Consider the following 57,671-nt stretch of genomic DNA (forward strand, 5'->3'; position numbering starts at 1 on the left):
AATGGATATAATACCATATATTCTTTCATTTGAAAACTAAAAGCTGTTGACTTTTTTACTTTGTCAACAGCCTGAAACATGTTATAAATTCTATAACATGTTTTTTTCTTGGATAAATTAATATAATTTTATTGGTGTTATTTGTATAATATTGTCGGCTTTAAAATAATAATGTTTCAAAAGCAATAATAGCTTCGCCAAAGAAGGTATTAGGACGATTTAAATCATGTGAAAATGAGTCATATTGTTCAATAACGATTGGTAATGTAGAAAGCTGAATAATAGGGGATTGAGGATTACCAATAAAGCTAATAATAGGAACATGATTATGATAAGCCGTTTCAATCATTTCGTTTAAGCGTGGTGTTTTTCCTGAATAAGATACAACAATAAAAATGGTATTATCAAAAAAATGCTGACTAAACATTTCCATATGGACAACACACATTGTAGAATAACCTAAAAGGGTTAAGCGTTGTTGCATATATTCAGCAATAGGAGCAGAAAAGCCTAAACCAAAAACAATAATGCGTTTAGAATGATCTTGGAGTAAAGATTGGAATTGTTGAAAAAAAGAACGATATTGTTCATGATAGTTGATAGTATGATTATCCTTGGTAGATGTCAGATGATAAATCATATCACTATAACCATCAAAACCAAACTTCTTACAAAGTTTATAAATAGTAGAAGTACTGGTATAGTTATCTTTTGCCATTTGACGTATACCAATTGACTTGAGTTCAATAAGATGTTCTTGGATATAACTCACAATTTGTTTCTCTAGATTATTTAATTCAAATTTTTCTGATAAATGCTCAATATTCATAAAAACACCTCCAAAACTATTATGTCATATTCAAAAGAAAGGAGCAAGAATTCATGGCTAAAAAAATGTATGACCCATGGTCAAAAATTACAACAAGAAATGGTTATGCAGGAGATGAAGTGATCTCTGCATTACAAAAATCTATTCGTAGAGGTTTAGAAGAACAGGCATGTATGTTCGCTTATGAATTGTATATTTCTTCACCACAGTTAGAAGAAAAATTATGGCGAAGATTATTAACAATTTCAGTAGAAGATATTGGTATGGGAAATCCAATGGCATCTGTTGTTGTGAATAATTTATATCAGATGAGTAGAGAATTTGATTATGCTGATGGAGATAGACCTATCTATTTCATTCACGCCATTAGATATATGTGCCAATCTGAAAAAGATCGTTCAAGTGATTTATTGAAAAATATTTGTATCAAATCTTTTGCAATGGGGAAATTACCAGAAATTCCTGATTATGCATTAGATAAACATACACAACGTGGACAGGCAATGGGAAGAGATTCATTCCATTTCTTAAATGAAGCGAGCCGTGTTTATCCACAAAAAGAAATTGATAATGATTATAAAGAAAGATATGCCAAAATCTTAGAAGAATATGATCCAGAAAATGTTGTGGATACAGCATTTCAGTTTAATGGATGGCAATTTTAAAGGGGAGAGTAAAAAATGATTAGTCGATTAGAACAGTTATTATCACCGCTTGGAAATAAGTTAGGAAATCAAAGACATTTACAGGCTATTTCTAATGGGATGATGATGTCACTTGCATTGATTGTTGTAGGATCAATATTTTTAATTATCGCCAATCCACCAATTAATTTAGATATCGTGGATATGAATACAGGAAATATTTTCCTAAAAGCTATGATTGCATGGAAGCAATGGGCTGTTGCTAATTACAATACAATTACAATACCTTATACCATGACAATGGGATTAATTGGTTTAGTCACAGCATTTGGAGTTGCTTATTGTTTGGCTGAAAGCTATCAAATGAAACCAGCAATTAATGGCATTATTTCTATGTGTGTATTCCTTATGATTTCTGCTCCTGTTACTGATGGACAATTATCAATGACTTATCTAGGAGCAGATGGTTTATTTGTCGCATTAATTATTGGTTTAATTTCAGTTGAAATTTGTCGTGTTGTTGGAAATAAAATTGTCTTTACATTTCCAGAAAGTGTACCAACAGCAGTCACAAACTTTGTGAATTCATTATTACCATTAGCAGCTAATATTATTATTATCTATGGTTTAAATCTTGTCTTAATGGGTGTTAGTGGTCAATCATTACCACAGTTTGTTATGAGTATTTTAACACCAGCTATTTCAGGTGTTGATAATGTTTGGGCTTATATGGGAATCTTTGCCTTTTCTAATATTTTATGGTTATTTGGAATCAATGGATCATCTATCATTTTCCCAATTGTGTTCACATTAGGAATTACAAACTCTGGACTGAATGCCGATTTAATCAATGCGGGACAAAGTGCTGAACATATCATGAATTTACAGATGTATAGATACGCTGTATTGGGTGGTGGAGGAAACACTTTAGGTCTTGTCTTATTAATGTGTTTTTCTCATGTGAAACATTTAAAAACAATTGGTCGTTTAAGTCTAGTCCCAGGTATTTGTGGAATCAATGAACCCGTTATTTTTGGTGCACCAATTGTCTTAAATCCTATTTTAGCGATACCATTTGTTTTCATGCCATGTATTTCTATTGGACTTGGTTATTTGGCACAAAGTATAGGTTTAGTAAGTATGGGATATATTGTTGATCCTTCATTTACACCATTCTTTGCACAAGGATTCTTATCAGCATTAGATTTAAGAAATGTTATCTTTATGTGTGTATTGATTGTTATAAGTATGGTTGTGTATTATCCATTCTTTAAAGTCTATGAAAAATCAATAGCTCAAAAAGAAGGTATTGAAGAAAAATAATAAGAAAAGAGATTTCATTCATGATGCTCATGTTTGAAATCTCTTTTTCTATCATAATAGTTTATGACTGTTTTTGTAATTGTTTAATCATTTGAAATAATTCTTGAGGTGTTTCTTTTTTATCTGATAATATCCAATAATAACAGATTTGAAAATAAGGGATTGTATGATAAATCATAAAGTATTCTTTATATTGATGAATGAAAGGATTATTTGATTGTTCTAAACTATTTAAGATACAATGAGTATTATATTTTGCGATATAGGGAAGTAAATTCCACTTTTGTAATGCCAGTAAAAGGGCAGTATTTTTATCAAAGAATTGTATAAAATCTAAGATAGCCTCATCACTTGTAAAATAGGAAATATCAATATATTTATTTTGAAATGCTTTTTGATGAGCTTGTCGATAGACTTCTTTTAAAACATCTTCAACAGATTGGTAATTATTATAAAAAGCATTTCTTGAAACATGAGCTTTTGTGACTAAAGATGTAATTGTGATATCCTCAATAGATGTCTTTTGTAATAAATCAATAAGTGCCTCAGTAATCTGTTGTTTAGAATAATTTGCTTTGTTCATGACAATCACCCATTTCATTATATCAAATAACAACAAAAATGCGAAGAATGTCCTTTTTGACTTATACTTATTGATAAAATATAAAGAAAGATTTATAGTGCATTTAGGAGGATAGAAAAATGAAAGATTATTTTGGATATCAAGGACAAATCGCAGTTGTGACAGGTGCAGCTTCTGGGATGGGAAAAGCAACAACAGAAATGTTAGTGGACTTAGGAGCAAAAGTTTATGCATTAGATTGGCAGAAAGTAGAGGTAGATGGAATTGAAAAATATATACATGTTGATTTAAGTCAAAAAGAGTCTATAGATCAGGCATTTCAAGAGATTCCTGACCATATTCATGCTTTCTTTGGTATAGCAGGAGTTTCAGGAGCAAAAAATGATTTTATAACAACTTGTAAAATTGATTTATTATCTAATCAATATATTTGTGAAGAATATTTAATTCATAGAATGCAAAAAGGTGACGCTATTGCATTTATGACATCTACAGGTGGTAATGGATGGGAAAGAGAAGATAATAAAGATATTTATTTACCAGTTATTCAAGCATCTGGATGGGATGGAAAAGTTGCGGCTATAGAAAAAACAGGTATGAGTCGAATGCCTGGAACAATGGCATACCCATTTAGTAAATTAGCTATGAATTATTTAACAGTCTATTTACAATCTACATTTGCATCTCAAGGTATAAGAGTAAATGCGGTATTACCCGGTTCAACAGATACAGGTATGAAAGATGAATTTACACAAATGGCTGGTGGTGAAGAAGCTTTATTATCTCATTGTGGTTATGCAAAACGTCTGGCTACCAGTGAAGAAATGGCTATGCCTATCGTCTTTTTAAATAGTGTAATGGCTTCATATATTTCTGGTGAACATTTAATTGTTGATTTTAGTCAAACCAGTGAAGAAATTGCAGGAATTAAGCCAGTAGGACAAGTGATTTCTTTAAAAGGAATATTAGAATATATGAAAAATATGTAATCTTCATTTATAAATGTTATAATTGTAATGACAGTTATAGCATTTTATTTTTCGTTATATAAGTGAATGGTGATAATGATGATTATAGATAAGGTTAATGATATTATTAATGGACATACAAGTAAAAATTCATTATATGTTTTTTGTGTTTTTATTAAGGAAAATATTGCAAAGATTCCTAGAATGACTATTGAAGATATAGCAAAAGCATGTTATATATCAAAAGGACAAGTTTCAAAGTGTATTCGAAATCTAGATTATCAAAATTATGAGGAATTTATATATGAATGTTATTCATATTTAGATTCCTTAGAAAGAAGGCAGCTTTTCATTGATAAAAAATTATCTTTAAAGGAAAACATAAGCATTTTTTCTGATAATTTTCTTAAAAATATACAGTACACTCAAAAATATTTAGATTATACTCAAATAGAAGAACTTATTAAAAATATAAAAACTTCCCGTAAATTTTACTTATATGCTCAAGGGGATGCACGATCACTTATTTATAATATTCAAAGGGAATTGAATATATATCATATCAATACAATTATTTGTGACGTGGATTTAAAAAAAGAATATTCTTTTACAAATCAAGATTTACTTATTGTTATAAGCATAAATGGAGATACTTTTCACTATGATAAAAGAATTATTCAAAGACTAAGAAACACAAAAGTTAATAAATGGTTGATTACATGTCAGAATGATATCAATTTCTGTGAAAACCAAATTTTTATACACTGTTTGCATTTTTCTTATCATGTATATATGATGAGATATATTATTGATATTATTCTTCTTGGTTTACAAATGTGAGTTTCCTTTTTGGAAACTTTTTTTGATTGTGCTTATTTTTTTTATATGATGATTACAGGAGGATGTTATATGTATAAAATTTCAAGTGAATTACTCTATGTTTTCGCTATTTTGTTATTGGGGTTTGGTGTTAACTTAATGTCAATAGCTGATTGTGGCATGTCAATGATTGTTTGTCCAGCATATATTATTAGTCAAAAATATAATCATTTAACATATGGACAAGCAGAATATTTAGTTGCGGGATTTCTATTTGTTATTTTTTGTATCGTACTACGAAAGTTTCGTTTAGCTTATTTAAGTTCGTTTATAACAGGTTTTTTATATGCAACTACGGCTGATATTTTAAAATTCATATTACCAATATTTCAAGTAACTATATCTTCTTTGGTAATACGTATGATTTGTTTCTTTTTGGGTATGATGATATCTGCTTTAGCAGTAGCTATGTTTTATGAAACATATTTTTATCCACAAATTTATGATTTCTTTTGTAAAGTATTATCTAAGAAATATAAAATATCATTGAAGTTATTCAAAACATGTTTTGATTGTACATTTTTAATGATTTCACTATTCATGTCTTTGATATTATTTAATGATTTTGTAGGTATAGGGTTAGGAACAATCATTATGGCAATATGCAATGGAGCATTGATACAATTTTTTCGTACAAAAGTTTTAAGTCATTTTATTTATATACCAAGATTTAAAAAATTATCATATTATTTAAACAATGCATAAAGGAGGAAAAGTTATGGGATTTAAAGAAGGATTTTTATGGGGTGGTGCAACAGCTGCCAATCAAGTTGAAGGTGGTATTTTCGAAGGTGGACGTGGTTTAGCTAATGTCGATTTGATGCCGTATGGTCAAGATCGATATGCTATTGGAACAGGAGAAAAATGGATTAATCATATTGACAATCACTATTTTCCAAGTCATCAAGCTGTTGATTTTTATCATCATTATAAAGAAGATATTGCATTAATGGCAGAAATGGGATTTAAAGTTTTTAGAATATCCATTGCATGGACACGCATTTTTCCACATGGTGATGAAGAATCACCTAATGAAGAAGGATTAAAATTTTATGAAGATGTATTTAAAGAGTGTCATAAATATCATATTGAACCATTAGTGACAATAAATCATTTTGATTGTCCTATGTATTTGATCAACAAATATGGAGGATGGAGAGATAGAAGAATGATTGATTGTTATGTTAAATTAGCAAAGGTTCTATTGATAAGATATAAACATTTTGTAAAATATTGGCTAACTTTTAATGAAATCAATATGATACTTCATTTTCCGTTTGTTGCAGCAGGACTAAGATTTAAGGATGATGAAAATAAAATACAGGCTATGATTACCTGTGCGCATCATGAATTAGTTGCTAGTGCACTCGTCACAAAACTGGCTCATGAGATTAATCCACAAAATCAAATTGGATGCATGTTAGCAGCAGGGTCTTATTATCCAGCAACATGTAAACCTGAAGATTATTGGAAAGCTATATGTGATAATCGAGAAAGCTATATGTTTATTGATGTTCAATCAAGAGGCTATTATCCTCCATATGCTTTAAAATGGATAGAAAAGAATCAAGCTACCATTCCATTTATGAATGATGATAAGAATTTATTGATGGAAAATACTGTTGATTTTATAAGTTTTTCATATTATTCATCAAGAGTTTCTAGTTCGACTCCTGATAGTAGCTGTCAAACTGAAAGTAATATATTTGCATCTGTTATAAATCCATATTTGAAATCGAGTGAATGGGGATGGCAAATTGATCCTTTAGGTTTAAGAATTACTATGAATGAACTTTATGATCGTTATCAAAAACCATTATTTATTGTTGAAAATGGTTTGGGAGCTAAAGATATTGTAGAAGAAGATGGAACAATTCAAGATGATTATCGCATTCATTATTTAAGAGAACACATTAAAGCGATGAAAGATGCTGTTGATAAAGATGGTGTTGATTTAATGGGATACACAACATGGGGATGTATAGATTTGATTTCCAATGGGACTGGTGAAATGGAAAAAAGATATGGATTTATATATGTAGATAGAGATAACAGGGGAAAGGGAACGTTCAAAAGGTTAAAGAAAAAATCGTTTGAATGGTATAAAAAAGTCATTGCTACAAATGGGGAATTATTATAAAAAAACATGTCACTAGTACATGTTTTTTAATTATATAAAATACTTTGATAATATTCTTTTGTCTTTTGTTCAAAAGATTGATTCATATCCATTTGTTTTTCAATGATTTGTGATTCCATCTGTTGAATTTGATCTTCTTGAGGAGCATGGTCACTGGCAATGACGCTCACTGTAGATATTGTTGCTTGAGGAAATTGTTCTTGGAGATGACGAATCGTTTCATTGATTTGATTTTGAATTGTACTTTTAACATCATTGAGTAAATTATCAATAATCAGTAAAATCATATGTATAAAAGGATAATCCTTATCCACCACAACATAAGCACCTAATGCTTGTTGGTGATTCATAGAATTTAATGGGAATTGTTGTGTCATGTCCATTTTTTCAACAAAGTATAATGGGCTATAAAAAACGTGGTCTTCTTTTCGTGTTAAAAATGGTTGATCTTGATCTGGCTGAAGAAATAACATGTCTTTATATAATGAAAAAATAACATTATCATTATAGATAGGTGTTAATTGCTTAAAATCCTCTATTCCTTTGGATAGAGTTGTATACATATCATTGCTGTATTTCATTTTTTCAACATAATCATGTATATCTTCTTGAGAAATCATATCAAGATATTCATAAAGTCTTTTCATAACCTCACCTCAATCATGGAGTATAGCATAAATATATCATATAGAAAAGAAAAAAGTCTTATGGAAATTGAAAAAAGGGTTGACTTTAAACCTTACTTTAGCGTTATGATATAGTACGAGGTGGTTTTACAATGAAAACAAAAAAATTAACATTTGGAGCTATGTGTTTAGCTATATCTTTATTATTACCACAAGTCTTTCATATCATTGGTATGCAACAGGCTGGTTCTGTTTTTCTTCCAATGCATTTACCTGTTTTTATTGGTGGAATGTTACTTGGACCTATCTATGGCTTATTTTTAGGAATCTTTGCTCCTTTGACAAGCTTTGTTGTGACAGGAATGCCTTCTGCTGATCGTGTTCTTTTTATGATGAGTGAACTGGCAACTTATGGGACAGTCAGTGGTCTGTTGTTTCATCAGTTCCATTTCTCTAAACAGAAATTTGGTTCTTTGTCTGCCTTAGTTCTTTCCATGATTGCTGGAAGGGTTATCTATGGTATTGTGATTTCTATTGCAACATATCTGTTTGGTATTCCTTTGGGAGGTATTCCAGCAGTGATTGCAGCTACAACAACAGGGATTCCAGGTATTATTATTCAATTGATTTTTGTACCAACTATTGTCATGGCGATTGTTAAGGGAGGATATTTTGATGAAGTTGCAGCAACTGCAAAAAAAGCTTAACGAAGAAGGATTATCATTAATTGCTGATAGACAGGGAGAACTCTATACATCAAAGCTTCATGGCATAGGACCTATTATAAATCCTATGAAGGAAGATATATATTATTTTGAAGATGCAATCGTAGTTGATAAAGTCATTGGAAAAGCAACTGCAATGTTACTGATTTTATCAAAAGTGAAATACATTTATGCCTATGTCTTAAGTGAAAAAGCCAAAGAAATATTGGAATATTATCATATCAGTTATGATTGTGAAAAAGTTGTTCCTTATATTATCAATAGAACACATGATGGTATGTGTCCTATGGAAAAGACTGTTTATGATATGAATGATTTAGATGAAGCTTTTATAGCTTTAAAACATAAACAAAGTGAATTAATGAAACAATAATGTAAAAGCATCCCATTTGGATGCTTTTTTCATATAGACGACATCACTCATAGTAAGCTTTCACGTCATGATAATCATCCTTTGTGAATAATATCGTATAAAATGATTTCAGACAAAACATATCTATTATATAATAGAAATATAAAGGAGTTGTTTTATATGAAAAATAAATATGACTATCCTCGTCCACAATTATATCGAGAAAGCTTTCAATCATTAGATGGAGAATGGTTATTAAACCAGCAGACTATCCAAGTCCCTTATCCACCACAAGCTCCTTTGTCTTGTTATCAAGGGGAAATTGGTGAACATCTTCATTATCAAAAGACATTTATATTAGATGATCATATGCTTGGAAAAGAAAAAAGTATTCATTTGCATTTTGGTGCTGTGGATCAAATCGCAAAAGTCTATATAAACCATCAATGTGTAGGAGAACATCAAGGTGGATATTTACCATTCTGGTTTGACATTACATCGTTTATTCAAGATGGAGAAAACCTTTTAGAAGTTCAAGTCACTGATCAGCTATCTGATCTTTATCCTTATGGCAAACAAAAGAAAAAATCAGGTGGTATGTGGTACACACCAGTATCAGGCATTTGGCAATCTGTCTGGCTTGAAGCTGTACAATCACATTACATACAGGATTTAAAAATAACCCCATCTTTAGATCAGATACATCTTCATATTGAAACAACAGCTGCTCACTATCAAGTCAGTATTGTCGCAGATGAATTATTTTTAAAAGAAATATTTCATGATAAAGATATTGATATAGACATACCATCTTCATATCGTCATTTATGGACTCCAGAAAATCCATACCTATATAAAATATTTATAGATACGGATAATGATCATGTAGAAAGTTATTTTGCTTTAAGAACAGTAGAGGTTAAAAATCAGGATATTCTATTAAATGGAAAGCCTATATTTATACATGGGGTTTTAGATCAGGGCTATTTCCATGATGGACTATATTTGCCTCATCAAATGAATGAGTATGAAAAAGATATTTTAAGAATGAAAGAATTAGGATTTAATTGTCTAAGAAAACATATTAAAGTTGAACCTGAAGCTTTTTACTTTGCCTGTGATCAACTTGGAATGTTAGTCATACAAGATCATGTTAATAATGGACAATATCATTATATCAGAGATACAGTTTTACCAAACTTAGGGTTCAAATATCGCTTGGATCATGTAAGAGGGAAACAACTTCAAAAATATATATATCAAAAACATATGTTGGACACATTGAAACATTTATATAATCATCCTTGTATTATTGGATATACTATTTTTAATGAAGGATGGGGTCAAATTCAAGCTGATAACATGTATCAATTATGTCAAGACTATGATTCATCTCGTTTCTATGATGCCACTTCTGGCTGGTTTCATCAAAAATTAAGTGATGTTCAAAGTGAACATGTTTATTTTAGAAACAAGGTATTAAAAAATAAACAAAATCGACCTATATTATTAAGTGAATGTGGTGGTTATACAAGAATTGTCGATCAGCATGTCTATTCTTCTCGTCATTATGGTTATGGAACAACCCATAGTGAAGAAGAATTAACGGATCAGATGATAAAAATGTATGAAGAAATGGTGTTACCATCTATTGATCATGGCTTATGTGGATGTATTTATACACAATTATCAGATATAGAAGATGAAATCAATGGTTTATATACATATGATCGTCAAGTATGTAAAGTCAATAAACAGCGTTTATTGAAGCTACAAAAACAAATTCAAAAAACATTTGAGGAAAAGAAAAGAATATAATGATGTTTATTCATTATATTCTGATACATTTTCCTTTTTTTCATTTTGAATATAATATTGAGTATCTTTGATAATATCTGCGAGTGTGATGCTTTTCAATTCATTTTCTAAAGCTTTTTGAACCTGTATTAATTTGTTATCCAATATATGATGAATATTTCTACCTACTGGGCATTGTGGATTAGGGTTTTCATGAAAATGAAATAATTCACCATTTTCAATACAGTCAACAGCATTGTAGATATCTAAGAAAGTAATCTCTTTGGCATCTCTTGCAAAAGAGGCACCGCCACTTCCTCGTTGCACACGGACTAGTCCTGCATTTTTGAGTTGAGAAAGGATTTTTCTTATAATGACAGGATTGACATTGACACTAGAAGCTAAAAAATCACTTGTTATTTTCGTTTCATTTTGAAATGTATCAATACAAGCAAAAATATGTACAGCAATTGTAAAACGACTTGAAATTTGCATATGGATTCCTCACTTTCATATTTGATTATAGTGTGAGTAAGATGTAGTGTCAATGGTTACAATAATAAAAAGATTGCATTTCACAATCTTTATAACTTTTGTTCCATCATAATTTTTAATGGTGTCATTCCACAACTTTCATAAAATTTCATGGCAGATTCATTTAAACACCAGACATTTAATGTAACGTGATAGAAATCATGTTTTTTTGCATAAGCTATAACATATTCATAAAGCTGTTTACCAATATGCTGCCCACGACAGTTTTCATCAACACATAAATCATCAATATAGAGTGTCTTTTTATTTTCATAAAGATGTTGAACAATACAGAAAACATATCCTAAGATATGATGATTTTCATCTTCAAATACAAAAATAGGTCTAGAAGAATCACTTATTATTTTTAATAATTCTTCATCATTATATTTTTTACTCCCATGTTGAAATAAATCTGGTCTACCGTCAGCATGAACATTATTTACTTGATATAATAAATGATTTATTCCTTCTAAATCATTTGGTTTTACTTCTCTAATCATTTTCAACTCCTCCTTCTATATATTATAGCGAAAAAGCTATTTTTTTAATAGAGAAATAATGATACAATATACAAAATATGAGAGGATGAAACAAATATGAAACATATAGGAACACAAAATATTGAAACATCACGTTTATTATTAAGACAATTTAAAATCAATGATGTTGATGATATGTTGAAAAATTGGGTACAGGATGAAGAAGTGACACGTTTTCTTACATGGCAACCTCATGAAAATAAAGCCACAACAATCAATATTCTTAATGAATGGATTCATCAATACGCAAAGTTAGATTACTATAATTGGGCTATTGTATTGAAGGATTGTCAAGAAGTCATAGGAAATATTGCTGTTGTTTCACACAATGAAAAAGCACAGTTAGCTCAAATCGGTTATTGTTTGTCAAGAAAATATTGGCATCAAGGAATTATGACAGAAGCATTAAATAAGGTTATAGACTTTTTATTTGATCAAGTTCAATATGAATGTATACAATCTCATCATAATATTCAAAATCCCCATTCAGGAGCAGTCATGAAAAAATGTGGAATGAAATATGAAGGAACTTTAAGACATTCAGATTGGGACAATCAAGGTGTTTATGATGCTTGTTATTATTCTATTTTGAGAAGTGATAAATAGAATCATGATATTCTAATTGAATATGTGCCTGTAACGAATGGTTAAGAACTCTTTTTACATTGACCCCATCAGAATTTTGATAGAATTGTTTTGCTTGATGATAAGGAATTCCACCTAACATCTTTCTTTGAATTAAACGTTTTTCAAGTTCAGCTCTTTGAGCTTTGATAAAAATGGTATCATCAAACAAGAAACGAATATCTTTCCATAAAGGTTCATTCAATAAAAGATAATTACCTTCAATCAAAACAATATCATGATTGACAAAAACTTTATTTTCTTCTGGATTATGTAAAACACGATTATATAAAGGAAAATATGTATCTTGTGATTGAACCTCTTTGATTTTTTCAATGAGTTTTTCAACATCAAATGTTTCTGGACAACCTTTCACATCTTTCATACATATTCTTTTTTCATCTCTTACAATATAGTGTGTATCCAGATAATCTTGATAACGATGAAATCCATCCATACCTATAGCTTGTATAGGTGTTAATGCTTCGTCTTGATTTGAAAGATATTCTAAAAATAAAGAAAGTGTTGTTTTACCTGCACCAGGTGGTGCAGCTAATAAGACAAGTAAACGTTTTTGCTTTTCTTTTTGTAAGTGTGTCCATCTTTGTAAAAGAGGAATAAATATTTCTTGAATATTATGTTCATCATACTGGGCATGAATGATATGCCCATTAACTAATAGTTGATATGTTTTCATATAGACTCCTTAAGGTATAATGATTTTTCTTCGTTTTTTGGAACATGTTTTTTCATAGATTAAAGCTTCTAAATTCATTTTAATGAGATCTTGACGGTGAAATGAAAATGGAATGATTTGGTTTGATAGAATATCAAAACAATAGATTTTGGTTACAGAATTAATAAAAATATATTGATAAAAATCATGAGGAATTTGTTTTTGAGATAGAAAATGTTGTAAAGATTCTTGTAATAAATTATGACAATGAGAAAAAATATAAAGTCCATTGTATAAATAATGTTCATAATTTTTAGCTTTTTTTAACTTTCTATCAATAGCGTCATCTATCTTTTCATAAACAAAGGCTAAATCTTGATGACTATGGTCAAAAGGTGTTAAATCTAAGGACATATAGAGGGGTTTTTTCATGTCTTCAACAGCTTCTTGAGGTGTTAATGCTTGTGTGACTTCAATACCAAATTGGATAGAAGGTATACGTAAATCTGGGCGATCTGATTGTATAATAGCTTCTTTATCAATATTAAAGAACAAAGTCAAAGTTAAAGCTGCATATTTTTCAAAATAATTTTTACTATAGGTTTCTCTCATAAGATACGCTCACTTTCATGATTTTCTATATTTATTATCTCATAATCAATAAAAGAAGAAAATAAGAAAAAAGATATGTTATAATGAATAACAACAGGAGGAAAACATTCATGTGTGGAAGATATTATATCATGAAACAGATTTATCAAGTATTAAAAGATATGGGAGTGGATGTTCAATGGAATCAAATTCTTTTGGGGGATTGTTTCCCTAAACAAAAGATTCCTGTGATTGTTGAAAATCATGGAAAACTTGAAATCAAAAAGATGCAGTGGGGTTATAGGATACCTTATACTTCCCAACTTATCATTAATGCAAGATGTGAAACATTATTGGAAAAGAAGTTATTTCAAAAAGATGTGAAAGAAAGACGTTGTCTTATCTTTGCGAAAGGATTTTATGAGTGGGATGGACATAAACATCAAGTGTCTTTTGAAAGTGTTCATGACCCGATTCTTTTGATGGCAGGTATATATAATGATAAAGAAGAAGTCGTGATTATCACTAAAAATGCTAATGATGTCATGAAGCCTTTGCATTCACGTATGCCATTAATCATTGATCAACATGATATAGTGCAATGGTTTGATGCATCTATCTCTCCATACCAATTTTATGATAATGATTATCCTATTCAAATAGTATCTGGAGTCTATCAGCCTTCATTATTTTAGGAAAAGCATATTAATATGAAAAGAAAAATAAATTTGTTATAATGGAAAAAAGGAGTGAGAACAAATGTTAGAAACAGGAATCAAGGCACCGGATTTTACATTATTGAATCAAGATGGAGAATCAGTGACTTTAAGCCAATATTTAGGAAAGAAAATAATTTTATATTTTTATCCAAAAGATAATACACCGGGATGTACAAAACAGGCTTGTGGATTTGCTCAATTATATCCTGATTTTCATGAAAAAGGAGCTGTCATTTTAGGTGTCAGTAAAGATAGTGTGAAATCTCATAAAAAGTTCCAAGAAAAATATCAATTACCTTTTACCTTATTGTCTGATCCAGAATTACAAGTTATACAGGCTTATGATGTATGGAAAGAAAAAAATATGTATGGTAAAAAAGTCATGGGAGTTGTCAGAACAACATACTTGATTAATGAAGAAGGGATTATTGAAAAAGCATATACAAAAGTGAAAGCTGCTCAAAATCCTGAAGATATGCTGGAAGTTTTAAACGCATCTCAATAGATGTGTTTTTCGTTTTAAATAAAAACATATGGGGAGGAAGGAACATGATTCGATTAATTGCGACGGATATGGATGGAACATTTTTAGATTCAAATAAGAAGTTTGATAAGTCTTTTATTGAACTCTTTTATAAAATGCAAGAAAAAAAGATAAAATTTGTTATTGCAAGTGGTAATCAATATTATCGTTTATACCAGAAATTCTTACCATTAAGCGATCAGATGTATTTTATTGCTGAAAATGGAAGTTATATAGCCAAAGGAACAACAGAATTACATTGTGATGTCATTTTAAATCAAAAAGTCCAGGAAATGATACATATCTTATCACAGTATCAACGTATTTTTATGATTTTGTGTGGGAAAAAAGGAGCATATATTTTAAAAGATGAGTTTGCATATAGGAATGAGGTTAAAAAGTATTATTGTGCCTATTCATTTGTGAATTCCTTTGATGATGTTCATGATGAGATTATGAAGATTGCGATATATGATAAACAACACCATATTCAAGATTTGTTAGATGAAATCAGTCAACAGTTACCAATAGGTGTGAAGATTGTTACATCAGGAAATGAATGGATGGATATTCAAAATCAAAATATGAATAAAGGCGTAGGTATACAATTTTTACAGGATATGTATCAAATTCAATTTGATGAATGTGCTGCCTTTGGTGATCAAATGAATGATTATGAAATGTTGCAGGAAGTCAAGTATGCTTATGCGATGTCTAATGCAGTCCAACCAATTAAAGACATTGCATATAAAGTGATTGGTTCTAATGATGAACAGGCTGTTTTAAAGAAGATAGAGGATATTTTAAATGATTGATATATTTATACTTTTACAAAATATATGATAAAAATATACTAAAACGCTAAAAAGTGATGTTATATTTTCATAATTAGAAAATGAAAAACAATTGTTTTGATAGAAAACATAAAGTAAAAGGATTATAATATATATAATAGAAAAGGAGGTTGGTTATATGTTTAGTCTTTTTGATATTAATCATCATTTACAGAAGTTGACACTTAAAAGAATTAAACAGATGTGTACTCGCAATAAAACAAATATTGATGATCAAAACTTAAAAGTTATTTTAAGAATTATAAAAGATAATCCACATGCTGTAATTGATGAAGATTATCATCCATTGTTATTGGTAGAGATTAGTAAAGAAACCAACCTAGAGGTTTCCAAACAATTTAAGCCAATATTAGAAAACTATATAATGAGAGAAATTAAATAATAAAAAAACTGTAATCCATAGAATATTGAAATTCTAAAGATTACAGTTTTTTCTTTCTTGCTTTTTTGTTTTATCATTGTAAAATAAAAAGAAAAAGCGAGGTTATTTGTAAATGAAAATGATAGTTATGGATATGGATGGTACGTTATTAACACAAAATCAACAAATCTTACCCTATACAAAAGAAGTCTTAATGAACTTACAAAAGCAAGGTGTTTCGCTTGTTTTAGCAAGTGGCAGAGATGTCAGTAGCTTAGAGTATTATGGGAAGCAGTTAGATATGGATCAATATCCTCAAAGTGGATATATTGTTTTAAATGGATTAGAGATTTATAATTCAAAAAAAGAATGTCTGCATCGAGAACAAAGACTAACAAAAAATGATTTAATGATTTTGAATGAAATAGCACAAACATCTTTCTTTGATATGATTATTTTCTTTGAAACGTGTTTATATATTTTTGATTATGGACATACAGGAATTATGGAAGAACATTTTATTGATAGAGAAAGACATATGGTTCATGATATTCATGAAATACCAGAACATCTTTTTTCTACAATAAAGAAAGTTGCATTTGTACAAAGTGAAACAATGATGAGTGAAAAAATACCAATTCTTCAAAAACAGATGTCTTCACGTTTTAGTATATGTAGAGTAGAAAAAGATTGGGTAGAAATTAATCCAGTTCATGCTTCAAAAGGACAGGCTCTTTTGAAGTTAGCACAAATTAAAAATATATCATTAGAAAATATTATTGCTTTTGGAAATGGTGAAAACGATATAGATATGTTAAAAATAGCAGGAACTGGCATAGCTATGGATAACTCTTTTGATACAGTAAAAGAAGTTGCAGATGCTATTTGTGAAGATAATGAACATGATGGAATTGGAAAATATTTAGAGGGAGAGATAAAATGTTAGATCAAGAGAATATTTGTTTATCAGTAGAAAAAAAACAAAGAGAATATAAGAGTGTTGCGCCTGAGATTGTGCAAACATCATCATTTCAATTTGATGATTTTCAACACTATGTTGATGTTAATATGAATAAGAAAAGTGCTTATACATATACAAGGGGAGAAAACCCAACATTAACAATTCTAGAAGAGAAACTAGCTCAATTAGAAAAAGGGGAATGTGCTAAAGTTTTTGCTTCAGGAATGGGAGCAATCAGCGCCACAATATTGAGCTTGGTTCAACAAAAGGATCATATTGTCATTGTGAATACTGTGTATGGATCAACTGTCAAATTCATTCAAAATCTTGAACGTTTTGGTGTTGAAAGTACAAAAATTGATGTATCTTCTACTGAAGATATATTTGCTTTTGTTAAGGAGAATACAAAAATGATTTATTTTGAAAGTCCTTCTTCTCAAAAGTTTGAAATGCTTGATTTAGAGATGATCAGTCAATTTGCGAAACAAAGAAATATTATCACAGTTATTGATAATACATGGGCAACACCATTATTTCAAAATCCTTTGGTGCATGGAATTGATATTGTTATACATTCTTGTTCAAAATATATTGGAGGACATAGTGATTTGGTTGGTGGCGTTGTCATTTCTAATCAAAAATATATACATGAAATCAATGAATTTGGTCAAATCTTTTTAGGAGCAACAATGTCCCCAATGAATGCTTGGTTAGCATTAAGAGGATTACGAACATTGCCTGTTCGTTTAAAATCTCAAGAACAAAGTGTTAAACAGGTGATACAATTTTTACAACAAAGTCCATATGTTAAAAAAATATATCATCCTATGGTCCATACATCTACTGATTTAACAGATAAGTATTTAAAGGGATATGGAAGTTTATTAAGTTTTGTATTAAAAGATGCAACCCCAGATGTTATTGAAAGATTTGTTGATTCTTTAAAACATTTTACTTTGGCCTATAGTTGGGGTGGCTTTGAAAGTTTAGTCATGCCTGTATGGAAAGGAAGCAACGAGGAAGAATTGAAAGAAAGAGGCTTGGATATTGGACATATCAGAATGTATATTGGATTAGAAGAAGTAGAACTTCTTATTGAAGATTTACAAAATGCTTTTAATCATGCCTACAAATAAATATCTTTGTTATATGATATAGAAAAGGAATTGAAATAAACTAATTGCGTATTTCAATTCCTTTTTCTATTAAATGTTAATAATATCTAAATCATCAGGAATCCATATATTTCCCTGGAAATATTGTTTGGCTTCTTGCATGTAGAGAGAATGACGTTGTTTGATATTTTTATCTTCAGTGTGATACAAAAGAAGATTTTGAATATTTAAAGACTGAGCTAATTGACAGGCATCTTTCACTGTCGAATGATGTTTTTCATAAGGATGAAAAATATCAGCTTCACTATGTAAACAAAAAGCTTCATGAAGTAACCAATCACTATTTTGAATATAAGCTTCATTGATTTGATGACATGGTTCATCTCCACAACAAGATAACTTTTTATTGTGATCTAATTGCATTTGAAAACCAAATTGTTTTGTTTTTGTAGAATGGATATCAAAAAAAGTGACTTGATGATTGATAATCATATGACTATCATGATCTTGAATTTCAATCAAGTGAATACGTTTGTTAATAAATTGTGTATGCTTTGCTTCTAAAACCAGATGAACCATTTGCATGATAATATCAATAAGTTCTTTATGAGCATATATACGCACTTCACCTTGATATTTTCCTTGACTCATATGTTGACCAATCATACGAATCATCCAGATAATTCCCATCAGATGATCAATATGTTTATGTGTGACAAAGATATCTTTAATATCCTGCCAATTAATATGCGCTTTTTCTAGCTGTGATAAAAGGGTATTTCCGCCACCACCATCAACTAAGAAATATTGATTTTGATTTACAAATACAAAACAGGTATTATAACAGTTTGTTACTAAAGCATTACCTGTACCTAGCATAATTAATTTCATAGAAAACCTCCATTTCTTTTTTGATTTTACATAAATGAGAATCTTGAATCAAGATATTTTTCGTTGGATTTATATGGATTTTCAAAGAAGAGAAATGATATAATGATGGCAAGGAGAATGATAAAATGAAAATAGTATTCTTTGATATTGATGGAACTTTAATAAATGCTCAAGAAGGTATGATGCAACCTCGTCATCAAACAAAACAAGTTTTAAAAGATTTTCAGAAACAAGGCAATAAGATCGTTATTGCTTCAGTAAGAGGGGCTATCCCTGAAGGATTAAAAGATATTCCATTTGATGGTTATATTTTATGTGATGGACATTATATCATTTATAATAATGAGATTCTGGTTGATGAAGTTTTAACAACTCCAGAAATACAAAAACAAATGGAAGTTTATCAAAAATATCAAGGGCGACCTATGTTTTATGGACATCATGGAGAATGGTGTGATTGTTTGGATGATGAATTGGTCGTTAAACATCGTGTGATGTTTCAGGGAACAGATCAAAGACCTGAGAATGTAGTAGAAAGATATGAGGCTCAGGATGTAGATGCTATCAGTTGCTGTGTTTTGTTTGAAACAGTGGAACAAATGTGGAAAGCATATCATGAATTAGAAAATGATATGACAATTGTTGCTTATGATCATGGATTGATTCGTATGGATGTTTATCATAAGGGATTTAAAAAAGGAACAGCCTGTAAGTATTTATATCAAAAATTAGGAATTGATCAAAAAGATACTTATGCTTTTGGTGATGGTGTGAATGATATGGAGATGTTTGAGTTGGTTGGACATGGTATTGCGATGGGAAATGCAGTAGATCGTTTAAAAAACATTGCAGAATTTGTTACTGATTATGTTGATTGTGCAGGTATTGATAAAGCATTTTATAAATATTTTGGAAAGGATCTATCATAATGGCATTAGTACAAGTTGATTTTTTCTCAGAAAAGTTAATGCGCACAGTCACAATTAATGCTATTATTCCTGTTGATAAAAAGTTAAACCAGCCAAATAAAAAATTCAAAACATTATACTTATTACATGGAATTTTTGGAAATTATACAGATTGGGTATGTGGTACACGTATTCAAAGGTGGGCACAGGATCATGATTTAGCTGTCATTATGCCTTCAGGAGAGAATAAATTTTATGTTGATAATGAAAACTCCCATGAATATTATTCACAATTTATTGGTGAAGAACTTGTTTCTATCACAAGAGCCATGTTCCCTTTATCACAACGTCGAGAAGATACATTTATTGCAGGGTTGTCTATGGGTGGATATGGAGCTATTATTAATGGACTCAAATATTATCAGACATTTGGTTATATTGCCGCATTGTCTTCAGCGTTATTGATTGACACTTTTATCAATGCTAAGGATGGTGACGACGTACCTTATATGTATAAAAGAAGTTATTTAACTTCTGTTTTTGGTGATTTACATAAGTTAAAAGGAAGTGATAAAGATTATAAAGCACTGATTCAAAATATGGCTATAAAAGATGTGCCTGCGATATATATGGCATGTGGCACTGATGATTCACTGATTAAAGAAAATCGTGATTACCGTGATTTTTTACTTCAACAGGGAATCAATGTCACTTATGAAGAAGGACCAGGTGCGCATGAATGGGATTTTTGGGATCGTTATATTGAACGTGTTTTAGAATGGTTACCACTTGATAAGAAGAATGAAGGAATCAGCAGTGGTCATATAGAATAAGATGAAGAAAGGTGATCCTTTCTTTTTCTTGACCTAAAGTTAACTTTAGGGTGTATAATAAATAATCGAGTAGGAGGAAATGATATGACAAAGAAATTAGGTTTTGGATTAATGAGATTACCATCACTTGATGAAAACGATCCTTCAAAGATTGATATTGAACAAGTGAAACAAATGGTAGATACTTTTATAGAAAATGGATTTACTTATTTTGATACAGCGTGGATGTATTGTGGATTTAATAGTGAAAATGCAGCGAGAGAGGCATTAGTGAAACGTCATGATCGTCAGACTTATACACTTGCTACAAAATTACATTCAGGTTTTATTCAGACAAAAGAAGATAGAGATAAAATCTTTAATGAACAGTTAAAGAAAACTGGGGTAGAATACTTTGATTATTATCTTTTACACGATATTAATACACATAGTATTGAAACATATGAAAAGCTTGATTGTTTTACATGGATTCAAGAAAAGAAAAAACAAGGATTGGTTAAAACTATTGGATTTTCATTCCATGATGGACCAGAATTACTAGAAAAGGTATTACAGGAACATCCAGAATTTGAATTTGTTCAATTACAAATTAATTATTTGGATTGGGATAGTGTAGGTGTTCAATCTCGTCAATGTTATGAGGTGGCAACAAAATATCATAAACCTGTTATTGTGATGGAACCTGTTAAAGGTGGAACATTAGCGAAAGTTCCTGAAAAAGTTGAAAACATGTATAAAGAATATCATCCAGATATGTCAGTACCTTCATGGGCTATTCGTTTTGCGGCAAGTCTTGATAATGTCATGATGGTATTAAGTGGGATGTCTAATATGGCTCAATTAGAAGATAATATAAGCTATATGAAAGATATGCAGCCACTTCATGATGATGAATATCAATTAATTCGTCAGGCTGTTGATATTATTAATTCTACGATTGCTATTCCATGTACAGGATGTTCATATTGTACAGAAGGATGTCCAATGCATATAGCTATTCCTAAATATTTCTCATTATACAATGCTGATTTACAGGAAGTAGAAGAAAAAGGATGGACACCTCAAGGTGAATACTACAATAACTTGACAAAGACTTTTGGTAAAGCAAGTGAATGTATTGGATGTGGACAATGTGAGAATGTATGTCCACAACATTTACCAATTATTGAAGACTTACAAAAAGTAGCACAGCATTTTGAAAAATAAAAGTCAGCATTAGCTGGCTTTTTGCATGTATTCATATTCAAATAAAAAGTGAATAAAATATTGTAAATCATATTTATGTATAAGATATGATTTTTATGATATATTGAATTGATATAAAAGAAGAAAGGAGAAAAGTATGAAAAAGAGAATTGGAATAACATGTAGTGAAGAACTACAAAATGATAAATATATACTTTTTATTAAACAAGATTATTTACAGGCTATTATTGCAGCACAAGGAATCCCAGTTTTATTGCCGCCTGTTCCTATTGAAGATATAGATATGCAATTAGATATGATTGATGGTTTAATGATTATTGGTGGTTGTGATGTCAATCCATTACTCTATCATGAAAATCCATTACCCTTATTAGGTGAAACAGATTATCCTAGAGATTTATATGAGATTGCCTTGATAAAAAAAGCAACACAAAAAAATATACCTATTTTCGGTGTATGTCGAGGACTTCAAGTGATTAATGTAGCTTTTGGTGGAACGCTTTATCAAGATTTATCTTATGCTCCACAGAAAATACTTTTACATTCTCAAAAAGAAAGAAGAGAATGTGCAAGTCATACAATAAACATTCAAGAAAATAGTTTTTTATATCCTATCTTTCAAGATAGAGGATATGTGAACAGTTTTCATCATCAAGCTATTGATCATTTAGGAAAGGGATTAAAAGCTGTCGCATACAGTGAAGATCAGATGATTGAAGCTATTGAACATATATCTTTACCGATTACAGCAGTTCAATTTCATCCTGAAGATATGTGTAAAACTGATCAAAAAATGCAGGAGATTTTTAATCAGTTTGTCGCCAAATGTTAATGCTTTTTAAGCATTGTTGATAATAAAAAATAGGTATTAGATATTTTTGTTTGGTAGATATATAATAGAAGCAGATAGGAGGTTAGAAGAGTATGAAAGATGTTAAAACATTATTTCCCGTTGGAGAAGAAAATACAGCGTTTGCTCAATATTTTATTGGTCAAAGTTATTTACAGCCCCTTGCTGAAAGTTTACCAGTAAGTAATGTCACATTCGAACCAGGTTGTCGCAATAATTGGCATATTCATCATAAAGGTGGACAAATTCTACTGGTTACTGATGGTAGAGGATGGTATCAGGAATGGGGGAAACCTGCTAGAGAATTAAAACCAGGTGATACTGTGGATATTCCTCCAGAAGTGAAACATTGGCATGGTGCTGCTAAAGATAGCTGGTTTGCACATATTGCAATTTCTGTACCAGCAGAAGGTGCTTCTAATGAATGGTTAGAACCAGTAAGTGACGAAGAATACAATAAGTTAAAATAAATATGATATTGAAAAGGATGAAATGAATTCCGTTATTTGGGAACTATTTCATCCTTTTTTATAGATGATATAATAAAGTTCTTAATTGAGATTCGTTTTCTCTAAGATACCAGCAGTAGAACGTCGCATGTGACTGGGCATCTGAAATAGGAATAATCACTCTATTTTGAGGCATGATTTCAGTTTTCATAACATAGTCAGATGTAAATGAAGGTAATGTAGACAGTTCTACCAAATCATAGAAAACAGAACGATCGTTTTGAATCAGAAATTTTGTATGGGGCATTGTTTTTTTATGCATATCATTCCAAAAACCAATATTTGACATTAATAACATTTTCTCTCCATCCATTTCCTTTAATGAGATGGATTTTTTATGAGCTAAAGGATGCGTTAGAGGTAAAGAAAAAAATAATTGTTCTTCCATAAATGGAATACTTTCAATCTGTTCATTTTCTATGTCATAAGGCATGATAATGATTGTATAGTCTTTTTCCTTTAGACCTTTGATTAAGATATGCATATCTTTAATTTCTGTTAATAATGTTCTTTGAGGATAGAACTGTGAAAATTTACGACTTAAATAAGATAATGGTGCTGGCGCACATGAACCAATCGCAAAAGTATGTAGCTTTCTATCAAAATCTACAAGTTGTTTTTTCATATCTTTTGTATCATCTAAAATACGTTTTGCTAGAGAAACAGCTAATAGACCTGTTTCATTAAAAGCAATTTTATTTTTAGTTCTGTTAAATAAATTGACTTCTAACTCTTCTTCTAATTTTTGCATAGAACGTGTTAAAACAGGTTGTGATATATGAAGCTGTTTAGCTGCCTTGGATAATGTCTGACATTCTTGAAATGTAACTAAATGTTGTAGTTGTTCTAATTCTATCATATGAGGACCTCACTATTCTATTTCATTATAGCAGATTTCCATATTGATATTGTACAAAAACAATAAAAATGCTTACAATATCATTGGAAAGAAGGTAGAAACATGATATTTTATTATACGGCAACAGGAAACTGTTTATATGTAGCAAGACAGATTGAAGAAGATCTTTACAGTATTCCACAGGAATTGAAAAAAGAAGATTTACGATATAAAGCTGATAAGATTGGGATTGTCGCTCCTATTTATGCTGGAGAGCTTCCTCAAACTGTTAGACGTTTTTTAGCAAAAGCCAAATTTGATACACCTTATTTTTATATGTTATTGACTTATGGAAATAGAGATACAGTAGCTGGTGTATGGAGTGAAAACTTTTGTAAAGAGCATGGAATACATGTTGATTTTATTCAAACAATTAAAATGGTTGATAATTATTTACCTTCATTCGATATGGAAGAACAGATGGCTATCAATAAGCATGTAGATGAGCAAATTCAAGAAGCGAAAGCTAGACTTGAAGCTCAAGAAAAGGATATACCTCAACCAACGAAAGAAAGCCAGGAAGTTTACCAAATGGTGACAAAAAGATTTACGGATTATCCTGAATTGAATAATGGAGAAACAATTCAAATAACAGATCAGTGTGCGGGATGTACAATATGTGAGCAAGTCTGCCCTATTGGTAATATTCAAATGGTTAATGGAAAAGCTCAAAGAAAGTCAAAAACATGTGATTTTTGTTTGGCATGTGTACAAAACTGCCCATTTCATGCGATTGCGTTGAAGTTTGATAAGAATCCAAATGCAAGATATCGTCATCCAAAAATCACATTAAAAGATATAGTGAAATCAAATCATCAGGGAGGAACAGAAAAATGAAAAAAACACTTTATTTAATGCGACATGGACAAACTTTATTTAATGTTCAACACAAGATACAAGGATGGTGTGATGCCCCTTTAACAGAACTAGGAATGAAACAGGCAAAGATCGCAGGTGAATATTTTAAAAATAATCATATTACATTTGATCATGCTTATTCTTCTACATCAGAAAGAGCTTGTGACACTTTAGAAATCGTTACTGATTATCAGATGCCTTATACAAGAGTGAAAGGTTTAAAAGAATGGAATTTTGGTGTTTTTGAAGGAAAAGATGAGTGTTTGAATCCACCTTTACCATATGGAGATTTCTTCAAAGGATTTGGTGGAGATGGTGAAATGGAATTAAGAGAAAGAATGTCAAGCACATTAACTGAAATCATGAATAAAGAAGATCATGAAGTCGTTTTAGCCGTTTCTCATGGTGGGGCTTGTGCTCAGTTCTATCGTGCATGGGAAGAATATGCAAAAGTAAAGAAAACAGAAAGATTTTATAACTGCTGTATTTTAAAATATGAATACGAAGATGGAATTTTTACATTAGTAGAAATTATCAATCGTAATGTGACTGAATAGAGGTAGACATATGGAAGGTGCAAAAAGAAAAAGCTTTTTTCAGGCTGATGTTGATCTGATTCATGGACCTATATTTCAATCATTGATTACTTTTGCTCTTCCATTACTTGTTTCTAATGTGTTCCAACAATTATATAATACTGTCGATACAATGGTTGTTGGAAATTATTTAGGTGATGTATCATTAGCTGCTATTGGATCATGTACATCTATTTATGACTTGTTAGTAGGGTTTGCATTAGGAATAGGTAATGGATTGGCAATTGTTACAGCCAGAAGTTTTGGATCGCAAGATCGAGAACTGTTAAAAAAATCAGTAGCAAGTTCTATTGTTATTGGATTGATTGTTTCTATCGCTTTAACAACAATAGGAATGATATGCTTACATCCTTTACTTGAATTATTAAATACACCAGTAGATATTATTCAGGAAGCATATAGTTATATTTCAGTTATTGTTTTATTCATTGTTGTTATGTTTGCTTATAATCTCTGTGCTGGTTTAATGAGAGCCATTGGAAATAGTGTGATGCCACTTGTTTTCCTTATCGTCTCATCTTTATTAAATATTGTATTAGATATTTTCTTTATTACACAACTCAATATGGGAATTCAGGGTGCAGCTGTCGCAACGGTTATTTCTCAAGGTGTATCAGTTATATTATGTATTATTTATATTTTCAAAAAGACACAGATCTTATTACCATCAAAAAAACATTTTGTAGTCGATAAAGAATTATATAAAGAATTATTAGGACAAGGCTTTTCAATGGGATTTATGAGTAGTATTGTTTCTGCAGGATCAGTCATTCTTCAGTATGGAATCAACAATTTAGGATATCTGATTATTGCAGGACATACAGCAGCCAGAAAACTCTATATGTTCTTTAATATGCCTTTTACAGCTATGGCGCTTGCAATCTCAACATTTGTCTCACAAAATAGAGGAGCAAATCAGCGCGAAAGAATTCAAAAAGCGATGAAATATGCTTATATTTATGATGTTGTTATGGCAGCTATTGTGACTATCATTATTCTATTATTTGGGTCATCACTTGTAAAATTAATTTCAGGTTCTAGTGAAAGTGTAGTTTTAGATAATGGAACACTTTATTTAACAATTGTGGGACCATTCTATGCAGTATTAGGAGTTTTGATGCAAACACGTTATGCATTGCAGGGATTAGGACAGAAATTATTACCATTGATATCAAGTATTATTGAATTTGTAGGAAAAATTATATTTGTATTTATTTTTATCCCTCAATTCCAATATATGGCAGTTATATTCTGTGAACCCGTTATATGGTGTGTGATGTGCATACAGCTTGTTTATTCTTTATATACAAATCCATATATGCGAGGAATCAAAGAAGATTAGGAAATGCTATCAGGCATTTCTTTTTTTTGTTATAGTTGTAACTATTGAGATTACAACTAAAGAGTGATATATTTTGTGTGAGGGTTGTAATGATTTTTGTTACATTAAAAGTGTTATAAATTTTAAAATCATAAAGGAGTTTCAATATGACGACACATGAAATACTGAAAATTTTACAGGAAGATATTCATACAACTGTTATAGCAACTATAGATGATCAGGGAATGCCGTATACCTGTGCTATTGATATGATGGTGTTAGAGGATGATTATTTGTATTTCTTAACCGCAAAAGGGAAGTCTTTTTATCAAAGATTAATGAAACATCCCCATATTGCTTTAACAGGAATCAAAGGTAAAGATACGTTATCTGCAGTTGCTGTTTCTTTAAATGGAAAAGTCAAAAATATAGGTCATGATAAATGAGAGGATATTTTTGTAAAGAATCCTTATATGAATCAGATTTATACTCCTGAATCAAGGGATGTTTTAGAGGTCTTTCAAATATATGAAAGCAAAGGAGAATACTTTGATTTAAGTCGAAAACCTATATATAGGCAAAGCTTTACGGTAGGAATGACGATAGAAAATGAAGGCTATATAATTACAGACAAGTGCATCAATTGTCAAATGTGTTATGATATCTGTCCCCAAAAATGTATTCATTTATCAAGTCAATCTTTTATGATTGAACAACATCATTGTTTGCATTGTGGAAAATGTCAGGAAGTCTGTCCCGTACATGCGATTATCAAAAGGTGGAGAAAATGAAAAATAAAGATATGCTTATCAAACAAATTGTTAAAATCATGACATCATGTGATGCTATTGTTATAGGGGCGGGATCAGGTTTATCTTCTTCAGCTGGACTCACATACTCTGGAGAAAGATTTGAAACTTATTTTAAGGATTTTATTGATACATATCATTTACGTGATATGTATTCAGCAGGATTTTATCCGTATGAGACATTAGAAGAATACTGGGCTTACTGGTCTAGACATATTTATTATAATCGCTATATTGATTCTCCTAAAAAGACTTATCAGATTCTTTTAGAACTCATTAAAGACAAAGACTATTTTGTTATAACGACAAATGTAGATCATCAGTTTCAAAAAAATGGCTTTGATAAGACAAGATTATTTTATACACAAGGAGATTATGGTTTATGGCAATGTTCTAAGCCTTGTCATCAGCAGACTTATGATAATGAAGATATAGCAAAAGCTATGTTAAAGCAACAAAAAAATATGAAGATTCCATCTCAACTCATTCCATATTGTCCTCGTTGTGGAGCACCAATGACAATGAATTTAAGATGTGATCAGACATTTGTACAAGATGAAGGATGGTATCAGGCACAACAACGTTATCAAAACTTTCTTCAAAAACATCAACATAGAAAGGTATTATATTTAGAATTAGGTATAGGAGCCAACACACCAGTGATTATAAAATATCCATTTTGGAATTATGTATCTCAAAATAAGAATGCAGTATATATCAGTATAAATTTAGATGATCTCTATTGCCCTGAAAACATTCACAAACAATCTATCTTAATTCAAAGAGATATCCATAATATTTTAAATTCTGTAGCGAATGAAATGAGGAATGAGGAATGAGCATGACACAAAATGAAAGATTAATCTATTTAATTCAATATTTATTAGATGAAAACAATATGCATATAGACTTACCTCAAGGTCATGATGAGTTATTTGCGCTTTATCGTGCTTTAGTGAATATCAGGGAAGCTAAATCAGTTTCACAGACATTCTTAAATATTCAAGATGTTATGTTACAAGAAGAAAATGCGAAAAAGGGCGTTGTTTCTTTTGACGAGGCTTCTGATCGTATTCTTTTATGGAGAGGGGATATTACAAGATTAAAAGTAGATGCCATTGTTAATGCTGCTAATAATCAAATGGAAGGATGCTTCGTACCTGGACATCAATGCATTGATAATGCCATTCATACATTTGCTGGAGTACAACTCAGAAATGAATGTCATCATCTTATGCAAAGACAAGGCTATTTAGAACCAACAGGTCAAGCAAAAATAACGAAGTCTTATAATTTGCCTTCTCGATATATTTTGCATACTGTAGGTCCAATAGTAACAGGAGCGGTTACCCATAAAGATGAGGTTTTACTGGCATCATGTTATGAAAGCTGTCTAAGATTAGCAGAAAAGTATCAGCTTCAATCAATAGCATTTTGTTGTATTTCAACGGGTGTTTTTCATTTTCCCAATGAACATGCAGCGAAAATCACATTCAAGACAGTTCATGAATATCTTCAACATTCTACAATTGAAAAAGTTATTTTTAATGTTTTTAAAGAGTGCGATGAAAAAATTTATTTAAAATTATTTGATTGAAAAGATAAATCTGATATTTAAAAGGCTTACTTGTGTTTAAGTAAACCTTTTTAACGTTGAATAATATCTTTTTAAACTGTTTGTACTAAAGAAGTTCAATGATTTTATCTTCAATTTCATAGGGTGTGACTAATGGTTCAAATCTTTCAACAACATGACCATTTTGATCAAGTAAGAATTTTGTAAAATTCCATTCAATCCTTTTTGATAACTCAGGTTTTTGTTGTTCTTTCAAATATGTATATACGGGAGATTCTAATGGACCATTCACATCAATTTTAGCAAATTGAGGGAAACTGACACCATAAGTATCGGCACAAAAAGACATGATTTCTTCCATTGTACCTGGGGCCTGTTCACCAAACTGATTACATGGAAAATCTAAGATTGTAAAGCCTTTTTCATGATACTTTTCATATAAATCTTCTAAATGATCATACTGTTCTGTAAATTCACATTCTGTGGCAGTATTGACAATTAACAAAACTTGACCTTTATATTTTGATAAGGATTCTTTTTGATTATGACTATTTATAACTTCTATATCATATAAATTCATTTTTATCACCATTTTTACTATAACAAGTTTAATATCAAAAGTCAAAGCATGTGTTTTGTTAAAAAGATATTGACAGGCATGGAATAATAGGTTTACTATATAACTGTTTAAAATAAAACAGTTAAGGAGAGAACTATGAAAATCAAAACAGAAAAGGGAATTCAAAAGTTTTTTTCACTGGGAATGCACCCTTATATCATTAAAAAGTATAATTCATTATTTGATGAATTGTTAAAAGAGTATCAGATGACACAAGTTGAAATTGATGTCTTGGCTTTTTTAGCAAATAATCCAGAATATAATCATGCACAAGATATTGTCAATGTGCGTGGTATTTCTAAAGGACATGTCTCATTAGCTATTGAAAAGTTGGTGAAACGAGGCTTAGTGACAAGAAATCCTGATCCTGTCAATAGACGTTGGAATATTTTATGTGTTGAAAAAAAGGCAGATGAGTTAGTTAAAAAAATTCAAAATATTCAACATGCTTTTGATGAACAGGCATATCAGAATATTTCACAGGAAGATATTGTCAAATATCATGAAATTTTACAACAGGTTTATCATAATTTAGGAGGTGGACAACATGAATGAAAGACTGGAAAATGAGAAAATATCAAAATTATTACTTTCACTTGCGATCCCCTCTATTCTTGCTCAACTGGCAACGCTTATCTATAATATGGTAGATAGAATATATATTGGACAGTTAGCTGATGGTGCTTTAGCCATTGCAGGGATTGGATTATGTACATCTATTATTACAATTATTACAGCTTTTACCAATTTATTTGGAAGAGGCGGAGCTCCTTTGGCATCTATTAGAATGGGTGAAAAGAGAATGGATATTGCTGAAAAGATACTTGGAAACTGTGTCTTTAGTTTGGTGATTTCTTCACTTATTATTATGGCAGTCCTGTTAATTTTTGGTGAAGATATTTTAATGTTATTTGGAGCCAGTGAGAATACATTACCTTATGCTATGGACTATCTTTCTATTTATTGTTTAGGAACGGTCTTTGTTCAATTGAGTGTTGGTCTAAATTATTTTATCAATGCACAGGGTTTTGCAAAATATGGAATGTTTACATTACTTATTGGTGGTGTTTTGAATATTATTCTTGATCCTATCTTTATTTTTGGTTTACACATGGATGTTGCAGGAGCTGCAATTGCAACTGTGATTTCTCAATTTGTTTCATGTGTTTGGGTTATGAAGTTTTTATTAGGAAAGAAAACAACTATCCAAATCAAAAAAGAATATTTTAAATTTGATTTAGATATCATGAAAAGAGTCTTAGGTTTAGGTTTTTCTCCTTTCTTTATGAGTGCAACTGAAGGCATACTGCAAGTTTCCTTTAATCGTCAACTTTTATTCTTTGGGGGAGATTTAGCAGTCAGTTCTATGACAATTATGCTATCTATGAATCAGATTCTCCAATTACCAATGGAAGGTATTGCACAAGGAACACAGCCTATTATCAGTTATAATTATGGGGCTAAACAATATGATCGTGTTAAAAAAGCTATCTCTTTAGCTATGAAAGTATCATTAATTTATTCTATTGTGGGTGTTTTGTTGATGGAATTTGTACCACAAGTATTTGTACAGTTATTCTCTAATGATCCAGAGTTAATTGAATTAGCAAGTCGTATGCTAAGAGTTTATATCTTTGGTTTCATTATTATGGGAGCGAACTCAACTTATCAACAATCATATACATCACTTGGATTTGGTAAGATTTCATTTTTCTTTGCTTTTTATCGAAAGATTATCTTATTAATACCACTCATCTATATCTTACCAATATTTATATCAGATGGTGTTTTTGCGGTTATGTTAGCTGAACCTCTTTCAGATTTAATCACAACAATAACAAATACATTCTCATTTAGAAGATTTATGCATAAGCATTTAAAAACAGAGTAGTTCATAACTTTTCTTGTTCTTGAATATGAAGATATGCTAGAATAAGGAAAGAGGAAGTGAATGTAGATGAAAAAAGCAGTTATATTTGATATGGATGGTTTGATGATTGATAGTGAAAGAGTGACATATAATGAATATGTAAAAAAATTGGCGCAATTAGGACACCATGATTTTACAGAAGAATTATATAGAAATTGCTTGGGTAAAAATAAGCAGGGAATCTGTCAGGTATTTATTGATCATTATGGTCAAGATTTTCCAATGGATGAAGTATGGGATGATGTTCATGTATGGATTGATGAAAGTTTAAGACAATATGTTCCTAAGAAAAAAGGATTAGTAGAATTATTAGAATACTTAAAAGCCAATAATTATAAAACAATTGTGGCAACATCAAGTGGGAGAGCACGTGTAGACGAAATTCTTAAAAATGGGAACTTAACGGAATACTTTGATGATTCCATTTGTGGTGATGAAGTGACTCATGGTAAACCTCATCCAGAAATCTTTTTAACAGCATGTCAAAAACTCGATGTCAAACCAGAAGAAGCTTTGGTTTTAGAAGATAGTGAGGCAGGTATTTTAGCAGCATATGATGGACGTATTGATGTGATTTGTGTCCCTGATATGAAATATCCTGAGCCACAATTCGTTGAAAAAGTGACCAAAATTATTGATTCATTAGATGAAGTGATTGATTATTTAAAAGCACAATAAAAGAAGATGTCATAAAGTAGAGTTAATGTAAATGGACATCTAGAATGACAAAGGCTATACAATGACTGGAATTTATATTATTGTGAGGTCAATCACACACCAAATAATTGAGGAGTTATGAAGATAGAGATTTACAAAGGACGTTAATAAATGCGTCCTTTTTATATTAATGAAAACATATTTCATGAAAAACTATTTAGAATTAATCTTGAAATGTGCTGGATTTGAAGAAAAATATATAAGATGTATTAGAAGATAATAAGAACTATCTACATTGAATAAACTCGCATTTTTAACGACACTATCAAAAATAGAGAGGAGGGACAAAATCCAACACTCAAATTTCTTTTTTAGTAGGAGAAAATCAGTGCGATTTTTGGAGGGCTATGTAGAAATTTTATTGCGATTTTTGGATATAATAAATTTATAGGAGGAATTTGCCAATGTTTAAGCGAAAAATTTATGAAAAAATAAAAGAGTGGAAAAGAGAATCAAATGGGAAGACAGCCCTACTTATTGAAGGAGCACGCCGTGTTGGGAATCAACTATAGTAGAAGAATTTGCAAAGATGGAATATGATAGTTATATCCTCATTGATTTTTCTATTGCTTCTGCACAAATTAGAGAGTTATTCGATGATATGTCTGATTTGAATTATTTTTTTCTTCAACTTCAATTGCAATATAAAGTAGACTTAATCGAAAGAAAGTCTGTTATTATTTTTGATGAAGTACAGCTTTGTCCTTATGCAAGACAAGCAATCAAGACATTGGTAAAGGATGGAAGATATGATTATATTGAAACTGGTTCATTGATTTCAATCAAAAAAAATGTGAAAGATATTCTCATTCCAAGTGAAGAAAGAAAACTGCAAATGCATCCAATGGATTTTGAAGAATTTCTTTGGGCTTTGAATGATAATTCTACTATGAAGTTATTGAAAAGCGTATTTGATAATAAGAAGAATTTTGGAGACAGGCTGAATCGAAAGTTGATGCGTGATTTTCGTTTATATATGCTGGTAGGTGGAATGCCACAATCTGTCAATGAATACATTACAACGAATAATTTTAGAAAAGTAGATATGGTAAAAAGAGATATTCTAAATTTGTATGAGGATGATTTTAGAAAAATTGATTCTACTGGAAGATTGGCAATGCTTTTTGAAGCAATTCCATCCCAGTTAAACAAGAACACCAGAGGATTTCAAACGAAGAAAATGTTGAATTCATATAAAACGACTGATAACTCTATTTTAAGTATGATTTCAGAGCTAAAGGATTCTAAGGTCGTGAGTGTTGCATATCATGCAAATGACCCTAATGTAGGATTGTCTGCTTATAAAGATTTAAACAAATTCAGGTTGTATCTGGCCGATACAGGACTGTTTGTTACACTTCAATTTAAGGATAAAGACTTTACAGATAACATTATCTATGAAAAATTATTGAATAACAAACTTTCTGCAAATTTAGGCTATTTATATGAAAATGCAGTTGCACAGATATTAACGTCAACAGGAAATGAATTATTTTATTATACTTTTTCTAATGTTAAGCAAAAGAAAAATTATGAGATTGATTTTATACTATCTAGGAAAAATAAGATTTGCCCTATTGAAGTCAAATCATCAAATTATAAGGTTCATACTTCTATTGATGAATTTTATGTTAAATTTTCTGACAGAATTCTTAATCGCTATATTATTCACTCAAAAGATGTATCTAAAGACAAAGATATATTATGTAATCCATTTTATTTGACACAGTTTATTGCTCAAAAAGAAGATATATAAACTAGGGTATTAACTAAAGGGTCAAATCAAAAATAAGTTCATCTAAAAAAGTAAGATGAATCAATTATTTTGATATAATCAAAAAGGTACCAATTTTCAATTGAACCAGTATCTTAACTTAATCCTTAAAATCTTATATCATTCTTATTGACTATAATTATCATTTCATAGCTTTGATTTCTTCACCACCACTACCCATGGCTACACCAACGTGGCAATATTCTAACATTGGGATATCAATTTTAGCATCTCCAAAAGCTAGGGTATCTTCTATACTGGCATGAAGATGTTTCAGAAGTTCATCAATTACATGAGCTTGTTGGATGGCAATTGCAGCAGATTCAGGTAATTTGTTTTCATAGTTTCATAATGTTCCATCAACATTAATAAATACGATTTTATTCATTTTTTCACTCGTTTGCTTGATACCTTTATTATAGAAAACAATACACGTAAAGCTATATGCTTTTATGAAATCAAAAAAATATGCAGAAATAAGATATGAACTTTAATTTTCATGAAAAAAATTATCATTTAGAAAAGTATATCTCTCATTATAAAAGAGATATATTTTGCTAAACATATAACAAGAAGTCATCATTCTATTTTGTTATAACATTTTAAATTGGCAATCGCTTCAGCAACACTATAAACATGAAACTGGGTAATATCTTTTAATGTTTGAGGAGCATCAACAAAAGTGATAGGAATATCAACATTTGTCAGCATTGATAGATCATTATAAGAATCGCCAATACCCGCTAAAGAAGTTATTTGATAATAGTCTTTAACTCTTTTTAATGCCTCTCCTTTAGAACAACCCTTTGGCACAATATCAATGGAATCTTTGTTTTGAAAGGCTTCTATTTCTTTAAATGTTTGATTTATTTTTTGTGTTTCTTGTAATGCTGTTGTTTCATCATGAAAAACCAAAGAAATTCCATAAGCAGAATCCTCAAAATCTTGAAGGTCAGATATTAAATAACAATCATCTTCTACAAATTCTTTATCTGTTTTATATGTAAGATGATGACTAGCATGAATAATAATCAGGGCATGCTGATTATATTGATAAAATAACTGATGTAGTATTTGATGATCTATAAACTTTTCATAAATTACATGTAAAGCACGATCTAAAATAAGAGCTCCACTTGTTATAATATAGAAATCAGGGTGAATCTGGTCAGATAGGTGTACAACACCCTGATAAGGACGACCACTACATAAACCAAAGAGATACCCTTGATTTTGATAATTTTGTATAGCTTGACAGTCTTGAATTGAAATTTGTGGATTTCTTTCTTGGAAAAATAAAGTGTGATCAATATCACTTGCTAGAGCCTGCAACATCATAACCTCCTTTTGAATCACTTCTACTTTATAGAATAATGTATCAAATCAGTCTCGTCAAAAATAAATCTTTTTCATGTCAATCAAAACATGATATGATACATATAAGGAGGAAAACATCATGAAACCAAAAATACATTTTACAGCACCATATCATTGGATTAATGATCCTAATGGTTTAATTTATTATAAAGGAAATTATCATATTTTTTATCAGCATTTTCCATATGAAAATTTTTGGGGAACAATGCATTGGGGACATGCAACGACAAAAGATTTTATTCATTTCCAACATTACCCTATTGCCCTATATCCATCAAAAATTTATGATCGCAATGGTTGTTTTTCAGGTTCAGCTATTGAAAAAGATGGAAAATTATATCTTTATTATACGGCTATTCGCTATGCGAAAGAAAATCCTGAGTATGTACACATCCAATATAGTGATGATGATTTGATTGCATCACAGGCATTAATGATATCTGATGATGGTTTTCATTTTGATAATAAGGATGGAAAACAAAAGATTATTGATGTTATAGAAGATAAAACTTTAGGAGATGTGAGACATACAAGAGATCCTAAAGTGTGGAAAATGAAAAATGGGAAATATGCTTTAATTGTAGGTAGTAAAGTTCCAAGTGAAACAGGCTATTGTGGAGAAGTTTTATTATATGAAAGTGAAGATGCTGTTCATTTTACATATAAGAATCGTTTTTTAGATGATCGTATTGGTGATATGTGGGAATGTCCTGATTTGTTTGAAATCAATGGACAATACTTTATGATTTTTTCGCCAGAACATATTCGAGATTCACAGCCAGATAGTGTTGCTGTTATAATGCCAGTCAAATTTGATGAAGAGACTATGACAATTACAAAACAGGGAGATTATATGTATCTGGATTATGGTTTAGATTTTTATGCGCCTCAAACTTTTCTAGATGAGAATGGTCAGCGCACAATGCTAGCTTGGATGCGTATGCGAGAACCAGTTGAAAATGAATCATGGACAGGATTATATATATTGCCAAGGGTTTTTGAATATAAAAATGATCATGTTTATCAGTCAGTACATCCACATGTTCAACAATACTTCCATTGTCAAGTAGATAGTGTCAGTTTGAAAGAACCATTTTATATGCATGTCAAATTATACTCAAATAGTCAAATTTGTTTAGGTGGCATGAAGCTTTTTATACAGGATGATTGCTTATGTTGTGATAGAATGGAAGTTTCCATTCAACATGATAAAGTTTGTAATGTGAATAAAACACCACCATTAAATGGACATTATGATTTAGAAATTTATTATGATTATCATATTTTTGAAATTTATATCAATGGTGGATATTATGTACTGAGTCAAATTGTCTATGACATCAATGATCATATTGATTATCAAAATGTAGATATCATAGAGATGAAAATGAATTAATGAAAAAAGATTCTAACGATAAGTTAGGATTTTTTTATATGATAATCAATGACATTTGATTTATGATAGCTTATAATAAAATTATCAGCTTGCCCCTTGCAAAAATATCGGAGGGGGGGTATATAATAAAAAAGAAAGAGGAGGGATGATATGATAGAAATACGACACCTGACAAAAAAATATGGAGATTTTAAAGCAGTCGATGATGTTGAACTGATTGCTGAAAGTGGAAAGATTACCATCCTATTAGGACCTAATGGAGCAGGAAAATCAACCACAATTAAGAGTATAGCGAATCTTTTAAAGTTTGAGGGGAGTATTGACATTTGTGGTTATGACAATGCCTCAATTGAGGCGAAACGATGTTTTGGATATGTGCCAGAAACACCAGTTCTCTATGATTTATTAACTGTTGAAGAACATATTGATTTTATTGGTCATGCCTATCAGATTGAAAACTATAAACAAAAAGCAGAAAAATATTTAGAATTATTTCAATTGACTGAAAAAAGAAAGAAGATGGCCAAAGAATTAAGTAAAGGTATGACACAGAAATTAAGTATGTTATTGGCCTTTATGATTGAACCAAAAGCATTATTGGTGGATGAGCCAATGGTGGGGTTAGATCCAGCAAGTATTGAAGAAACACTTAAATTATTAAGAAATATAGCTGATAATGGATGTGCGGTTTTAATCAGTACACATATTATTGATATTGTCAGTGATATTTTTGATGAAGCATATATTATGAAAGAAGGACATATTATCAAAAGAATCAAAAAAGATGAACTTCAAGAAGAGAGCTTAAAAGATTACTTCTTTGAATTAACTGAAGGAGAATAGTATGAAATCATTATGTTTATTATGGTTTATGAAAACAAAAGCGACAGTGAGAAATCTCTTTAAGAAGCCATCAAGTGCAATCTTTACGATCTTTATTGTCCTTTTATATGGTTTTGTATTTTATAGTTTCTTATTTTTACCAAAAGATCAAAGTTATATGGTTGTGAATTTTGAATTGCATTCATCTATTTTATTATTTGTTGGATTTTTGGCTTTAATGTTATTTTCTACGATGCTTTCTTCAAGAAAAGCTTTGTTTTCTGGAGAAGATGCTTATTTCTTATTTAGTGGACCCTTTCATAAAAAGCAAATTATGACATTCTTAACATTTCAAACCTTTTTGCAATCCATATTGTTATCATTTTTTGCATTGATTTTCTTTATTGGTATGAATATGGGAATCAGTGTAGATTTCGGATTTATAGGACTAGCATTATTAGGTAGTATGTTAACTATTATGATCTTTCTTGTTTTTATTGATTATAGCTATATTTTATCAATAGGTGATCAAAAATATAAAAAGATAAACTATATAATCGCAGGAATATTTGGGATTGTGCTGGTGATTATTTTAGGACTGACATATTTAGAAACAGGAAGGATTCAAACAATTATGATTGATTTTATTGAATCACCACTGTTTTATTTTGTACCTGTTTTTGGTTGGTTAAAGTTGACTTTGATTTCTTATGTGACATCTCAAATGGGTATGGTTTGTTTAGGATTATTGCTTTTGGTTATAAGTTTAGTCATTATCTATCTATTATTTATTACTTACAAAGGTGATTTTTATGAACAGGCATTACAAGATTCATTAGAGTTATCAAAACAATTAAAAGAATTTAAAGCGGGTAATCAGGATGCTTTAAGAAATGTGAAAGTGAAAAAAACCAGTGTGAAAAGATTTTATGATGGTGCTTATGCAGTGTTATCAAAAAATCTATTATTGATGAAAAAGAAAGGGAATATAATCTCATGGAATGATATTATTTCCATAGGTATTTATTTGGTTATAACTATTTTTTCTGATTTAGGATTTGGTTTCTTTATCTATATGATGATAATCTGGTTATTTATGATGATGCAAACCAGTGATTTAGTAGGTGAATTAAAAAATTATCAGATCTATCTTATACCTGATAAACCTTATAAAAAGCTTATTGCTGTGATGATTCCAACTTTTATGAAAGTATCCATCATTGGAACTTTGTCTTTTATTGTTGTGGGAATGTATTATCATGAAACATTTTTAACCATTTTCATGTATCTGATTAATATGTTTGGTTATATTTTTATCTTTATGAGTGCCAGTGTGCTGACAATACGATTGTTAAAAAGTCGTACAACACAAGTCTTTGAAAACATGATGCGTATGTTGATTATGATTGTCAGTGCCTTACCAAGTGTTATATTAACAGTGATTTTTATGATGACAAATGCATTAACGCCAACGGTTCTTACTATGCTTTCAATGGCCTCATTAGCAACGAATTTTATATTAGCGCTTATTATTCTATGGGCATGTCAAGGTATGATGAATGGCAGGGAGTTAAAGAGTGAATAAAATAGATTTAACAGATATGAAAATCAAATGGAAAAGAAAAAATCAAATTCTTTTTTCAAGGGAAAGTGCCTGTTTACAGGACTTACTGGCAGATATCAAAAAGCAATCTCATCAGACCCTCGTTTTGTGGGCAATGAAATTTGTAGAAGAAATCGTCATCACATTAGAAAATAAATATCCAGATGACAATCGACCTAGAGTCGCTATTGAAAAAACACGTCAATGGGCAAGAGGAGATATCAAAATGCCAGAAGCCAAAAAAGCTATACTTGCTGTACATGCAATGGCTAAAGATATAACAGATGTATCAGATCAGGCTTTATGCCATGCTGTTGGACAGGGTTGTGGAACAATTCATGTAGAAACACATGCAATTGGACTGGTTGTCTATGAATTAACAGCTATTGTCAGAAGGTATGGTATTGATGACTGTGAGCAGATGTTAATCAAAAGAATCAATGAATATCAGACATATCTTCTAGAATGTGCTAAAAAGACACATCAGTATCAATGGGCAAAATTTATTAGTGATGATCCTCATGCGAATAAGGAATATTTATTAGGGCTAAAAAAAGGATAAGTTTAAAATACCCCGTTATGAAAATAGACAAATAACGGGGTTTACTTTTATTCTTTTAATAGTTTTTGATGTAAATATTGAATCATATGTTCAATTTCTGCTTCATTTAATGAATAATAAATACGATTATTCTCTTTTCTAATACGAATAAAATCTCCATCCAACAAAGCATCCATATGATAAGAGATTGTTGGAGTTTTGAGATTCATAGCTTTCGCAAGTTCATGACCATACATAGATTTCTTTTTCAACAAAGTTAAAATTTCAAACTTGGATTTATCACTTAAGACTTTTAAAAAGTATTCTAATTTTTGTTGTTCACTACGTGATTCATGATATGAAGTTAATGCTGTATTTTCTAGACCTGCTCCTATCAATAAAATATAATGATAATCTTCAACCATTAATATAAGCCCATTGTAATTAACAAAAGTAGGATAAATAGAGATAGGTGTTTCATCTATTTTTAAACCAATATGTCCAAAAAATTGATTTAAGTCATCTTGATTGATATTGTGAGTACAGTTAAAAAGCATAGGATTATAATCAATAGATTGATAAATCTCTTGAAACTGTTTAAAGATCTCAAATAATCCATGAATCATTTTATTAGGATGATAAAGTGTTTCAATCAAATCCAATTTTGCTTCATTATCAATAGATAATTTTCTAATACTTTCAATATAATCATTTTGAAAATCAATAAATTTTAAAGTATCTTCTCTTAATTCCTTTGTATCAAAATGTGTAAATTTTTGAATGAGTTCTTCTTGCATATGATGTTTTGGAAATTCACTCACAAAGAAAAATGCATTTAAAATAAAATCAGCCAAACATAAAATTTCATTATTATCTAATTGATATGATTGAAAATAAGTTTGCAGATTTTTTATTTTTTTAGCTTTTCTAACTAATACATCATGTTGTTTTTTTAGATTTTGAAAGTGTTCATTTTTTTGTTTGATATCTAATGAAATGGCTTTTGGACCATTCACACATTCAAATCCTAAATCTCTCCATTCCTTATACCATAAAGGTTCATTATATATTGTCTTTTTCATCTTGATCAATCACCTCATCAATAGAGTTATATAATAGAATTCCTCCTATTATCATAACAAATATTCCTGTAAAAATAAAAATATTTTGAATAGAAAATAAAGAACTCATGAAACTCATAAAAAATGAGACAAGAGGAATGGTAGAAACACCAAAAGAATTCATAATCGCACTAAAACGTGCTAAATAACTTGAGTGTACTTTTTGTAAAACCATGATTTGACCATACATATTAGCAAAAACAACAATCATACCAAATAGAATAGCCAGTGTCATAATAAACAAAGATTTGATTATTGTGATAGGAATATAAGAGATAAGTATAGACGTGATATAGAAAAAACTCGCTCCAGCAAATAAAGATTGTATCATTTTTTTAGCATTCATATAAGAACTGATATAGGGATAAAGAGTCGCTCCTAAAACACTTCCTATACTAAAGCCCATTGATAAGTAAGCAACCATCTGTGGACCACTGTGATAAACTTCAACGCTTAATGCACTGGAAAAGGCATTAATAGGAACTAAAAATGCATTGATACAACAACAAATCAAGCAAAGATAAATCAATGACTGTTTTGTTTGGGTATAGTGAAAGCCTTCTTTTAATAAAGAAATCGTTGATTGCTTTTGAATATTTGAATTATCATGAAAATGAATATGACCAATCATAAGTCCACTGACTATAAATGAAAGACAATCAATAATAAAAGTGATCATGATTCCAAAGCTATTTAATAAGATGCCAGCTAATCCCATACCAACAATTTCTAATGATTTAGATAGTGAGGTATGCAAAGATTGTGCAATGTCATATTTTTCCTTGGGAACTAAAGAAGCAATCATTGGTGTAGAAGAAGGAACTCTTAAGGTTTCTAAAATAGAAATCATAAATGTTGTGAACATAATGATATAAACATTTAATTGTTGAAACATATAGAAAAGAATAAGGAGCATAGCTAATAATGAACGTAGAAAATCACTTAAAGCCATGAGCCTTTTTTTATTTCTTTTTTCAATAAATGCTCCCATAAAAGGTGTCAAAAAAATAGTTGGTAAATAGTTAATACCAAAGTTGAAGGCAGAATACATAGCATTACCAGTGATTGCATAAACAAGCCATGTTAAAGCTAAAGCATCAATAGAGTCACCAAAACGATTGATTCCAGTGGCAATGGCTAACTTCAAGAATGCTTTTTCATCTTTTAGTGTCTGATATTTCATAACGCCCCTCCTTTGTTAGATAAATATCTAATTATATATTCAGTATATATAAAATTATAACAATTATTAGATAAATGTCAATGTTCATATTAGATTATTATCTAATATATAAAGAATTGCTTTTTTGTTTGATTTGGTATTTAATAAAGAAAAGGGGGCTTATATCATGACAGATGAACAGATCATCATGCTTGTCTTTCTTATCATTGCTGGATTAGGATTGATATTTACTTTTGTTGGAATATTCATCATATTATGGCAAAAAAGAAAGGTGAAACTTTGTCAAGAAATGACACATGGAATTGTTGTAGATTATTGTTATAGGGGAAATGGAGTGATTGTGCCAGTTGTTGAATATCATGTGCTTGGAGAAACTTATAAGAAAGTCAGAACTTTCCGTGGTTATATCACGAAAAGTTGGAGAAGAGATGGAGAACCATATGTACGAGTAACAAAAAATGATTGTTTATCCATTGCAGGTGGCAGAATGGGAAAAAGTGATGCACAGAATATGTGGCCATTAGGATCAAATATGGCTGTTTATTATCATCCAATGAAACCTAAAATGGCTTTTATTGAAAAAATACCTGAACATCAGTCAATTCTGGCTATGATATTTATAGGTGTAGGCATTTTTTTGATTATCATTATGGTGTTGATTGTTTATTTTATTTTATAACAAGATCTAAGAGAAAATATGTATAGGAAGTTTTATTATCATTCGTTATAATGAAAGATTTTAAAGTATTTTATTAGAAAAAAAGTTATATATAAATTTGAAATTCCATAAAAATAATTAATAAATTTTGAAAAAATAAAAATTTTTATTGACAAAATAAAAACATCCATGTATCATAAACGCATATTTAAAAAATCGTTGATCAGGAAGAGTAATTTCTTGAACGCTTCAAGCGAGGTAGTACAGAGTGGAAGACTACTAAGTGGAAAGGAATGAAACGCACCTGTGAGAGTCCATTGGAAATGAGAGTATAATGGAACGTAACCTGCGTTAAGGGATAGAGTGGTTAGTTTTTCTAACAACTAGAGTGGTACCGTGTATATGCACCTCTGGAGAAATCCAGAGGTTTTTTGTTTATAGAGAGGGTGATTGAATTGCGGCGATTGATAGAAAGAATGAATAAATATAATAAAAGAGAAATACAAAATAATGAAAAGGAGAATGAACAATGGAAAAGAAACAATATAAAAAAGTCGTATTAGCTTACTCAGGGGGATTAGATACATCAATTATTATTGCATGGTTAAAAGAAAATTATGGTTGTGAAGTGATTGCCGTAGCTGGGGATGTTGGTCAAGGAGATGAACTTGAAGGATTAGAAGAAAAAGCTTTAGCTACAGGAGCATCTAAATATTATTGTGCTGATTGCAAGGAAGAGTTTGTGAATGATTTTATTTTCCCAGCTATCAAAGCCAATGCTGTTTATGAAGGAAAATATTTACTAGGAACTTCTCTAGCAAGACCGATCATTGCGAAAAAATTAGTAGAGATTGCCAAAAAAGAAGGTGCAGATGCCATTTGTCATGGTTGTACAGGTAAAGGAAATGATCAAGTCAGATTTGAACTCACAATCAAAGCTTTTGCTCCAGAATTAGATATTATTGCACCATGGAGAGTATGGGAATTAAAGAGTAGAGAAGATGAAATTGAGTATGCCCAAGCGAGAAATATTCCTTTAAAAATCAATAAGGAAACAAATTATTCTAAAGATAAAAACTTATGGCATTTATCACATGAAGGATTGGATCTTGAAAATCCTGCTAATGAACCTATGTATGACAAGATTCTTGAATTAGGTGTCACACCAGAAAAAGCACCAGACAAGCCAACATATATTACAATTACTTTTGAAAAAGGAATTCCAGTTGCTTTAAATGGTGAAAAAATGAATGGTATTGATTTGATTACTGCTTTAAACAAAATTGGTGGAGAAAATGGTATTGGCATCATTGATATGGTTGAAAACAGATTAGTTGGTATGAAATCAAGAGGTGTTTATGAAACACCAGGTGGAACAATTCTTTATAAAGCACATGCTGATTTGGAAGAAATCACAATTGATAAAGAAACACAACATTTCAAATATCAGGTTTCTCAAAAGCTAGCAGATATTTTATATAACGGTCAATGGTATACACCACTAACAAAAGCATTACTTGCTTTTATTGATGAAACACAAAAGACAGTCAATGGAGAGGTGAAATTAAAACTATATAAAGGAAATATTATGGGAGCTGGTATGACTTCACCAGATACTTTATATAGTGAACAGACAGCCTCATTTGGAGAAGATGAAGATTATAATCAAATGGATTCTCAAGGATTTATTAATTTATATGGTTTACCTATTAAGGTGAAAGCTTTATTAGACCAACAAAGAAAGAAATAGGAGTTGAAAATATGGCGTTATGGGCAGGGAGATTTAAAAAAGAAATCAATGCTAATGTGAATGCTTTTAATTCATCCATATCATTTGATGCAAGAATGTATAAACATGATATTATGGGAAGTCAGGCACATGCTAAAATGCTCGCAAAACAAGGCATTATTTCTAGGCAGAATTTAACTGAAATATTAAAAGGATTGGATGACATATTATGTGAATTAGAAAATGGCGATTTGTTATTTGATCCTCATGCTGAAGACATTCATATGTTTATTGAAGCAGAACTCACAAAGCGATATCCAGAAAGTGGTAAAAAACTTCATACTGCCAGATCACGCAATGATCAGGTGGCTTTAGATTTAAGGTTATATACACGTGATGAAATCAAAGATATTCAGAGTATGTTGATAGAATTGATGCAAGTGCTTATCAATCAGGCTAAAGGGCATACACATACCATTATGTGTGGCTATACACATTTGCAACGTGCTCAACCCATAACATTTGCCCATCATTTAATGGCTTATGTTGAAATGTTTTATCGTGATTATACAAGATTGGATGACTGCATGAAACGACTCAATGTTTCACCATTAGGTAGTGGGGCATTAGCGACGACAACATATCCTATTGATCGTCATTTTGTAGCACAGGAACTTCGTATGAATGATATTATGTATAACTCATTAGATGGTGTCAGTGATCGTGATTATGCAATTGAACTAGCCAATGATTTGGCTATGATTATGATGCATTTATCACGTTTAAGTGAAGAAATCATTTTATGGTGTTCATGGGAATTCAAATATATTGAACTGGATGATGCTTATGCGACAGGATCAAGCATCATGCCACAAAAGAAAAATCCAGATATTGCTGAACTGGTCAGAGGAAAAAGTGCCAGAGTCATCAATGATGTTTCTACATTACTGACAATGATGAAAGGTTTACCGCTTGCTTATAATAAGGACATGCAGGAAGATAAGGAAACTTTATTTGATGCGATTGATCAGGTGAAATTATGTTTACCAGTCTTTAGTGATATGATCAACACAATGAAAGTGAATAAACAACGTATGCAAGAATGTGCAGCTAAAGGATTTATTAATGCAACGGATTGTGCAGATTATCTTGTGAAAAAAGGAAAAGCTTTTAGAGATGCTTACAAAACAACAGGAGAGCTTGTTGCTTATTGCATTGATCATGATGAAGTTCTTGAAACTCTTCCACTTGATATCTATAAATCTTTTGATGAAGTTTTTGAAAAAGATGTTTATCAGGCTATATCACTTTTAACCTGTGTTGAAAATAGACTTGTTGATGGAGGTCCTGCTCCTCAAACATGCCAAAAAGCAATCAAAAGAATGGAAAAACAATTGGAGGCGTTGAATCATGGTTAAAGTAGGAATTATCGGTGCCAGTGGATATGCTGGGGCAGAGTTATATCGTTTGTTGTTGAATCATCCACATGTTGAAATTGTGGCAATCAGCTCTCAAAGTTATGAAGGAAAGATGATTTCACATTTATATCCATCATTTTATGGAGTCTTTGATATGACATTCACGAATGATCAGGAAGTCATTGAAAAAGCTGATATGATTTTTGCATCATTGCCTCATGGTCTCAGTGAAAAATATGCTAAACAATGTGATGAACAAGGAAAGAAGTTTATAGATTTAGGTGCAGATTTTCGTTTGGATCAAGAAAAAGATTATCAACAATGGTATCAACATGATTATCAATATCCACAATTACATGAAAAACAGGTTTATGGTTTAAGTGAAGTCAATCGTGAACAGATTAAACAGGCATCAATTATCGGAAATCCAGGATGTTATCCAACATCCATTACTTTAGGGTTATATCCATTATTAAAAAATCATATGCATAAAGATGAAAAGATTATCATTGATTCTAAATCTGGAACAACAGGAGCTGGAAAGTCTTTAACAGAAGATACCCATTTTCCTAAATGTAATGAATCATTTCATCCATATAAAATAGCAAGTCATCGTCATACACCTGAAATTGAACAGGAATTATCAAAGATGGCTCATCAGGCTGTTCATGTCATGTTTACACCACATCTATTACCTGTTAATCGTGGGATTATTTCAACAATATATGTTCCATTAAAAGATAATGTTGATTTTGATGATGTTTATGATATCTATCAAAAGACTTATCAGGATGAGTATTTTGTAAGAGTTTTGCCAAAAGGACAAGTGGCTGATTTAAAATTTGTTCAATACTCTAACTTCTGTGATATATCTTTACATTATGATGAGAGATATCATCAGCTGATTGTTGTTTCAACAATAGATAATATGGTGAAAGGGGCAGCTGGACAAGCTATCCAAAATATGAATTTGATGTATGGTTTTGATGAAAAAGAAGGATTAATGATGGTACCAGCATCATTTTAAGGGGGAAAAATATGTTCAAAGATATAGATGGAGGTGTGTGTGCACCTATTGGTTTTCAGGCGGCAGGAATACACTGTGGTATTAGAAAAAATAAAAATAAAAAAGATTTAGCTTTAATTGTCAGTGATGTTATGAGTCATTGTGCCAGCACATATACTCAAAATAAGGTGAAAGGAGCACCTATTTATGTCACACAACAACACTTACAAAATCATGAAGCACAGGCTATTATCTGTAATAGTGGCAATGCCAATACATGTAATCCTAATGGCATTGAAATAGCAGATCAAATTTGTCAATTATGTGGAAATGAACTTCATATTGATGCAAATGACATTGTTGTGGCTTCAACAGGAGTCATTGGCCAGCCTTTAAGTCTGACACCTTTTCAAAATCATATGTCAGATTTAATCAATGCTTTATCAACGAAGGGAAGTCAGGATGCCTGTGAAGGTATTATGACAACAGATACTGTGAAAAAAGAATATGCGGTTGAATTTGAACTTAATGGCAAGACTTGTCATATTGGAGCAATCGCAAAGGGAAGCGGGATGATTCATCCCAATATGGCAACAATGTTAGCTTTTGTGACAAGTGATGTTGCTATTTCTAAAGACATGTTAAATGAGGTTATTCATGAAGTTGTTGATGATACATTTAATATGGTGAGTGTTGATGGGGATACTTCTACTAATGATATGTTGACATTAATGTGTAATGGTCTAGCTCAAAATAATGAAATTACACAAAAGGATGAAAACTATCAGTGCTTTAAAAAAGCATTGATGTATATTTGTACATGTTTATCTCAAGCGATTGCGAAAGATGGTGAAGGAGCAACAAAACTTTTAACTTGTAACGTTTTACATGCAAAGACAAAAAAGGATGCAAAGATTGTTGCTAAATCTGTTATTACAAGTTCACTTTTGAAAGCTGCTATGTTTGGTGAAGATGCAAATTGGGGACGTATCTTATGTGCTATTGGTTATAGTGATGCTGATTATGATATTCAAAAAATTGATGTTGATTTTAAAAGTAAAAAGGGGAAAATTTGTGTTTGTCAAAATGGTGGTGGATATCCTTTTAGTGAGGAAGAAGCTGCTCAGATCTTAAGTGAAGATGAGATAGAAATAATCATAGATTTACATGATGGAGATGATCAGGCAACTGCCTGGGGATGTGATTTAACTTATGACTATGTCAAAATTAACGGCGATTATCGCACATAAAGGGGAATAATTATGAATCAAAACGCAGTGATTAAAGCAGAAATTTTATCTCAGGCATTACCATATATTCAAAAATATCATGATAAAGTTGTTGTGATTAAATATGGTGGCAATGCCATGATTAATGAAGAATTAAAGATGAATGTGATTCAGGATGTCGTGTTATTATCAGAAATTGGGATTAAAGTCATTCTGGTACATGGTGGTGGACCAGAAATTAATCAGACATTAAAGAAGATGAATATTGAATCTCAGTTTATTCATGGTTTAAGATATACGGATGATGAAACAATGAATGTTGTGCAAATGGTTTTAGCTGGTAAAACAAATAAAGATCTTGTAAAATTAATTATGCAAAAAGGTGGTAATGCAGTAGGAATCAGTGGTATTGATAATCAGCTGATAGTTGCGAAAAAACATGAATCTCAAGATGATTTGGGATATGTAGGGGATATTGTCAAAATTAATGCTCATATCATTATAGATTTATTAGATAAAGGCTATATTCCAGTTGTTTCAAGTGTGGGGACTGATGAAACAGGACAGACTTATAATATTAATGCTGATACTGCAGCTGCTGAAATTGCAGCCCAAATCCAAGCAGAGAATATGATTTTGGTGAGTGATATACCAGGATTATTAATGGATAAAGATGATGAATCAACATTGATTCCTTTGGTTCATGTCTATGAAGTGAAAGGATTAACAGATAAAGGGATTATTAGTGGTGGTATGATTCCTAAAGTAGAATGTTGTGTGAGGGCCATTCGCGAAAATGTGAAAAAAGCAGTGATTATTGATGGTCGTATTCCTCATTCTATTTTAATTGAAATGTTATCTAAAGATGGTATTGGAACAATGTTTACAAGATAGGAGGATTATATGGTCAATTTAAAAAATAGAAGCTTTTTAACATTAAAAGATTATTCTAAAGAAGAAATTCGTTATTTATTAGATATGGCACATCGTTTAAAAAAAGCAAAGAAAAATGGAAGAGTTGGAACAGCATTAAAAGGAAAAAATGTAGTCTTATTATTTGAAAAAACATCAACACGTACACGTTGTGCCTTTGAAGTTGCCACTTTAGATGAAGGTGGACATGTGACTTTTTTAAGCAATTCACAAATGGGGAAAAAAGAATCTTTAGAAGACACAGCGAAAGTTTTAGGAAGAATGTATGATGGTATAGAATTTAGAGGATTTGAACAAAAGACTGTTGAAGATTTAGCCAAATACTCAGGTGTCCCTGTATGGAATGGATTAACGGATGTTGATCATCCAACTCAGACATTGGCTGATTTTATGACTATTGAAGAACATTTAAATAAACCATTAGAAGAAGTCAAATTTGTTTTTACAGGAGATATTAGAAATAATGTTTGTTATGGGCTGATGTATGGTGCAATGAAAATGGGAATGCATTTTGTATGTTTAGGACCCAAAGATTTACAAATTGATCCTGAAGTTTTAGCGTATTGTCAACAGGAAGCACAAAAATCAGGTGGAAAAATTGAGGTTTTAGATAATGTTGATGAAGCGGTGAAAGATGCTGATGTCATTTATACAGATATTTGGGTTAGCATGGGAGAAGATGAAGCTTTATATGAACCAAGAGTCAAAATGTTATCACCTTATAAAGTGACAACAGAAATGATGAAAAAAACGGGAAAAGAGTCTACACTTTTTATGCATTGTTTACCATCATTTCATGACTTTGAAACAGAAGTCGCTAAGGCTAAGCATGAACAGGGAATTGATATTAGAGAAGTTGAAGATGAAGTTTTCAGATCATCACAATCTGTTGTTTTTGATGAAGCTGAAAATAGAATGCATACAATTAAAGCTGTCATGGTAGCCACAATTGGTAATTATTAGAAAAAGAAACTGTTCATTTCTAAACTGATTAACAGTTTTTTCATATATTATCCACATCAAAGACTTATAATCATAGTGTATAAAAGATGGGAGAATAAAAAAATGAAAAAATTATTGTTAGTATTACTTGTTGTTTGTTTAAGTGGGTGTACACAAACAATTCAAAATGATCAGTTAAAAAATAGTCAATCCATAAAACAAGATGACAAACAAAAAGTTGTAGAAGCTGAAAAAAAGCAGCTTATGGATGGGATAAAACAGACAATGCCTGAAGAGATATATCAGGAGTTAACAAATAAAAAAGTGGTTTATGAAATAGATGATATTATCACAATTGGCAATGATCAAAATAACCCTACTTTACGCTTGGATTTTGCTTATCAGGATGGTCAATTGGTTCAATTTGTTAATAAGGAATATGGTTTTTTAGATACATTACCAACACGTATGACAAGTGAACAACAAGCCAAAGAAACAGCAAAGACTTTTGCGAAAGTTTTCTTGAATCAAGATGTCAAGTTACAAAAAACAACAGCTTTAAGTGGCTATGACACTGACCAATATATAACATTTAAAGATGAGAATCATCACACATATCTTGTGGCATTAAATATTAATGTTTTATTGAAATATAATGAAAATTCATGATAAAGGAAACTTATTATATTTTCAATATTGATAGCCAAGAAGATATATGAATAGACTTAGCATAATGTTACATTTTTGTAATGTTGTGCTTTTTTCTTTTCGTGAAGATTTGAAAAATATATAATATTTTTAAGAGGTGATGGAAATGGAAAAAATGCACATCATGATTGTAGAAGATGATGAAACACTTGCTAGAGAAATAAAAGATTTTTTGATGAGATGGGGATATTATGCTGTTATCGCAACACATTTTGAAAATATTGTTGAAGATTTTTATAATTATAAACCTCATCTTATTTTAATGGATATTAATTTACCATATTATGATGGTTTTTACTGGTGTACACAAATTAGAAATACATCACAAGTTCCTTTAATTTTTATAAGCAGTCGTAATGATGATCATGATAAAATCAGAGCCATTCTTCAAGGTGGGGATGATTATGTCGATAAGCCATTTCATTTGGAATTGTTGAAGGCTAAGATTGAAGCTATTTTAAGAAGAACATATCAATATAAAGTTAAAGATCAAATGAGAATCAATGCCGATATTTATTATGATAAAACAAAGGGCAGCTTGTTTTATCATGAACATGAGATTCATCTGACAAAATCAGAAAGTCAGATAGTTTGTCTTTTATTAGAATCTCAAGGAGCCATAGTCACAAGACAGGCATTAATGGAAGCGTTGTGGAATACTGATGAATTTATTTCAGATAATTCTTTAACAGTGCTTATTTCCAGATTGCGTACAAAATTAAAAGATGAATGTCATCAGGATATTATTTGTACAAAGAAAGGACAGGGATATTATATATCATGATTTATTTACGAAAATATAGTCGCTATATCCTTGTCATAACCTTGATTATATTGGCGTATAATCTCTATTTTATTTATCTTGTTCCTGGAGCTAATACACAATATCTGATTTATTTTGATGTTGTTGTAGGGGTATGTCTTCTTTCTTTCATTTTTTTAGACTTTATGCATGAAAAAAAACGTTTAGATAAGAAAAAGGATTATTTAAAATCAACAGAAGTCATTTGTTTTGAGTTTGATCATTTTGATAATATTGATATTGCTTATCACGATGTTCATGTTCTTCAAAAGCAGCTAGATGAAATATATCAAGTCAATAATGATTTACAGGATTATATGACGAAATGGTGCCATGAAATTAAAATTCCATTATCAGCTAGTTTATTGATCAATCAGAAAAATACAGATTATCAACAAAAACAAAATATGCAGGAACAGTTAGAAAAAATGAACCAGTATCTGAATCAAATCATGGTAGTGAGTCGTATTCAAAGTCAGATTCATGATATATACATTAAACCTGTTTCATTAAAAGACAGTGTTTATCAATCCATCAAGAATAATCAATTCTTTTTGATTAATAAGCATTTTGAAATGGATGTAAATGTAGAGAATTTACAGATATATAGTGATAAAACATGGCTCATCTATGTCTTGGATCAGATTATCAACAATGCCATTAAATATGCCAAAGAGTCACCTCAATTAAAAATCTGGAGTGAACATCATGAAGAGCAGATAGATTTATATATTGAAGACAATGGAGAAGGTATTCAATCACAAGATTTGCCTAGAATTTTTGAAAAAGGATTTACTGGTCAAAATCATCATAATGGACAATATAAATCTACTGGAATGGGATTATATATGGTGGAAAAAGTCATTTCTCAATTAGGACATTCTATTGAAGTAGATAGTGCTTTTCAAGAGTTTACCCGTGTTCATATAACATTTCAGGATCAAAGAGATTATTTTTATCGCTAACCTTTCAGTCAATGTAAGATATAAATAGATATTGTTATCAAGATGTAAGGATTTCTCATCAATGATATCTTAAAATGGAAAGTGTTAGGAGGAATGATTTATGGATAAGAAAAAAGTTGTTGAAATCAAAGGATTAGTCAAAAACTATGGAACAAGAGGTTTTCAAACAAGAGTCTTAAAAGGTATTGATTTAACCATTTATGAAAATGATTTTATTGCGATTATGGGACCGAGTGGAAGTGGAAAGACAACGTTGTTGAATATTTTATCAACGATTGATAAACCGACACAAGGAACAGTTCTATTGGATGGTAAAGATGTTACAAAGTTAAAAAATAAAGAATTATCTCAGATACGAAGAGATAAGATTGGTTTTATTTTTCAAGATTATAATTTGTTGGATACAATGACTTTACAAGATAATATTTCCTTGCCATTATCATTAAATGGTGTTTCTTCTCAGGAATGTATATCAAAATGCCAGGCTTTAGCACAGGTTTTTGGATTAAAGGAGCATTTAAAGAAATATCCTTACCAATTATCAGGCGGACAAAAACAAAGAGGAGCCACTTGTCGTGCATTAATCAGTGAACCTGAAATCATATTTGCAGATGAACCAACGGGCGCTCTCGATTCAAAATCAAGTCGTGATTTACTGGAACGTCTTAAAATGGTCAATGATGAAGGAAAAGCCACTATCTTAATGGTGACACATGATGCTTTAAGTGCTTCGTATGCTAAAGATGTCTATATTTTAAGTGATGGTATGATGAAATGTCGTTTAACGCGAGGAGATTCTCGTAAAGAATTTTATGATCGTATCATTGATATGCAAGTGTCTATGGGAAGTGATTTTTCATGAGCTTAGCCAAATTATCCATCATGAACTTCAAAGCAAGTTTTAAAAACTATGTTTCACTGATTATATCATTAGCTTTTACAGTTCTTATTATTTTTAATTTCTTTAATCTTATGGATTCTTCTATTATGGAATCATTAGGAAAAATAAATAGTCAAAATATAAAGATTGTCATTCAATGTGTGATTGTTGTTTTAAGCTGTTTTATGTTTTTCTTTATCTGGTATGCTACAAACGTTTTTTTAACCAAACGTAAAAAAGAAATTGGTGTCTATGTTTTTATGGGACTCACAAATCAGAGAATTGGAAAACTTTATATGTTGGAAACAATGCTGATTGGTCTTGTTGCTTTGGCTATGGGAATCGGTTTTGGCATTTTAATATCTCAGTTGTTTACAATGACTTTAGTAACGATTTCTGATATCGAAGTCAATCTTTCTTTTGAAATTTCATTGTCAGCCATTTTATGGAGCAGTTTGATTTACTTTATTGTTTATATGATTTTTGTTTTCAAAGGATATATCAATTTAGTAAGAAGCAGTGTTTTAGATATGGTCAGTGCTAATCGTCAAAATGAATATGTGAAACAAAATAAAGTGATTCTCTTTTTAAAAGCCATACTTGGAATTATCATTCTGGTTTTAGGATATTATTATGCGATTAAAGAAGGTGGCATGGAAACAATGGCTAATGCCTTATTAGCAGTTATTTTGGTCATCATTGGTGTCTATTTGCTCTTTGGTGGTTTCATTCCATTGATTTATCAGACATTGGCTTCCAATAAAAGATTTCTATACAAGAAACAAAGAACTTTATGGATCAATCAGATTATCTTTCGTATGAAGAAAAATTATCGTACTTATGCGATTGTGACAGTATTAATGATATGTGCCCTCACAGCATTAGCTACAGGTGTAGCTATGCATGAACGTTGTCAGATGATACATGATTTTGAAAATGTCTATACGTATCAGATTTTTTCTCAACAGGCTAATCTCCAAAATGAATTTATGCAAGTGATAGAAGAACATAATGATGTGCAGTATAGTTCCTATATTGAAATGTTGCAGATTGAAGGAAGTTATGCCAGTACAACACATCAAAAGAATACATTTGCTTTGATTCCTTATTCTCAACTCAAAAAATTAGCCCAGGATTCTCATCAGGCATTTGAACTTAAACAGCCACAAAATGATGAAGTGATTGATTTAGCTCATCAATATATCCTTTCATTAATTACAACGGATGAATTAGAAGATGTACAGATACAAAATCAAGTCTATGATACAATTCAAAGAACAACAGTACCATATTTAGGGTATTTACAGGAACAGGTTTCTTTCTATTGTGTCAGTGATGAAGAATATGGAAGATTGAAATCTGCAGGAGCATCTTTATATGTCTATAATTATAAAATTGAAAATACCAAAATGTTAAATGCATCTGTTGATGATATTCAACAACATCAGGATTGTGTAGGTCTCATTAAAATTGATCCTCAAAATGATTCTAATCAATGGATTCAAATGCTTTATCCTGTTTGTATCTTTATGTTTATGGTCTTTATTTTTGCGAGTGGAAGTATCATTTTTATGAAACTTTATAATGATGCTTTTGAAGAAAAAGAACGTTATCGTGTTCTAAGAAAAATAGGGATTAGTACAAAAACATTAAAAGCAGGTGTGCAAAAAGAATTGTTATTGACATATATTGTCCCATTTTTACTTATGAGTCTTTCTTCTTATTTTTCAGTGCATGCATTGGCAAATATGATGCAGACAGATCTGTTATCAGTCAATATATTAAGTGTAGGTGTCATTGCTATATTCTTTGTTGTATGTTATGGCTTATCAGTTGTTATATACTGTCAAAATGCAGGTATTTATGAAAAAGGATTCTAGTATCTCATCTAGAATCTTTTTTTTCAAAATATAAAACCATATCATACCAAGTTTCATTCGCAAGTGTTGATTGAGATAGACCAAGATTCATAAATCCAAACTTTTCATAATAATGAATGAGTTCCTCTTTACAAGTTAAAATACAACCTTTGCGATTTTGTTTTCTTGCATCCTCAATCAGCTGATACATCAGCTTTGAAGCATAATCATGATTTTGGTGCTTTAATGATGTATTGACACCTAAAATAGCTTGCCACTTTCCATTTTCATTATGAATACGAGGATCATGAAACATAACATCCTGAATGCGAGAATGATCAGTCACAGGACCGTTGATAAAAGCAAGGATTTCTTTTTGCTCTTCCATAATCCAAAAGTGTTGAGGATATGTTTCTCATCTGTGTTTGTATTCAATTTCTGATATTCTTTCTTCAGGCGGATAACACTCATTACATATTTGCACAAGCATAGATAAATCTTCTAGACGAGCAAGACGTATCATCATAAAGTTTCTCCTCATATTTAATAGATTGATATTGATTATAAAGTGTTAACTTTATTTTGAAAATATATATGGCATATAAAAAAATAAAATCTAAAGCTATATGTTTTGATAAAAAAGTAGTATGATAATCATAGAGGTGAAATAGGATGGAAAAAAGGAAGTTTGAAAAATTAGGGATTGAATCATCGTTACTAGGTTTTGGATGCATGCGTTTTCCTTTAGATGAAAATGGGAATATTGAAGAAAAAGAAGCTGAACAGATGTTAGACATGGCGATTGCAAATGGAGTCACTTATATTGATACAGCATATCCATATCATAATGGAGATAGTGAACCATTTGTTGGGAAAGTCTTGAAAAAATATGATAGACATCAATATACATTAGCGACAAAATTGCCAATCTGGAATGTCAATAGTCAACAGGAAGCCAGAGAAATCTTTGAATCACAACTACAAAGATTAGATGTGGAATATGTGGATTTTTATTTGTTGCACGCTTTAGATGAAAAGAAATGGGAAAAAGTATTAGAATATCATATTATTGAATTATGTGAACAATTAAGACAGGAAGGAAAAATTAAATATTTAGGATTTAGTTTCCATGATGAATATCCTGTTTTTGAAAAAATATTAAAAGCTCATGATTGGGATTTTTGTCAGTTACAGTTAAATTATATGGATATGAATATTCAAGCTGGACAAAAGGGTGTTGATTTAGCCAACCAATTAGGAGTACCTATTGTTGTTATGGAGCCTATTAAGGGTGGAAGTTTGGCTACTTTACCACAAGATGTGACACAAATGTTTAAGGATTATGATGCAAACAGAACTTTAGCATCTTGGGCATTAAGATATGTAGGAACTTTGCCTGGTGTAAAAGTCATCTTAAGTGGGATGTCAACATTATCACAGGTTGAAGATAATTTAAAAACTTTTGAAGATTATCAGAATTTAAATGATGAAGAAATGAATATCGTTCAAAAAGTTGCAGATACATTACATGCTCGTACAAGAAATGGATGTACAGGTTGTGGATACTGTATGCCTTGTCCTTTTGGTGTTGATATACCTGCTAACTTTAGATATTGGAATAATTGTTTTGTTTATGATGATGAAAAATTATTTAAAGGAAAATATGAGAAAATGGAAGATCAGGCTAAGGCCAGTCATTGTCAGCAATGTGGAGCATGTGAAAGAATGTGTCCACAACAATTACCAATTCGAGAGGATTTAAAACGTGTTGTACAAGATTTTGAGAGATAATCCATCTCTCTTTTTTTTATATCGGAAAGATGATAAAATGAATATAC

63 protein-coding genes, 1 pseudogene and 1 other annotated feature are annotated in these 57,671 nt (G+C 30.6%); of the genes and pseudogenes, 49 read left to right on the top strand and 15 right to left on the bottom strand.

What is annotated here, in order from left to right; all coding sequences use genetic code 11:
• Positions 1-160 precede the first annotated feature (160 nt).
• Positions 161-829 (bottom strand): MurR/RpiR family transcriptional regulator, encoded by a 669-nt coding sequence (locus tag ACESR5_RS07565; RefSeq protein ID WP_087243605.1) that lies wholly within the window; start codon positions 827-829, stop codon positions 161-163.
• Between the two features lie 53 nt (positions 830-882).
• Here ACESR5_RS07565 and ACESR5_RS07570 point away from each other — a divergent pair, with 53 nt between their 5' ends.
• Positions 883-1,494, top strand: a complete 612-nt coding sequence (locus ACESR5_RS07570; RefSeq protein ID WP_211962613.1) for a hypothetical protein — start codon at positions 883-885, stop codon at positions 1,492-1,494.
• Positions 1,495-1,509: 15 nt separating this feature from the next.
• Positions 1,510-2,796: a PTS sugar transporter subunit IIC gene (locus ACESR5_RS07575; protein WP_373154923.1), complete on the top strand. Its 1,287-nt coding sequence runs from the start codon at positions 1,510-1,512 to the stop codon at positions 2,794-2,796.
• A gap of 61 nt (positions 2,797-2,857) precedes the next feature.
• Here ACESR5_RS07575 and ACESR5_RS07580 read toward each other — a convergent pair whose 3' ends face one another.
• The gene (locus ACESR5_RS07580; protein ID WP_373154925.1) at positions 2,858-3,379 is read right to left on the bottom strand and encodes a TetR/AcrR family transcriptional regulator; all 522 of its coding nucleotides are present in this window, start codon (positions 3,377-3,379) and stop codon (positions 2,858-2,860) included.
• Positions 3,380-3,498: 119 nt separating this feature from the next.
• Here ACESR5_RS07580 and ACESR5_RS07585 point away from each other — a divergent pair, with 119 nt between their 5' ends.
• From ACESR5_RS07585 to ACESR5_RS07600, 4 genes are all read left to right on the top strand, one after another.
• Positions 3,499-4,368, top strand: coding sequence for an SDR family oxidoreductase (locus ACESR5_RS07585; RefSeq protein ID WP_087243609.1), 870 nt, complete (start codon positions 3,499-3,501; stop codon positions 4,366-4,368).
• A gap of 78 nt (positions 4,369-4,446) precedes the next feature.
• Entirely contained in the window at positions 4,447-5,187 is a 741-nt protein-coding gene (locus tag ACESR5_RS07590) for a MurR/RpiR family transcriptional regulator (RefSeq protein ID WP_373154927.1), read from the top strand.
• 69 nt (positions 5,188-5,256) lie between these two features.
• Positions 5,257-5,931 carry a DUF6198 family protein gene (locus ACESR5_RS07595; protein WP_087243611.1) on the top strand — a complete coding sequence of 225 codons (675 nt, stop codon included), beginning with the start codon at positions 5,257-5,259 and terminating at the stop codon, positions 5,929-5,931.
• 13 nt (positions 5,932-5,944) lie between these two features.
• Complete coding sequence (locus tag ACESR5_RS07600; protein WP_087243612.1) at positions 5,945-7,366, top strand: 6-phospho-beta-glucosidase; 1,422 nt, start codon at positions 5,945-5,947, stop codon at positions 7,364-7,366.
• Between the two features lie 26 nt (positions 7,367-7,392).
• On the opposite strand, the gene ACESR5_RS07605 is transcribed toward ACESR5_RS07600, so the two are convergent.
• On the bottom strand, positions 7,393-8,013 hold the full coding sequence (locus tag ACESR5_RS07605) for a hypothetical protein (protein WP_087298303.1): 621 nt from the start codon (positions 8,011-8,013) through the stop codon (positions 7,393-7,395).
• 131 nt (positions 8,014-8,144) lie between these two features.
• On the opposite strand from ACESR5_RS07605, the gene ACESR5_RS07610 reads away from it, so the two are divergent.
• The 3 genes from ACESR5_RS07610 (at position 8,145) to ACESR5_RS07620 (ending at position 10,887) form a co-directional block, all read left to right on the top strand.
• Positions 8,145-8,699 (top strand): ECF transporter S component, encoded by a 555-nt coding sequence (locus ACESR5_RS07610; protein WP_191340642.1) that lies wholly within the window; start codon positions 8,145-8,147, stop codon positions 8,697-8,699.
• Complete coding sequence (locus ACESR5_RS07615; RefSeq protein WP_087243615.1) at positions 8,668-9,090, top strand: DUF1893 domain-containing protein; 423 nt, start codon at positions 8,668-8,670, stop codon at positions 9,088-9,090. Before ACESR5_RS07610 ends, ACESR5_RS07615 begins: the two co-directional genes overlap by 32 nt.
• Before the next feature lie 159 nt (positions 9,091-9,249).
• Entirely contained in the window at positions 9,250-10,887 is a 1,638-nt protein-coding gene (locus tag ACESR5_RS07620; RefSeq protein WP_373154930.1) for a glycoside hydrolase family 2 protein, read from the top strand.
• A gap of 6 nt (positions 10,888-10,893) precedes the next feature.
• On the opposite strand, the gene ACESR5_RS07625 is transcribed toward ACESR5_RS07620, so the two are convergent.
• Together ACESR5_RS07625 and ACESR5_RS07630 are read right to left on the bottom strand one after the other, a co-directional pair.
• Positions 10,894-11,361, bottom strand: a complete 468-nt coding sequence (locus tag ACESR5_RS07625; RefSeq protein ID WP_373154932.1) for an Rrf2 family transcriptional regulator — start codon at positions 11,359-11,361, stop codon at positions 10,894-10,896.
• Positions 11,362-11,450: 89 nt separating this feature from the next.
• Entirely contained in the window at positions 11,451-11,903 is a 453-nt protein-coding gene (locus tag ACESR5_RS07630) for an N-acetyltransferase family protein (RefSeq protein WP_373154934.1), read from the bottom strand.
• A gap of 96 nt (positions 11,904-11,999) precedes the next feature.
• Between ACESR5_RS07630 and ACESR5_RS07635 the strand changes: the two genes are divergently transcribed.
• Positions 12,000-12,548 carry a GNAT family N-acetyltransferase gene (locus tag ACESR5_RS07635; protein ID WP_289526978.1) on the top strand — a complete coding sequence of 183 codons (549 nt, stop codon included), beginning with the start codon at positions 12,000-12,002 and terminating at the stop codon, positions 12,546-12,548.
• On the opposite strand, the gene ACESR5_RS07640 is transcribed toward ACESR5_RS07635, so the two are convergent.
• Both ACESR5_RS07640 and ACESR5_RS07645 read right to left on the bottom strand, forming a co-directional pair.
• Positions 12,526-13,263, bottom strand: coding sequence for a nucleoside/nucleotide kinase family protein (locus ACESR5_RS07640; RefSeq protein ID WP_373154936.1), 738 nt, complete (start codon positions 13,261-13,263; stop codon positions 12,526-12,528). The two genes, ACESR5_RS07635 and ACESR5_RS07640, sit on opposite strands and share 23 nt — an antisense overlap.
• Before the next feature lie 9 nt (positions 13,264-13,272).
• Positions 13,273-13,854 (bottom strand): hypothetical protein, encoded by a 582-nt coding sequence (locus tag ACESR5_RS07645; protein WP_289526980.1) that lies wholly within the window; start codon positions 13,852-13,854, stop codon positions 13,273-13,275.
• A 110-nt stretch (positions 13,855-13,964) separates the two neighbouring features.
• Between ACESR5_RS07645 and ACESR5_RS07650 the strand changes: the two genes are divergently transcribed.
• The 6 genes from ACESR5_RS07650 to ACESR5_RS07675 all read left to right on the top strand — a co-directional run bounded on the left by ACESR5_RS07650 (position 13,965) and on the right by ACESR5_RS07675 (position 18,387).
• Positions 13,965-14,528, top strand: coding sequence for an SOS response-associated peptidase (locus tag ACESR5_RS07650; RefSeq protein WP_373154939.1), 564 nt, complete (start codon positions 13,965-13,967; stop codon positions 14,526-14,528).
• A 64-nt stretch (positions 14,529-14,592) separates the two neighbouring features.
• Entirely contained in the window at positions 14,593-15,057 is a 465-nt protein-coding gene (gene bcp, locus ACESR5_RS07655; RefSeq protein WP_373154941.1) for a thioredoxin-dependent thiol peroxidase, read from the top strand.
• Positions 15,058-15,101: 44 nt separating this feature from the next.
• On the top strand, positions 15,102-15,890 hold the full coding sequence (locus ACESR5_RS07660) for a Cof-type HAD-IIB family hydrolase (RefSeq protein ID WP_373154943.1): 789 nt from the start codon (positions 15,102-15,104) through the stop codon (positions 15,888-15,890).
• 157 nt (positions 15,891-16,047) lie between these two features.
• Positions 16,048-16,311: a DUF2624 domain-containing protein gene (locus tag ACESR5_RS07665; protein WP_168081120.1), complete on the top strand. Its 264-nt coding sequence runs from the start codon at positions 16,048-16,050 to the stop codon at positions 16,309-16,311.
• 112 nt (positions 16,312-16,423) lie between these two features.
• Positions 16,424-17,236, top strand: a complete 813-nt coding sequence (locus ACESR5_RS07670; RefSeq protein WP_373154945.1) for a Cof-type HAD-IIB family hydrolase — start codon at positions 16,424-16,426, stop codon at positions 17,234-17,236.
• Entirely contained in the window at positions 17,230-18,387 is a 1,158-nt protein-coding gene (locus ACESR5_RS07675; RefSeq protein ID WP_373154947.1) for a PLP-dependent aspartate aminotransferase family protein, read from the top strand. The genes ACESR5_RS07670 and ACESR5_RS07675 overlap by 7 nt, the downstream gene beginning before the upstream one ends.
• A gap of 69 nt (positions 18,388-18,456) precedes the next feature.
• Here the strand turns inward: ACESR5_RS07675 and ACESR5_RS07680 are convergent, their stop codons facing one another.
• Positions 18,457-19,257: an MBL fold metallo-hydrolase gene (locus tag ACESR5_RS07680; protein WP_373154949.1), complete on the bottom strand. Its 801-nt coding sequence runs from the start codon at positions 19,255-19,257 to the stop codon at positions 18,457-18,459.
• Positions 19,258-19,382: 125 nt separating this feature from the next.
• On the opposite strand from ACESR5_RS07680, the gene ACESR5_RS07685 reads away from it, so the two are divergent.
• From ACESR5_RS07685 to ACESR5_RS07705, 5 genes are all read left to right on the top strand, one after another.
• Entirely contained in the window at positions 19,383-20,186 is an 804-nt protein-coding gene (locus tag ACESR5_RS07685) for a Cof-type HAD-IIB family hydrolase (RefSeq protein WP_373154950.1), read from the top strand.
• Positions 20,186-20,998 carry an alpha/beta hydrolase gene (locus ACESR5_RS07690; RefSeq protein ID WP_373154952.1) on the top strand — a complete coding sequence of 271 codons (813 nt, stop codon included), beginning with the start codon at positions 20,186-20,188 and terminating at the stop codon, positions 20,996-20,998. The genes ACESR5_RS07685 and ACESR5_RS07690 overlap by 1 nt, the downstream gene beginning before the upstream one ends.
• 84 nt (positions 20,999-21,082) lie before the next feature.
• Positions 21,083-22,204, top strand: a complete 1,122-nt coding sequence (locus tag ACESR5_RS07695; protein ID WP_087243646.1) for an aldo/keto reductase — start codon at positions 21,083-21,085, stop codon at positions 22,202-22,204.
• A gap of 136 nt (positions 22,205-22,340) precedes the next feature.
• Positions 22,341-23,036 (top strand): gamma-glutamyl-gamma-aminobutyrate hydrolase family protein, encoded by a 696-nt coding sequence (locus ACESR5_RS07700; RefSeq protein ID WP_373154953.1) that lies wholly within the window; start codon positions 22,341-22,343, stop codon positions 23,034-23,036.
• Between the two features lie 92 nt (positions 23,037-23,128).
• Complete coding sequence (locus tag ACESR5_RS07705) at positions 23,129-23,524, top strand: cupin domain-containing protein (RefSeq protein ID WP_087297622.1); 396 nt, start codon at positions 23,129-23,131, stop codon at positions 23,522-23,524.
• 58 nt (positions 23,525-23,582) lie between these two features.
• On the opposite strand, the gene ACESR5_RS07710 is transcribed toward ACESR5_RS07705, so the two are convergent.
• Positions 23,583-24,422, bottom strand: a complete 840-nt coding sequence (locus tag ACESR5_RS07710) for a LysR family transcriptional regulator (RefSeq protein ID WP_373154955.1) — start codon at positions 24,420-24,422, stop codon at positions 23,583-23,585.
• A gap of 102 nt (positions 24,423-24,524) precedes the next feature.
• On the opposite strand from ACESR5_RS07710, the gene ACESR5_RS07715 reads away from it, so the two are divergent.
• From ACESR5_RS07715 to ACESR5_RS07745, 7 genes are all read left to right on the top strand, one after another.
• On the top strand, positions 24,525-25,298 hold the full coding sequence (locus tag ACESR5_RS07715; protein ID WP_373154957.1) for an EFR1 family ferrodoxin: 774 nt from the start codon (positions 24,525-24,527) through the stop codon (positions 25,296-25,298).
• Complete coding sequence (locus ACESR5_RS07720; RefSeq protein WP_373154958.1) at positions 25,295-25,876, top strand: histidine phosphatase family protein; 582 nt, start codon at positions 25,295-25,297, stop codon at positions 25,874-25,876. Before ACESR5_RS07715 ends, ACESR5_RS07720 begins: the two co-directional genes overlap by 4 nt.
• A gap of 10 nt (positions 25,877-25,886) precedes the next feature.
• A complete protein-coding gene (locus tag ACESR5_RS07725; RefSeq protein WP_373154960.1) occupies positions 25,887-27,257 on the top strand; it encodes an MATE family efflux transporter in 1,371 nt (456 codons plus the stop codon).
• A gap of 146 nt (positions 27,258-27,403) precedes the next feature.
• Complete coding sequence (locus ACESR5_RS07730) at positions 27,404-27,682, top strand: pyridoxamine 5'-phosphate oxidase family protein (RefSeq protein ID WP_373154961.1); 279 nt, start codon at positions 27,404-27,406, stop codon at positions 27,680-27,682.
• A gap of 27 nt (positions 27,683-27,709) precedes the next feature.
• Entirely contained in the window at positions 27,710-28,027 is a 318-nt protein-coding gene (locus tag ACESR5_RS07735; RefSeq protein ID WP_373154963.1) for a DUF362 domain-containing protein, read from the top strand.
• Positions 28,024-28,884, top strand: coding sequence for an NAD-dependent deacetylase (locus ACESR5_RS07740; RefSeq protein ID WP_373154965.1), 861 nt, complete (start codon positions 28,024-28,026; stop codon positions 28,882-28,884). Before ACESR5_RS07735 ends, ACESR5_RS07740 begins: the two co-directional genes overlap by 4 nt.
• Positions 28,881-29,642, top strand: coding sequence for a protein-ADP-ribose hydrolase (locus ACESR5_RS07745; RefSeq protein ID WP_373154966.1), 762 nt, complete (start codon positions 28,881-28,883; stop codon positions 29,640-29,642). The genes ACESR5_RS07740 and ACESR5_RS07745 overlap by 4 nt, the downstream gene beginning before the upstream one ends.
• An 85-nt stretch (positions 29,643-29,727) precedes the next feature.
• Here the strand turns inward: ACESR5_RS07745 and ACESR5_RS07750 are convergent, their stop codons facing one another.
• Positions 29,728-30,201: a glutathione peroxidase gene (locus ACESR5_RS07750; protein WP_373154967.1), complete on the bottom strand. Its 474-nt coding sequence runs from the start codon at positions 30,199-30,201 to the stop codon at positions 29,728-29,730.
• 135 nt (positions 30,202-30,336) lie between these two features.
• Here ACESR5_RS07750 and ACESR5_RS07755 point away from each other — a divergent pair, with 135 nt between their 5' ends.
• From ACESR5_RS07755 to ACESR5_RS07770, 4 genes are all read left to right on the top strand, one after another.
• Positions 30,337-30,795: a MarR family winged helix-turn-helix transcriptional regulator gene (locus tag ACESR5_RS07755; RefSeq protein WP_206080562.1), complete on the top strand. Its 459-nt coding sequence runs from the start codon at positions 30,337-30,339 to the stop codon at positions 30,793-30,795.
• Positions 30,788-32,131 carry an MATE family efflux transporter gene (locus ACESR5_RS07760; RefSeq protein ID WP_168081092.1) on the top strand — a complete coding sequence of 448 codons (1,344 nt, stop codon included), beginning with the start codon at positions 30,788-30,790 and terminating at the stop codon, positions 32,129-32,131. Before ACESR5_RS07755 ends, ACESR5_RS07760 begins: the two co-directional genes overlap by 8 nt.
• A 66-nt stretch (positions 32,132-32,197) precedes the next feature.
• Entirely contained in the window at positions 32,198-32,848 is a 651-nt protein-coding gene (locus ACESR5_RS07765; RefSeq protein ID WP_373154969.1) for an HAD family hydrolase, read from the top strand.
• A gap of 568 nt (positions 32,849-33,416) precedes the next feature.
• Positions 33,417-34,643, top strand: coding sequence for an ATP-binding protein (locus ACESR5_RS07770; RefSeq protein WP_373154971.1), 1,227 nt, complete (start codon positions 33,417-33,419; stop codon positions 34,641-34,643).
• A gap of 160 nt (positions 34,644-34,803) precedes the next feature.
• Here ACESR5_RS07770 and ACESR5_RS07775 read toward each other — a convergent pair whose 3' ends face one another.
• Positions 34,804-34,974 carry an HAD hydrolase family protein gene (locus ACESR5_RS07775; protein ID WP_087243710.1) on the bottom strand — a complete coding sequence of 57 codons (171 nt, stop codon included), beginning with the start codon at positions 34,972-34,974 and terminating at the stop codon, positions 34,804-34,806.
• A 266-nt stretch (positions 34,975-35,240) separates the two neighbouring features.
• Complete coding sequence (locus ACESR5_RS07780; RefSeq protein WP_373154972.1) at positions 35,241-35,996, bottom strand: HAD-IIB family hydrolase; 756 nt, start codon at positions 35,994-35,996, stop codon at positions 35,241-35,243.
• A gap of 121 nt (positions 35,997-36,117) precedes the next feature.
• Here ACESR5_RS07780 and ACESR5_RS07785 point away from each other — a divergent pair, with 121 nt between their 5' ends.
• The 4 genes from ACESR5_RS07785 to ACESR5_RS07800 all read left to right on the top strand — a co-directional run bounded on the left by ACESR5_RS07785 (position 36,118) and on the right by ACESR5_RS07800 (position 40,421).
• A complete protein-coding gene (locus ACESR5_RS07785; RefSeq protein ID WP_373154974.1) occupies positions 36,118-37,434 on the top strand; it encodes a glycoside hydrolase family 32 protein in 1,317 nt (438 codons plus the stop codon).
• A gap of 150 nt (positions 37,435-37,584) precedes the next feature.
• A complete protein-coding gene (locus ACESR5_RS07790; RefSeq protein WP_087243664.1) occupies positions 37,585-38,277 on the top strand; it encodes an ABC transporter ATP-binding protein in 693 nt (230 codons plus the stop codon).
• Between the two features lies 1 nt (position 38,278).
• Positions 38,279-39,841 carry a putative ABC exporter domain-containing protein gene (locus ACESR5_RS07795; protein ID WP_191340610.1) on the top strand — a complete coding sequence of 521 codons (1,563 nt, stop codon included), beginning with the start codon at positions 38,279-38,281 and terminating at the stop codon, positions 39,839-39,841.
• Complete coding sequence (locus ACESR5_RS07800) at positions 39,834-40,421, top strand: putative immunity protein (RefSeq protein WP_373154976.1); 588 nt, start codon at positions 39,834-39,836, stop codon at positions 40,419-40,421. The genes ACESR5_RS07795 and ACESR5_RS07800 overlap by 8 nt, the downstream gene beginning before the upstream one ends.
• A 47-nt stretch (positions 40,422-40,468) precedes the next feature.
• Here ACESR5_RS07800 and ACESR5_RS07805 read toward each other — a convergent pair whose 3' ends face one another.
• Positions 40,469-41,482 (bottom strand): ArsR/SmtB family transcription factor, encoded by a 1,014-nt coding sequence (locus ACESR5_RS07805; protein ID WP_373154978.1) that lies wholly within the window; start codon positions 41,480-41,482, stop codon positions 40,469-40,471.
• Entirely contained in the window at positions 41,463-42,704 is a 1,242-nt protein-coding gene (locus tag ACESR5_RS07810) for an MFS transporter (protein ID WP_373154979.1), read from the bottom strand. Before ACESR5_RS07810 ends, ACESR5_RS07805 begins: the two co-directional genes overlap by 20 nt.
• A gap of 166 nt (positions 42,705-42,870) precedes the next feature.
• On the opposite strand from ACESR5_RS07810, the gene ACESR5_RS07815 reads away from it, so the two are divergent.
• The 12 genes from ACESR5_RS07815 to ACESR5_RS07870 all read left to right on the top strand — a co-directional run bounded on the left by ACESR5_RS07815 (position 42,871) and on the right by ACESR5_RS07870 (position 55,854).
• Entirely contained in the window at positions 42,871-43,383 is a 513-nt protein-coding gene (locus ACESR5_RS07815; protein WP_373154980.1) for a hypothetical protein, read from the top strand.
• Between the two features lie 189 nt (positions 43,384-43,572).
• Positions 43,573-43,777: a binding site (T-box leader), on the top strand.
• Between the two features lie 114 nt (positions 43,778-43,891).
• A complete protein-coding gene (locus tag ACESR5_RS07820; protein WP_373154982.1) occupies positions 43,892-45,112 on the top strand; it encodes an argininosuccinate synthase in 1,221 nt (406 codons plus the stop codon).
• 11 nt (positions 45,113-45,123) lie between these two features.
• Entirely contained in the window at positions 45,124-46,509 is a 1,386-nt protein-coding gene (gene argH / locus ACESR5_RS07825; protein ID WP_373154984.1) for an argininosuccinate lyase, read from the top strand.
• Complete coding sequence (argC, locus tag ACESR5_RS07830) at positions 46,502-47,536, top strand: N-acetyl-gamma-glutamyl-phosphate reductase (RefSeq protein WP_087297746.1); 1,035 nt, start codon at positions 46,502-46,504, stop codon at positions 47,534-47,536. The genes argH and argC overlap by 8 nt, the downstream gene beginning before the upstream one ends.
• 11 nt (positions 47,537-47,547) lie before the next feature.
• Positions 47,548-48,765, top strand: a complete 1,218-nt coding sequence (gene argJ, locus ACESR5_RS07835) for a bifunctional glutamate N-acetyltransferase/amino-acid acetyltransferase ArgJ (RefSeq protein WP_373154986.1) — start codon at positions 47,548-47,550, stop codon at positions 48,763-48,765.
• Between the two features lie 12 nt (positions 48,766-48,777).
• On the top strand, positions 48,778-49,638 hold the full coding sequence (gene argB, locus ACESR5_RS07840) for an acetylglutamate kinase (RefSeq protein WP_087243690.1): 861 nt from the start codon (positions 48,778-48,780) through the stop codon (positions 49,636-49,638).
• A 9-nt stretch (positions 49,639-49,647) separates the two neighbouring features.
• Entirely contained in the window at positions 49,648-50,640 is a 993-nt protein-coding gene (gene argF, locus ACESR5_RS07845; protein WP_373154988.1) for an ornithine carbamoyltransferase, read from the top strand.
• A gap of 102 nt (positions 50,641-50,742) precedes the next feature.
• Positions 50,743-51,288 (top strand): hypothetical protein, encoded by a 546-nt coding sequence (locus ACESR5_RS07850; protein WP_373154990.1) that lies wholly within the window; start codon positions 50,743-50,745, stop codon positions 51,286-51,288.
• A 145-nt stretch (positions 51,289-51,433) separates the two neighbouring features.
• Entirely contained in the window at positions 51,434-52,111 is a 678-nt protein-coding gene (locus tag ACESR5_RS07855) for a response regulator transcription factor (protein ID WP_224762493.1), read from the top strand.
• Positions 52,108-53,094 (top strand): sensor histidine kinase, encoded by a 987-nt coding sequence (locus tag ACESR5_RS07860; protein ID WP_373154992.1) that lies wholly within the window; start codon positions 52,108-52,110, stop codon positions 53,092-53,094. The genes ACESR5_RS07855 and ACESR5_RS07860 overlap by 4 nt, the downstream gene beginning before the upstream one ends.
• Before the next feature lie 100 nt (positions 53,095-53,194).
• Complete coding sequence (locus tag ACESR5_RS07865) at positions 53,195-53,956, top strand: ABC transporter ATP-binding protein (protein WP_087243694.1); 762 nt, start codon at positions 53,195-53,197, stop codon at positions 53,954-53,956.
• Positions 53,953-55,854 (top strand): FtsX-like permease family protein, encoded by a 1,902-nt coding sequence (locus ACESR5_RS07870; protein WP_373154994.1) that lies wholly within the window; start codon positions 53,953-53,955, stop codon positions 55,852-55,854. Before ACESR5_RS07865 ends, ACESR5_RS07870 begins: the two co-directional genes overlap by 4 nt.
• Before the next feature lie 4 nt (positions 55,855-55,858).
• Here ACESR5_RS07870 and ACESR5_RS07875 read toward each other — a convergent pair.
• Positions 55,859-56,227, bottom strand: a pseudogene (locus ACESR5_RS07875) (GNAT family N-acetyltransferase); the annotation flags it as partial.
• A gap of 278 nt (positions 56,228-56,505) precedes the next feature.
• Between ACESR5_RS07875 and ACESR5_RS07880 the strand changes: the two are divergent.
• Positions 56,506-57,624, top strand: a complete 1,119-nt coding sequence (locus tag ACESR5_RS07880) for an aldo/keto reductase (protein WP_087243697.1) — start codon at positions 56,506-56,508, stop codon at positions 57,622-57,624.
• Positions 57,625-57,671: the final 47 nt, after the last annotated feature.

Source organism: Clostridium sp. AUH-JLR23 (genome assembly GCF_964238065.1).
GTDB lineage: Bacteria > Bacillota_I > Bacilli_A > Erysipelotrichales > Coprobacillaceae > Allocoprobacillus > Allocoprobacillus merdigallinarum.

Excerpts from the sequence above, each read along its gene's own strand:
- ACESR5_RS07870 (WP_373154994.1), top strand. The coding sequence starts at position 53,953 with ATGAGCTTAGCCAAATTATCCATCATGAACTTCAAAGCAAGTTTTAAA.
- ACESR5_RS07680 (WP_373154949.1), bottom strand. The coding sequence starts at position 19,257 with ATGAAATTAATTATGCTAGGTACAGGTAATGCTTTAGTAACAAACTGT.
- ACESR5_RS07880 (WP_087243697.1), top strand. The coding sequence starts at position 56,506 with ATGGAAAAAAGGAAGTTTGAAAAATTAGGGATTGAATCATCGTTACTA.
- ACESR5_RS07685 (WP_373154950.1), top strand. The coding sequence starts at position 19,383 with ATGAAAATAGTATTCTTTGATATTGATGGAACTTTAATAAATGCTCAA.
- ACESR5_RS07635 (WP_289526978.1), top strand. The coding sequence starts at position 12,000 with ATGAAACATATAGGAACACAAAATATTGAAACATCACGTTTATTATTA.
- ACESR5_RS07665 (WP_168081120.1), top strand. The coding sequence starts at position 16,048 with ATGTTTAGTCTTTTTGATATTAATCATCATTTACAGAAGTTGACACTT.
- ACESR5_RS07795 (WP_191340610.1), top strand. The coding sequence starts at position 38,279 with ATGAAATCATTATGTTTATTATGGTTTATGAAAACAAAAGCGACAGTG.
- ACESR5_RS07740 (WP_373154965.1), top strand. The coding sequence starts at position 28,024 with ATGAAAAATAAAGATATGCTTATCAAACAAATTGTTAAAATCATGACA.
- ACESR5_RS07575 (WP_373154923.1), top strand. The coding sequence starts at position 1,510 with ATGATTAGTCGATTAGAACAGTTATTATCACCGCTTGGAAATAAGTTA.
- ACESR5_RS07850 (WP_373154990.1), top strand. The coding sequence starts at position 50,743 with ATGAAAAAATTATTGTTAGTATTACTTGTTGTTTGTTTAAGTGGGTGT.
- ACESR5_RS07780 (WP_373154972.1), bottom strand. The coding sequence starts at position 35,996 with ATGTTGCAGGCTCTAGCAAGTGATATTGATCACACTTTATTTTTCCAA.
- ACESR5_RS07645 (WP_289526980.1), bottom strand. The coding sequence starts at position 13,854 with ATGAGAGAAACCTATAGTAAAAATTATTTTGAAAAATATGCAGCTTTA.
- ACESR5_RS07570 (WP_211962613.1), top strand. The coding sequence starts at position 883 with ATGGCTAAAAAAATGTATGACCCATGGTCAAAAATTACAACAAGAAAT.
- ACESR5_RS07755 (WP_206080562.1), top strand. The coding sequence starts at position 30,337 with ATGAAAATCAAAACAGAAAAGGGAATTCAAAAGTTTTTTTCACTGGGA.
- ACESR5_RS07605 (WP_087298303.1), bottom strand. The coding sequence starts at position 8,013 with ATGAAAAGACTTTATGAATATCTTGATATGATTTCTCAAGAAGATATA.
- ACESR5_RS07660 (WP_373154943.1), top strand. The coding sequence starts at position 15,102 with ATGATTCGATTAATTGCGACGGATATGGATGGAACATTTTTAGATTCA.
- ACESR5_RS07770 (WP_373154971.1), top strand. The coding sequence starts at position 33,417 with ATGGAATATGATAGTTATATCCTCATTGATTTTTCTATTGCTTCTGCA.
- bcp (WP_373154941.1), top strand. The coding sequence starts at position 14,593 with ATGTTAGAAACAGGAATCAAGGCACCGGATTTTACATTATTGAATCAA.
- ACESR5_RS07810 (WP_373154979.1), bottom strand. The coding sequence starts at position 42,704 with ATGAAATATCAGACACTAAAAGATGAAAAAGCATTCTTGAAGTTAGCC.
- ACESR5_RS07765 (WP_373154969.1), top strand. The coding sequence starts at position 32,198 with ATGAAAAAAGCAGTTATATTTGATATGGATGGTTTGATGATTGATAGT.
- ACESR5_RS07705 (WP_087297622.1), top strand. The coding sequence starts at position 23,129 with ATGAAAGATGTTAAAACATTATTTCCCGTTGGAGAAGAAAATACAGCG.
- argH (WP_373154984.1), top strand. The coding sequence starts at position 45,124 with ATGGCGTTATGGGCAGGGAGATTTAAAAAAGAAATCAATGCTAATGTG.
- ACESR5_RS07730 (WP_373154961.1), top strand. The coding sequence starts at position 27,404 with ATGACGACACATGAAATACTGAAAATTTTACAGGAAGATATTCATACA.
- ACESR5_RS07600 (WP_087243612.1), top strand. The coding sequence starts at position 5,945 with ATGGGATTTAAAGAAGGATTTTTATGGGGTGGTGCAACAGCTGCCAAT.
- argF (WP_373154988.1), top strand. The coding sequence starts at position 49,648 with ATGGTCAATTTAAAAAATAGAAGCTTTTTAACATTAAAAGATTATTCT.
- ACESR5_RS07860 (WP_373154992.1), top strand. The coding sequence starts at position 52,108 with ATGATTTATTTACGAAAATATAGTCGCTATATCCTTGTCATAACCTTG.
- ACESR5_RS07805 (WP_373154978.1), bottom strand. The coding sequence starts at position 41,482 with ATGAAAAAGACAATATATAATGAACCTTTATGGTATAAGGAATGGAGA.
- ACESR5_RS07710 (WP_373154955.1), bottom strand. The coding sequence starts at position 24,422 with ATGATAGAATTAGAACAACTACAACATTTAGTTACATTTCAAGAATGT.
- ACESR5_RS07595 (WP_087243611.1), top strand. The coding sequence starts at position 5,257 with ATGTATAAAATTTCAAGTGAATTACTCTATGTTTTCGCTATTTTGTTA.
- ACESR5_RS07715 (WP_373154957.1), top strand. The coding sequence starts at position 24,525 with ATGATATTTTATTATACGGCAACAGGAAACTGTTTATATGTAGCAAGA.
- ACESR5_RS07650 (WP_373154939.1), top strand. The coding sequence starts at position 13,965 with ATGTGTGGAAGATATTATATCATGAAACAGATTTATCAAGTATTAAAA.
- ACESR5_RS07610 (WP_191340642.1), top strand. The coding sequence starts at position 8,145 with ATGAAAACAAAAAAATTAACATTTGGAGCTATGTGTTTAGCTATATCT.
- ACESR5_RS07640 (WP_373154936.1), bottom strand. The coding sequence starts at position 13,263 with ATGAAAACATATCAACTATTAGTTAATGGGCATATCATTCATGCCCAG.
- argJ (WP_373154986.1), top strand. The coding sequence starts at position 47,548 with ATGTTCAAAGATATAGATGGAGGTGTGTGTGCACCTATTGGTTTTCAG.
- ACESR5_RS07760 (WP_168081092.1), top strand. The coding sequence starts at position 30,788 with ATGAATGAAAGACTGGAAAATGAGAAAATATCAAAATTATTACTTTCA.
- ACESR5_RS07700 (WP_373154953.1), top strand. The coding sequence starts at position 22,341 with ATGAAAAAGAGAATTGGAATAACATGTAGTGAAGAACTACAAAATGAT.
- ACESR5_RS07695 (WP_087243646.1), top strand. The coding sequence starts at position 21,083 with ATGACAAAGAAATTAGGTTTTGGATTAATGAGATTACCATCACTTGAT.
- ACESR5_RS07590 (WP_373154927.1), top strand. The coding sequence starts at position 4,447 with ATGATTATAGATAAGGTTAATGATATTATTAATGGACATACAAGTAAA.
- ACESR5_RS07790 (WP_087243664.1), top strand. The coding sequence starts at position 37,585 with ATGATAGAAATACGACACCTGACAAAAAAATATGGAGATTTTAAAGCA.
- argC (WP_087297746.1), top strand. The coding sequence starts at position 46,502 with ATGGTTAAAGTAGGAATTATCGGTGCCAGTGGATATGCTGGGGCAGAG.
- ACESR5_RS07745 (WP_373154966.1), top strand. The coding sequence starts at position 28,881 with ATGAGCATGACACAAAATGAAAGATTAATCTATTTAATTCAATATTTA.
- ACESR5_RS07865 (WP_087243694.1), top strand. The coding sequence starts at position 53,195 with ATGGATAAGAAAAAAGTTGTTGAAATCAAAGGATTAGTCAAAAACTAT.
- ACESR5_RS07620 (WP_373154930.1), top strand. The coding sequence starts at position 9,250 with ATGAAAAATAAATATGACTATCCTCGTCCACAATTATATCGAGAAAGC.
- ACESR5_RS07675 (WP_373154947.1), top strand. The coding sequence starts at position 17,230 with ATGTTAGATCAAGAGAATATTTGTTTATCAGTAGAAAAAAAACAAAGA.
- ACESR5_RS07820 (WP_373154982.1), top strand. The coding sequence starts at position 43,892 with ATGGAAAAGAAACAATATAAAAAAGTCGTATTAGCTTACTCAGGGGGA.
- ACESR5_RS07735 (WP_373154963.1), top strand. The coding sequence starts at position 27,710 with ATGAATCAGATTTATACTCCTGAATCAAGGGATGTTTTAGAGGTCTTT.
- ACESR5_RS07855 (WP_224762493.1), top strand. The coding sequence starts at position 51,434 with ATGGAAAAAATGCACATCATGATTGTAGAAGATGATGAAACACTTGCT.
- argB (WP_087243690.1), top strand. The coding sequence starts at position 48,778 with ATGAATCAAAACGCAGTGATTAAAGCAGAAATTTTATCTCAGGCATTA.
- ACESR5_RS07580 (WP_373154925.1), bottom strand. The coding sequence starts at position 3,379 with ATGAACAAAGCAAATTATTCTAAACAACAGATTACTGAGGCACTTATT.
- ACESR5_RS07615 (WP_087243615.1), top strand. The coding sequence starts at position 8,668 with ATGAAGTTGCAGCAACTGCAAAAAAAGCTTAACGAAGAAGGATTATCA.
- ACESR5_RS07690 (WP_373154952.1), top strand. The coding sequence starts at position 20,186 with ATGGCATTAGTACAAGTTGATTTTTTCTCAGAAAAGTTAATGCGCACA.
- ACESR5_RS07720 (WP_373154958.1), top strand. The coding sequence starts at position 25,295 with ATGAAAAAAACACTTTATTTAATGCGACATGGACAAACTTTATTTAAT.
- ACESR5_RS07625 (WP_373154932.1), bottom strand. The coding sequence starts at position 11,361 with ATGCAAATTTCAAGTCGTTTTACAATTGCTGTACATATTTTTGCTTGT.
- ACESR5_RS07750 (WP_373154967.1), bottom strand. The coding sequence starts at position 30,201 with ATGAATTTATATGATATAGAAGTTATAAATAGTCATAATCAAAAAGAA.
- ACESR5_RS07670 (WP_373154945.1), top strand. The coding sequence starts at position 16,424 with ATGAAAATGATAGTTATGGATATGGATGGTACGTTATTAACACAAAAT.
- ACESR5_RS07630 (WP_373154934.1), bottom strand. The coding sequence starts at position 11,903 with ATGATTAGAGAAGTAAAACCAAATGATTTAGAAGGAATAAATCATTTA.
- ACESR5_RS07585 (WP_087243609.1), top strand. The coding sequence starts at position 3,499 with ATGAAAGATTATTTTGGATATCAAGGACAAATCGCAGTTGTGACAGGT.
- ACESR5_RS07785 (WP_373154974.1), top strand. The coding sequence starts at position 36,118 with ATGAAACCAAAAATACATTTTACAGCACCATATCATTGGATTAATGAT.
- ACESR5_RS07565 (WP_087243605.1), bottom strand. The coding sequence starts at position 829 with ATGAATATTGAGCATTTATCAGAAAAATTTGAATTAAATAATCTAGAG.
- ACESR5_RS07815 (WP_373154980.1), top strand. The coding sequence starts at position 42,871 with ATGACAGATGAACAGATCATCATGCTTGTCTTTCTTATCATTGCTGGA.
- ACESR5_RS07725 (WP_373154960.1), top strand. The coding sequence starts at position 25,887 with ATGGAAGGTGCAAAAAGAAAAAGCTTTTTTCAGGCTGATGTTGATCTG.